At 63.0% G+C, this 56,766-nt stretch carries 51 protein-coding genes, 1 tRNA gene, 1 pseudogene and 1 riboswitch (1 of these 54 cut by a window edge); of the genes and pseudogenes, 25 read left to right on the top strand and 28 right to left on the bottom strand.

The window, feature by feature from the left end:
* Both argF and NKL06_RS12660 read left to right on the top strand, forming a co-directional pair.
* On the top strand, nt 1-778 hold the 3' portion of the coding sequence (gene argF / locus NKL06_RS12665) for an ornithine carbamoyltransferase (protein ID WP_023692531.1). The gene continues 134 nt to the left of window position 1, outside the view; the window shows 778 of its 912 coding nt (coding positions 135-912); its start codon lies off the left edge, out of view; it ends in the stop codon at nt 776-778.
* 108 nt (nt 779-886) lie between these two features.
* Nucleotides 887-1,918 carry an Hsp33 family molecular chaperone gene (locus tag NKL06_RS12660; protein ID WP_031208580.1) on the top strand — a complete coding sequence of 344 codons (1,032 nt, stop codon included), beginning with the start codon at nt 887-889 and terminating at the stop codon, nt 1,916-1,918.
* Nucleotides 1,919-1,959: 41 nt separating this feature from the next.
* Here NKL06_RS12660 and apaG read toward each other — a convergent pair whose 3' ends face one another.
* On the bottom strand, nt 1,960-2,352 hold the full coding sequence (gene apaG / locus NKL06_RS12655; protein WP_023669631.1) for a Co2+/Mg2+ efflux facilitator ApaG/CorD: 393 nt from the start codon (nt 2,350-2,352) through the stop codon (nt 1,960-1,962).
* 221 nt (nt 2,353-2,573) lie between these two features.
* On the opposite strand from apaG, the gene NKL06_RS12650 reads away from it, so the two are divergent.
* The gene (locus NKL06_RS12650; RefSeq protein WP_023669632.1) at nt 2,574-3,725 is read left to right on the top strand and encodes a ceramide glucosyltransferase; all 1,152 of its coding nucleotides are present in this window, start codon (nt 2,574-2,576) and stop codon (nt 3,723-3,725) included.
* Between the two features lie 11 nt (nt 3,726-3,736).
* Here the strand turns inward: NKL06_RS12650 and NKL06_RS12645 are convergent, their stop codons facing one another.
* Nucleotides 3,737-4,927 carry an O-succinylhomoserine sulfhydrylase gene (locus NKL06_RS12645; RefSeq protein WP_023692529.1) on the bottom strand — a complete coding sequence of 397 codons (1,191 nt, stop codon included), beginning with the start codon at nt 4,925-4,927 and terminating at the stop codon, nt 3,737-3,739.
* A 57-nt stretch (nt 4,928-4,984) separates the two neighbouring features.
* Nucleotides 4,985-5,062, bottom strand: a riboswitch (SAM riboswitch).
* Between the two features lie 140 nt (nt 5,063-5,202).
* Here NKL06_RS12645 and NKL06_RS12640 point away from each other — a divergent pair.
* Together NKL06_RS12640 and NKL06_RS12635 are read left to right on the top strand one after the other, a co-directional pair.
* Nucleotides 5,203-6,297, top strand: a complete 1,095-nt coding sequence (locus NKL06_RS12640) for a 2'-deoxycytidine 5'-triphosphate deaminase (protein WP_023681946.1) — start codon at nt 5,203-5,205, stop codon at nt 6,295-6,297.
* Nucleotides 6,298-6,398: 101 nt separating this feature from the next.
* Nucleotides 6,399-7,169 (top strand): ABC transporter substrate-binding protein, encoded by a 771-nt coding sequence (locus NKL06_RS12635; RefSeq protein WP_023669635.1) that lies wholly within the window; start codon nt 6,399-6,401, stop codon nt 7,167-7,169.
* A 16-nt stretch (nt 7,170-7,185) separates the two neighbouring features.
* Here NKL06_RS12635 and NKL06_RS12630 read toward each other — a convergent pair whose 3' ends face one another.
* From NKL06_RS12630 to chvE, 5 genes are all read right to left on the bottom strand, one after another.
* Complete coding sequence (locus NKL06_RS12630) at nt 7,186-7,635, bottom strand: hypothetical protein (RefSeq protein WP_031208582.1); 450 nt, start codon at nt 7,633-7,635, stop codon at nt 7,186-7,188.
* A 27-nt stretch (nt 7,636-7,662) separates the two neighbouring features.
* The gene (gene araD1 / locus NKL06_RS12625) at nt 7,663-8,658 is read right to left on the bottom strand and encodes an AraD1 family protein (protein ID WP_023692527.1); all 996 of its coding nucleotides are present in this window, start codon (nt 8,656-8,658) and stop codon (nt 7,663-7,665) included.
* 201 nt (nt 8,659-8,859) lie between these two features.
* Complete coding sequence (mmsB, locus tag NKL06_RS12620) at nt 8,860-10,146, bottom strand: multiple monosaccharide ABC transporter permease (RefSeq protein WP_023669637.1); 1,287 nt, start codon at nt 10,144-10,146, stop codon at nt 8,860-8,862.
* Entirely contained in the window at nt 10,143-11,675 is a 1,533-nt protein-coding gene (gene mmsA / locus NKL06_RS12615) for a multiple monosaccharide ABC transporter ATP-binding protein (protein WP_031203726.1), read from the bottom strand. The genes mmsB and mmsA overlap by 4 nt, the downstream gene beginning before the upstream one ends.
* A 152-nt stretch (nt 11,676-11,827) precedes the next feature.
* Nucleotides 11,828-12,898 carry a multiple monosaccharide ABC transporter substrate-binding protein gene (gene chvE / locus NKL06_RS12610; RefSeq protein ID WP_023681943.1) on the bottom strand — a complete coding sequence of 357 codons (1,071 nt, stop codon included), beginning with the start codon at nt 12,896-12,898 and terminating at the stop codon, nt 11,828-11,830.
* Nucleotides 12,899-13,192: 294 nt separating this feature from the next.
* Between chvE and NKL06_RS12605 the strand changes: the two genes are divergently transcribed.
* Nucleotides 13,193-14,200 (top strand): LysR family transcriptional regulator, encoded by a 1,008-nt coding sequence (locus tag NKL06_RS12605; protein ID WP_023681942.1) that lies wholly within the window; start codon nt 13,193-13,195, stop codon nt 14,198-14,200.
* Nucleotides 14,201-14,204: 4 nt separating this feature from the next.
* On the opposite strand, the gene NKL06_RS12600 is transcribed toward NKL06_RS12605, so the two are convergent.
* Nucleotides 14,205-14,278, bottom strand: a tRNA-Gly gene (locus tag NKL06_RS12600).
* A gap of 180 nt (nt 14,279-14,458) precedes the next feature.
* Between NKL06_RS12600 and NKL06_RS12595 the strand changes: the two genes are divergently transcribed.
* Nucleotides 14,459-14,722, top strand: a complete 264-nt coding sequence (locus tag NKL06_RS12595; RefSeq protein WP_023681941.1) for a DUF6460 domain-containing protein — start codon at nt 14,459-14,461, stop codon at nt 14,720-14,722.
* Between the two features lie 67 nt (nt 14,723-14,789).
* On the opposite strand, the gene NKL06_RS12590 is transcribed toward NKL06_RS12595, so the two are convergent.
* A complete protein-coding gene (locus NKL06_RS12590) occupies nt 14,790-15,692 on the bottom strand; it encodes a histone deacetylase family protein (protein ID WP_023681940.1) in 903 nt (300 codons plus the stop codon).
* Between the two features lie 217 nt (nt 15,693-15,909).
* Between NKL06_RS12590 and NKL06_RS12585 the strand changes: the two genes are divergently transcribed.
* Complete coding sequence (locus tag NKL06_RS12585; RefSeq protein ID WP_023692526.1) at nt 15,910-17,247, top strand: MATE family efflux transporter; 1,338 nt, start codon at nt 15,910-15,912, stop codon at nt 17,245-17,247.
* Nucleotides 17,248-17,250: 3 nt separating this feature from the next.
* On the opposite strand, the gene NKL06_RS12580 is transcribed toward NKL06_RS12585, so the two are convergent.
* The 3 genes from NKL06_RS12580 to NKL06_RS12570 all read right to left on the bottom strand — a co-directional run bounded on the left by NKL06_RS12580 (nt 17,251) and on the right by NKL06_RS12570 (nt 19,103).
* Nucleotides 17,251-17,565 (bottom strand): hypothetical protein, encoded by a 315-nt coding sequence (locus NKL06_RS12580; protein WP_023692525.1) that lies wholly within the window; start codon nt 17,563-17,565, stop codon nt 17,251-17,253.
* Nucleotides 17,566-17,679: 114 nt separating this feature from the next.
* A complete protein-coding gene (locus NKL06_RS12575; RefSeq protein ID WP_023692524.1) occupies nt 17,680-18,756 on the bottom strand; it encodes a quinone-dependent dihydroorotate dehydrogenase in 1,077 nt (358 codons plus the stop codon).
* Nucleotides 18,753-19,103, bottom strand: a complete 351-nt coding sequence (locus NKL06_RS12570) for a DUF952 domain-containing protein (protein ID WP_023692523.1) — start codon at nt 19,101-19,103, stop codon at nt 18,753-18,755. The genes NKL06_RS12575 and NKL06_RS12570 overlap by 4 nt, the downstream gene beginning before the upstream one ends.
* 201 nt (nt 19,104-19,304) lie before the next feature.
* Here NKL06_RS12570 and NKL06_RS12565 point away from each other — a divergent pair, with 201 nt between their 5' ends.
* Both NKL06_RS12565 and NKL06_RS12560 read left to right on the top strand, forming a co-directional pair.
* On the top strand, nt 19,305-19,733 hold the full coding sequence (locus NKL06_RS12565) for a hypothetical protein (protein WP_023692522.1): 429 nt from the start codon (nt 19,305-19,307) through the stop codon (nt 19,731-19,733).
* A gap of 118 nt (nt 19,734-19,851) precedes the next feature.
* Nucleotides 19,852-20,511 carry a response regulator gene (locus NKL06_RS12560; RefSeq protein WP_023669647.1) on the top strand — a complete coding sequence of 220 codons (660 nt, stop codon included), beginning with the start codon at nt 19,852-19,854 and terminating at the stop codon, nt 20,509-20,511.
* Nucleotides 20,512-20,615: 104 nt separating this feature from the next.
* Here the strand turns inward: NKL06_RS12560 and NKL06_RS12555 are convergent, their stop codons facing one another.
* Nucleotides 20,616-24,119 carry a PAS domain-containing hybrid sensor histidine kinase/response regulator gene (locus NKL06_RS12555; protein ID WP_023692521.1) on the bottom strand — a complete coding sequence of 1,168 codons (3,504 nt, stop codon included), beginning with the start codon at nt 24,117-24,119 and terminating at the stop codon, nt 20,616-20,618.
* Between the two features lie 251 nt (nt 24,120-24,370).
* Between NKL06_RS12555 and mscL the strand changes: the two genes are divergently transcribed.
* Complete coding sequence (gene mscL / locus NKL06_RS12550; protein ID WP_023681933.1) at nt 24,371-24,790, top strand: large conductance mechanosensitive channel protein MscL; 420 nt, start codon at nt 24,371-24,373, stop codon at nt 24,788-24,790.
* A 157-nt stretch (nt 24,791-24,947) separates the two neighbouring features.
* A complete protein-coding gene (locus tag NKL06_RS12545) occupies nt 24,948-26,114 on the top strand; it encodes a pyridoxal phosphate-dependent aminotransferase (protein ID WP_023669650.1) in 1,167 nt (388 codons plus the stop codon).
* An 18-nt stretch (nt 26,115-26,132) separates the two neighbouring features.
* On the opposite strand, the gene hemA is transcribed toward NKL06_RS12545, so the two are convergent.
* The gene (hemA, locus tag NKL06_RS12540; protein WP_023692520.1) at nt 26,133-27,410 is read right to left on the bottom strand and encodes a 5-aminolevulinate synthase; all 1,278 of its coding nucleotides are present in this window, start codon (nt 27,408-27,410) and stop codon (nt 26,133-26,135) included.
* Between the two features lie 279 nt (nt 27,411-27,689).
* Between hemA and galE the strand changes: the two genes are divergently transcribed.
* Nucleotides 27,690-28,685 carry a UDP-glucose 4-epimerase GalE gene (gene galE, locus NKL06_RS12535; protein ID WP_023692519.1) on the top strand — a complete coding sequence of 332 codons (996 nt, stop codon included), beginning with the start codon at nt 27,690-27,692 and terminating at the stop codon, nt 28,683-28,685.
* A gap of 98 nt (nt 28,686-28,783) precedes the next feature.
* Nucleotides 28,784-30,034 (top strand): D-amino acid dehydrogenase, encoded by a 1,251-nt coding sequence (locus NKL06_RS12530; RefSeq protein ID WP_023692518.1) that lies wholly within the window; start codon nt 28,784-28,786, stop codon nt 30,032-30,034.
* 7 nt (nt 30,035-30,041) lie between these two features.
* On the opposite strand, the gene NKL06_RS12525 is transcribed toward NKL06_RS12530, so the two are convergent.
* Nucleotides 30,042-30,251: a hypothetical protein gene (locus NKL06_RS12525; protein ID WP_023692517.1), complete on the bottom strand. Its 210-nt coding sequence runs from the start codon at nt 30,249-30,251 to the stop codon at nt 30,042-30,044.
* Nucleotides 30,252-30,397: 146 nt separating this feature from the next.
* Here NKL06_RS12525 and NKL06_RS12520 point away from each other — a divergent pair, with 146 nt between their 5' ends.
* Nucleotides 30,398-32,206 (top strand): alanine racemase, encoded by a 1,809-nt coding sequence (locus tag NKL06_RS12520; protein WP_023692516.1) that lies wholly within the window; start codon nt 30,398-30,400, stop codon nt 32,204-32,206.
* Here NKL06_RS12520 and NKL06_RS12515 read toward each other — a convergent pair whose 3' ends face one another.
* The 7 genes from NKL06_RS12515 to NKL06_RS12485 all read right to left on the bottom strand — a co-directional run bounded on the left by NKL06_RS12515 (nt 32,207) and on the right by NKL06_RS12485 (nt 39,336).
* Nucleotides 32,207-33,583, bottom strand: coding sequence for an FGGY-family carbohydrate kinase (locus NKL06_RS12515; protein ID WP_023692515.1), 1,377 nt, complete (start codon nt 33,581-33,583; stop codon nt 32,207-32,209).
* A complete protein-coding gene (rhaM, locus tag NKL06_RS12510; protein ID WP_023681927.1) occupies nt 33,580-33,897 on the bottom strand; it encodes an L-rhamnose mutarotase in 318 nt (105 codons plus the stop codon). Before rhaM ends, NKL06_RS12515 begins: the two co-directional genes overlap by 4 nt.
* Nucleotides 33,897-34,892: an ABC transporter permease gene (locus NKL06_RS12505; protein WP_023692514.1), complete on the bottom strand. Its 996-nt coding sequence runs from the start codon at nt 34,890-34,892 to the stop codon at nt 33,897-33,899. Before NKL06_RS12505 ends, rhaM begins: the two co-directional genes overlap by 1 nt.
* A complete protein-coding gene (locus tag NKL06_RS12500) occupies nt 34,889-35,866 on the bottom strand; it encodes an ABC transporter permease (RefSeq protein WP_023692513.1) in 978 nt (325 codons plus the stop codon). The genes NKL06_RS12505 and NKL06_RS12500 overlap by 4 nt, the downstream gene beginning before the upstream one ends.
* Nucleotides 35,863-37,404 carry a sugar ABC transporter ATP-binding protein gene (locus tag NKL06_RS12495; protein WP_023692512.1) on the bottom strand — a complete coding sequence of 514 codons (1,542 nt, stop codon included), beginning with the start codon at nt 37,402-37,404 and terminating at the stop codon, nt 35,863-35,865. The genes NKL06_RS12500 and NKL06_RS12495 overlap by 4 nt, the downstream gene beginning before the upstream one ends.
* An 84-nt stretch (nt 37,405-37,488) precedes the next feature.
* Nucleotides 37,489-38,484, bottom strand: a complete 996-nt coding sequence (rhaS, locus tag NKL06_RS12490) for a rhamnose ABC transporter substrate-binding protein (protein ID WP_023692511.1) — start codon at nt 38,482-38,484, stop codon at nt 37,489-37,491.
* Between the two features lie 48 nt (nt 38,485-38,532).
* Nucleotides 38,533-39,336 (bottom strand): DeoR/GlpR family DNA-binding transcription regulator, encoded by an 804-nt coding sequence (locus NKL06_RS12485; RefSeq protein ID WP_023669662.1) that lies wholly within the window; start codon nt 39,334-39,336, stop codon nt 38,533-38,535.
* A gap of 183 nt (nt 39,337-39,519) precedes the next feature.
* On the opposite strand from NKL06_RS12485, the gene NKL06_RS12480 reads away from it, so the two are divergent.
* The 3 genes from NKL06_RS12480 (at nt 39,520) to ggt (ending at nt 44,902) form a co-directional block, all read left to right on the top strand.
* On the top strand, nt 39,520-41,622 hold the full coding sequence (locus NKL06_RS12480) for a bifunctional rhamnulose-1-phosphate aldolase/short-chain dehydrogenase (protein ID WP_023692510.1): 2,103 nt from the start codon (nt 39,520-39,522) through the stop codon (nt 41,620-41,622).
* Nucleotides 41,623-41,729: 107 nt separating this feature from the next.
* A complete protein-coding gene (rhaI, locus tag NKL06_RS12475; protein WP_023692509.1) occupies nt 41,730-43,022 on the top strand; it encodes an L-rhamnose catabolism isomerase in 1,293 nt (430 codons plus the stop codon).
* A gap of 140 nt (nt 43,023-43,162) precedes the next feature.
* Nucleotides 43,163-44,902 (top strand): gamma-glutamyltransferase, encoded by a 1,740-nt coding sequence (gene ggt / locus NKL06_RS12470; RefSeq protein WP_023692508.1) that lies wholly within the window; start codon nt 43,163-43,165, stop codon nt 44,900-44,902.
* A 17-nt stretch (nt 44,903-44,919) separates the two neighbouring features.
* On the opposite strand, the gene NKL06_RS12465 is transcribed toward ggt, so the two are convergent.
* From NKL06_RS12465 to NKL06_RS12455, 3 genes are all read right to left on the bottom strand, one after another.
* Nucleotides 44,920-45,267, bottom strand: a complete 348-nt coding sequence (locus NKL06_RS12465; RefSeq protein ID WP_032885862.1) for a hypothetical protein — start codon at nt 45,265-45,267, stop codon at nt 44,920-44,922.
* Nucleotides 45,268-45,451: 184 nt separating this feature from the next.
* Complete coding sequence (locus NKL06_RS12460) at nt 45,452-46,801, bottom strand: sigma-54-dependent transcriptional regulator (protein ID WP_023692506.1); 1,350 nt, start codon at nt 46,799-46,801, stop codon at nt 45,452-45,454.
* Nucleotides 46,798-48,657 (bottom strand): sensor histidine kinase, encoded by a 1,860-nt coding sequence (locus NKL06_RS12455; protein ID WP_023692505.1) that lies wholly within the window; start codon nt 48,655-48,657, stop codon nt 46,798-46,800. The genes NKL06_RS12460 and NKL06_RS12455 overlap by 4 nt, the downstream gene beginning before the upstream one ends.
* Nucleotides 48,658-48,887: 230 nt before the next feature.
* Here NKL06_RS12455 and NKL06_RS12450 point away from each other — a divergent pair, with 230 nt between their 5' ends.
* Nucleotides 48,888-50,222: a dicarboxylate/amino acid:cation symporter gene (locus tag NKL06_RS12450; protein ID WP_023681916.1), complete on the top strand. Its 1,335-nt coding sequence runs from the start codon at nt 48,888-48,890 to the stop codon at nt 50,220-50,222.
* A 135-nt stretch (nt 50,223-50,357) separates the two neighbouring features.
* Nucleotides 50,358-50,939 (top strand): histidine phosphatase family protein, encoded by a 582-nt coding sequence (locus tag NKL06_RS12445; RefSeq protein WP_023669670.1) that lies wholly within the window; start codon nt 50,358-50,360, stop codon nt 50,937-50,939.
* A gap of 22 nt (nt 50,940-50,961) precedes the next feature.
* On the opposite strand, the gene NKL06_RS12440 is transcribed toward NKL06_RS12445, so the two are convergent.
* A complete protein-coding gene (locus tag NKL06_RS12440; RefSeq protein WP_023692504.1) occupies nt 50,962-51,714 on the bottom strand; it encodes a pseudouridine synthase in 753 nt (250 codons plus the stop codon).
* Between the two features lie 148 nt (nt 51,715-51,862).
* Here NKL06_RS12440 and NKL06_RS12435 point away from each other — a divergent pair, with 148 nt between their 5' ends.
* Both NKL06_RS12435 and NKL06_RS12430 read left to right on the top strand, forming a co-directional pair.
* The gene (locus NKL06_RS12435; RefSeq protein WP_023669672.1) at nt 51,863-52,024 is read left to right on the top strand and encodes a hypothetical protein; all 162 of its coding nucleotides are present in this window, start codon (nt 51,863-51,865) and stop codon (nt 52,022-52,024) included.
* A 28-nt stretch (nt 52,025-52,052) separates the two neighbouring features.
* On the top strand, nt 52,053-52,262 hold the full coding sequence (locus NKL06_RS12430; RefSeq protein WP_023669673.1) for a DUF768 domain-containing protein: 210 nt from the start codon (nt 52,053-52,055) through the stop codon (nt 52,260-52,262).
* Nucleotides 52,263-52,366: 104 nt separating this feature from the next.
* Here NKL06_RS12430 and NKL06_RS12425 read toward each other — a convergent pair whose 3' ends face one another.
* Entirely contained in the window at nt 52,367-52,822 is a 456-nt protein-coding gene (locus tag NKL06_RS12425) for a hypothetical protein (RefSeq protein ID WP_023692503.1), read from the bottom strand.
* A 482-nt stretch (nt 52,823-53,304) separates the two neighbouring features.
* Nucleotides 53,305-54,183: pseudogene (locus tag NKL06_RS12420) on the bottom strand (IS256 family transposase).
* Nucleotides 54,184-54,349: 166 nt separating this feature from the next.
* Between NKL06_RS12420 and NKL06_RS12415 the strand changes: the two are divergent.
* The 3 genes from NKL06_RS12415 (at nt 54,350) to NKL06_RS12405 (ending at nt 56,519) form a co-directional block, all read left to right on the top strand.
* Nucleotides 54,350-54,559, top strand: coding sequence for a DUF982 domain-containing protein (locus tag NKL06_RS12415; RefSeq protein ID WP_023695080.1), 210 nt, complete (start codon nt 54,350-54,352; stop codon nt 54,557-54,559).
* Nucleotides 54,560-54,590: 31 nt separating this feature from the next.
* The gene (locus NKL06_RS12410; RefSeq protein ID WP_023808480.1) at nt 54,591-55,190 is read left to right on the top strand and encodes an SOS response-associated peptidase; all 600 of its coding nucleotides are present in this window, start codon (nt 54,591-54,593) and stop codon (nt 55,188-55,190) included.
* Between the two features lie 138 nt (nt 55,191-55,328).
* A complete protein-coding gene (locus NKL06_RS12405) occupies nt 55,329-56,519 on the top strand; it encodes a helix-turn-helix domain-containing protein (protein ID WP_502903744.1) in 1,191 nt (396 codons plus the stop codon).
* The last annotated feature ends 247 nt before the right edge of the window (nt 56,520-56,766 follow it).

Below are 56,766 nucleotides of genomic sequence, written 5' to 3'. Positions count from 1 at the left end.
GGCCATGATCTTCGACAAGCCGTCGACGCGCACGCGCGTGTCCTTCGACGTCGGCATGCGACAGCTCGGCGGCGAGACCATCATGCTGACCGGCACCGAAATGCAGCTCGGCCGCTCCGAGACCATTGCCGACACCGCCAAGGTGCTGTCGCGCTATGTCGACGCCATCATGATCCGCACCACGTCGCATGAGCGGCTGCTCGAGCTGACCGAGAATGCCACGATTCCGGTCATCAACGGGCTGACCGACGACACTCATCCCTGTCAGCTGATGGCCGACATCATGACCTTCGAAGAGCATCGCGGTCCGGTTGCCGGCAAGACCATCGCCTGGACCGGCGACGGCAACAATGTGCTGCATTCGCTGCTCGAGGCCTCGGCGCGGTTCCGCTTCAACCTCAATGTCGCCGTGCCGGAAGGCAGCGAGCCGGCGCAGAAGCACATTGACTGGTCGAAGACCAATGGCGGCAAGCTGCACTTCACCCGCTCGCCCGAAGAGGCCGTCGACCAGGCCGACTGCATCGTCACCGACTGCTGGGTGTCGATGGGCCAGGAACACCGCGCCCGCGGCCATAATGTCTTCTCGCCCTATCAGGTCAATGCGGCGCTGATGGCGAGGGCCAAGCCCGACGCCCTGTTCATGCACTGCCTGCCGGCGCATCGCGGCGAGGAAGTCACCGACGAGGTCATCGACGGTCCGCATTCGGTTGTCTTCGACGAAGCCGAGAACCGGCTCCACGCCCAGAAGGCGGTTTTGGCCTGGTGTCTGGGCGCTTGATCTCCAGGCGCTTGATCTCCAAGCGCTTGATCCGGGGCGGCGCGATGCCTATTTGCGCCCCATCACGCAAATCAAGCGCGTTTGGACGCATGCACCCCTCCGGGCCGCATGGCCGCGCCCTGGAGCTTTGTCATGTTGGAAACGCATCAAGTGAATGAACATCACCCCAAACTCGGCGAGTTCGGCTATGCCGGCGACGATCATGTCGTACCCTTCGAGGTCGGCCCGCTCGACGTGCGCGGCCGCACCGTGCAACTCGGGCCGATGCTCGACGCCATCCTCAACCGTCACGACTATCCCGAGCCGGTCGCCCGCCTGCTGGCGGAAGCCTGTGTGCTGACGGTGCTGCTCGGCACTTCGCTCAAATTCGAAGGCAAGTTCATCCTGCAGACCCGCACCGACGGGCCTGTCGACATGCTGGTCGCGGATTTCTCCACGCCCTCGGCATTGCGCGCCTATGCGCGCTTCGATGCCGACCGGCTGGAGGCCCTGGTGGCCGCAGGCCAGACCTCGCAGCAGACGCTGCTGGGCAGCGGCGTTTTGGCGCTGACCATCGACCAGGGCGCGCACACGCAGCGCTATCAGGGCATCGTCCAACTCGACGGCGAGACGCTGGAAGACGCCGCGCGCACCTATTTCCGCCAGTCGGAGCAGATCCCGACCGACCTCAGGCTGTCGGTGGCCAAGCTGCTGACGCCAGGTCCCGGCGGCGCTCGTGAGCAGTGGCGCGCCGGCGGCATCCTGGCGCAGTTCCTGCCGCAGTCACCCGAGCGCATGCGCGTGCCCGACATTTCGGGCGGCGACGGCGATCCGCGTGACGTGACGCAGGAGCCGGCCGACAATTCGTGGCGCGAGCTGGTGGCGCTGCTCGGCACCATCGAGCCGACCGAGCTGATCGACCCGACCATCGGCGCCGAGCGGCTGCTCTACAGGCTGTTCCACGAACATGGCGTGCGCGTCTTCGGCGGCGTGCCGGTCGCCGACCAATGTTCCTGCTCAAGGGACAAGATACGCGGCATCCTCGAGGGGTTTTCCGCGCAGGAGATCAAGGACAGCACCGAAGATGGCGGCATCCACGTCGCCTGCGAGTTCTGCTCGAAGCAGTACGACTTCGACCCGGCGGAGTTTGCAACTCAGTAGCATCTCTTCCTTCTCCCCGTATAGTGACGGGGAGAAAACCCCTAATTCACCGTCCGTCGGGTCCCCGGCAGATCCAGCGAAAACGCGGGAATAGCGACGTCGAACGTCTCGCCCTTTTTGTTGCGCATGGTGTAGTGGCCGACCATGAAACCGGAGGGCGTCGAGAGCGGGCAGCCTGACGTGTATTGATAGCTGTCGCCGGGATTGAGCTCAGGCTGGTCGCCGACCACGCCGGCGCCGCGCACTTCCTCGACCCGGCCGCTGCCGTCGGTGATGTGCCAGTAACGCGCCATAAGCTGCACGAAATCGTCCGACTGGTTGTCGATCGTCACCTGGTAGCCCCAGACATAACGGTTCTCCGCCGGGTCCGAGCGGTCCTCCAGGTAGAACGGTCTGACCTGCACTTCGATGTTGCGCGTGACGGCGCGGTACATGGGCTGCTCCGGTTGCGCAGCAGGGAACATTTGTCGCGCCATGCGGTTTGATACGCGCAGAGCGGCATGTCCTGCCAGCCTCAAAGCGCAGTGCCGACAAACAATGTCATTTAAGTGACACATGACAATGTTGGTGTGCGCAAACCTTGCCGGCGACTCAAGGCCCATCTGTCGACTGACAAAGCAGCCGCGAGCGGCCTTTCCGGAGTGACCAGATCTCGATGGAACCAGCTCTCACAGCCGCCTTCGCTTCCTCCGCTTTGCTTCTTTCCAATCTCGCCAGCATCCTGCTTGCTTCGTCGAAACTGCAAGCGCGTCGCCTTATCCCTCCGCCGTCCGGCGAGCAGCCACCGGTCTCGATCGTCGTGCCGTCGCGCGGCGTGGAGCCGTTCACACAAGAGACGCTGCAGCGAGCCTTCTCGCTCGACTGGCCGCGCTACGAACTGATCTTCTGCGTCGCTCACGCCGACGATCCCGTCGTCAAACTGATAAACAGGGCGATCGTCCTGTTTCCCAACGTGCCGGCCCGGCTGCTGATCGGCGACGACCGCGTCAGCAGCAACCCGAAGCTCAACAACTGCGTCAAGGGCTGGGAAGCGGCGCGCTATCATTGGGTTATTCTGGCGGATTCCAACGTGCTGATGCCAAGGGATTACGTCCAGCACCTGATGGCGGCCTGGCGGACCAATACCGGGCTTATCTGCTCGACGCCGATCGGCTCTCGGCCGGATGGCTTTTGGGCCGAGGTCGAATGCGCGTTCCTCAACACGCTGCAGGCGCGCTGGCAATATGCCGGCGAGGCGCTCGGTCTCGGCTTTGCCCAGGGCAAGAGCATGCTGTGGAACAAGCCGATGCTCGATACCAATGGCGGTATCCGCGCGCTGGCCGCCGAGATCGCCGAGGATGCTGCTGCAACCAAGCTGGTCAACGGACTGGGCCTGCACGTCAATCTCGTTGCCTCGCCTTTCGAGCAACCACTGGGGCAGCGCCGACTTGCCGACATCTGGTCGCGCCAGGCGCGCTGGGCGCGGTTGCGCCGCGTCACCTTCCCACTGTTTTTCGCACCCGAGATCCTGACCGGCGTCGCCGTGCCGTTGGCGTTGGCGCTGGTGGCGGCCGCAAGTGCCGGCATCAGCCTGCCGGCCACGGTGATGGCCGTGCTGACGGCGGCCTACATTCCCGAATGCGCGCTGGCCGCGGCCAAGGGCTGGCATCTGTCGCTGCGCATGGTCCCGGCGATGATGGTCCGCGACATGATGCTTCCCGCCATCTGGGCGCGCGGCTGGCTGAGCGGCGCCGTCGACTGGCGCGGCAACACCATGACCATCGGCACCAAGACGGCCGAACTGGAAGAGGTTTCGTCGGGAGCGTGACGCCTCGCGGCCTATCCGGCTGCCTTCAGCGCCTGCGCAACGTCCTCCAGCAGATCGTCCGTATCCTCAAGACCGACCGACAGCCTGAGCGTTCCCGGCCCGATGCCAAGCTCGGCGCGAGCTTCGTCGCTGAGGTTCTTGTGCGTGGTGGTCGCCGGATGGGTGATCAGACTCTTGGCGTCGCCGAGATTGTTGGAGATCAGCACGACGTCGAGCGCGTTCTGCAAGGCGAAGGCCGCCTGCTTGCCGCCCTTGACGTCGAGGCAGATCAGCGTCGATCCGCCCGTCATCTGCTTCTTGACGATGTCGGCCTGCGGGTGGTCGGCGCGGCCGGGATAGATGACGCGGGCGATTTCCGGCCGTCCTGCCAGGAAATCCGCGATCTTGGCCGCGCTTTCCGTCTGCTGGCGCACCCGAACCGGCAGCGTCTCCAGGCCCTTGAGCAGCGTCCAGGCGTTGAACGGCGACAGGCTCGGGCCGGTGTGGCGGAAATAGTCGTGCAAATTCTCGTCGATCCATTTCTTGTCCGACAGGATGATGCCGCCGAGACAGCGTCCCTGGCCGTCAATGTGCTTGGTCGCGGAGTAGACGACGATATGGGCGCCGAGCTGCAAGGGCTTCTGCTGCAAGGGCGTGGCAAAGACATTGTCGACGATCAGCCTGGCGCCGATCGAGGTGGCGAGCGCCGCCACCGCTGCGATGTCGACCACTTCCAGCGTCGGATTGGTCGGGCTTTCCAGGAAGAACAGTTTCGTGTTCGGCCGCACCGCCTTTTCCCAGTTGGCGATGTCGGTGCCGTCGACCAGCGTTGCCTCGATGCCGTATTTCGGCGCCAGCGTCTCCACCACCCAGCGGCAGGAGCCGAACAGCGCGCGCGCCGCAACGATATGGTCGCCGGCCTTGGCGCTGCACAGGAGCGCTGCCGTCACCGCCGCCATGCCGGACGCCGTGGCGCGCGCATCTTCGGCACCCTCCAGCGCGCACATGCGCTTTTCGAACATGTCGACGGTAGGGTTGGCGTAGCGCGAATAGATGAAGCCCGGCTCCTCGCCCTTGAAACGGGCTTCCGCGGCCTGCGCCGTTTCATAGACATAGCCCTGGGTGAGATACATCGCTTCCGACGTCTCGCCGAACTGTGAACGCAGTGTTCCCCCGTGCACGAGTGCGGTCTGAGGCTTCCAGTTACGCTTCTTGGTGCTCATCGCTTTTGTTCCAGACACAAAAAAACCGGCCGCGAAAGTCGCAACCGGTCCATATGGCCTTGCGGCCCGACGGTCCTTTAGCGACTTGTTTAACGTGGCTGCAAGCCGACCGGCCAAATCACCACGGGATAACGACCCTTTAGACCTCACCTGCGCTTGCGTCAATTGCCGGCTTCATTAAGAGGTTTGTACCAGGCAGGTTCCGCAATAATATCCAGCGGTTTTGCGGCAAGAACCTGCCACAAAGAGACCGACCTTGGAGCGGAGCCAGCCTTTTGCGGCAGACAGGCATTCTTCCCGATCAGGACATTTCCGCGCTGTTTCAGTCCGGCGCGCTGGAGTCGCCGCGCGCGCTCGATGTCGACCAGGTGCAGCCGGCGAGCCTCGATCTGAGGCTCGGCAACAAGGCTTTTCGCGTGCGCGCCTCCTTCCTGCCGGGTCCCGATCATCTGGTGGCCGACAAGCTTCACCGGCTGAAATTGCATGAGTTCAGTCTCGCCGAGGGCGCGGTGCTGGAAACCGGCTGCGTCTACATCGTGCCGCTGCTCGAAAGCCTGGCGCTGCCCGCAAACGTGTCGGCCTCGGCCAACCCGAAGAGCTCGACCGGCCGGCTCGACATCTTCACCCGGGTGATGACCGATCGCGGCCATGAGTTCGACAAGATCGCCCCCGGCTATCACGGGCCGCTTTATCTCGAAGTCAGTCCACGCACCTTCCCGATCGTCGTACGCGCCGGATCGAGGCTGTCGCAGATCCGCTTTCGCACCGGCAACGCGCTGTTGTCGGAGGCAGAACTGAACGAATTGCACCGCGCCGAGATGCTGGTGGCGACCGAGCCGCCCAACATTTCCGGCGGCGGCATTGCGCTGTCGATCGATCTTGACGGCGACCAGAACGGCCTGGTCGGCTATCGCGGCAAGCATCACACCGGCTTGGTCGATGTCGACAAGCGCGCCGCCCAGGATGCCGTCGATTTCTGGGAGCCGCTCTATAAGAGCGGCGCCGGCGAACTGGTGCTCGACCCGGACGAGTTCTACATCCTGGTCAGCCGCGAAGCCGTGCACGTGCCGCCGCTCTACGCCGCCGAGATGACGCCCTTCGATCCGCTGGTTGGCGAATTCCGTGTTCACTATGCCGGCTTCTTCGATCCGGGCTTCGGCCATTCGGCCTCAGGCGGCACCGGCAGCCGGGCGGTGCTCGAAGTGCGCAGCCACGAAGTGCCGTTCATCCTCGACCACGGCCAGATCGTCGGCCGGCTGGTCTACGAACACATGCTGAAGCGGCCGCAGGCGCTTTACGGCACCGATCTCGGCTCGAATTACCAGGCGCAAGGCCTCAAGCTCTCCAAGCATTTCCGCCCCGCCGGCTGAACCTTCGATCACCGTCAGGCAAAATACTTGCCTGCGCTGCCTCACCATGCTTGGCTGCCTTTCGGTGGCCGGCAAGAGAACGGCGCGCAAGGGGAACCAAAATGCAGATTTCAAGATGGATCATATCGGCAGCGGGCGCTGCCATGCTGGTGATATCGGCCGGCTCGCTGGCTGAGGCGCAGGAGAAATTGAAGATCGGCACCGAGGGCGCTTATCCGCCCTTCAACACCATCACCGCGGACGGCAAGATCGAGGGCTTCGACATCGACATTGCCAATGCGCTGTGTGCGCAGATGAAGGTCGAGTGCGAGATCGTCACCCAGGACTGGGACGGCATCATCCCGGCGCTGCAGGCGAAAAAGTTCGACGCCATCATCGCCTCGATGAGCATCACCGAGGAGCGCAAGAAACAGGTCGCCTTCACCAACAAATACTACACGACGCCGCTGGCGCTGGTGGCGCCCAAGGACAGCGACCTCACTTCCACCGAACCGGCAGCCCTTGCCGGCAAGACGGTGGGCGCGCAGGCCTCGACCACCCAGGCCGACTATGCGCAGGACGCCTATGGCAAGGCCGGCGCCGAGGCGAAACTCTACCCCACCCAGGAAGAGGCGATCACCGACCTGCAGAACGGCCGTCTCGACGCCGTCATCTCCGACAAGTTCGTGCTGATGGACTGGCTGAAGAAGGCGAGCGAAGGCTGCTGCAAGCTTGTCGGCGACGTCAAGGGCACCGAGACGCAAGCCGGCATCGCTGTCCGCCTGGAAGACACGGCGCTGCGCGACAAGCTGAATGCGGCGATAGACGCCATCGTCGCCGACGGCACTTACAAGAAGATCCAGGCCAAGTATTTCGATTTCGATATCTATTGAGTCCCGTCCGCCGGCGTCAGCCGCGAAAGAGATACGATTTCGCGGCGCCAAGGCAGGCATGAAAATGGCCGATAAACAGCAGTTCGCGTGCGGCCAAACGTTTCCTGCCCCAAAAGCCTTCGGTCAGTTTGACCTCGTCGAGCGAAGCGTTTGAGCCGCGCTTCAACGGGAACAACTGCTTGTCGAGGCAACCGAGGACATGGGCCTTGGCGGAGTCGATGCCGCAGACCTTGCCATTGTTGTTCAGCCTGTCGCTGCGAAGCGCTGATGTCATGTGATCCGTGTTGCGCATCAGAAAGCTCACCTGGGCTTTCGAATAGCCGGTTGCTAGAAGACGGCTCGTCATCGCCAAACGGGCTTCACGATAGGACTTCGGGCTGCACTGGCCGGCGCTAAAGGCCACCGACGGTTGGGTCAGGAACAGGGCCACGCCCGTGAACACAATGACAAGCCGCATTCCGTTCATTTCCGGCTCCCAAATTGTGATGCTGCCTCAAAGCGCCTTCACCGCCACCTTAACCGGCTGCTCAATCTCCAGCGGGTTGCGCAGCGGCAGGCCGAAATCCGCGGCCTCGATCTCGAAAACGTCGCCGGCCTGAGTCTTGATGCCGTCGGCAAAAGACAGCGTCGCCGTGCCGAACATGTGCACATGCACGTCGCCCGGCTGGCGGAAGGCCGAATATTTGAAGTGATGATGTTCGAGATTGGCGATTGTGTGCGACATGTTCGCTTCGCCCGACAGGAACGGCTTTTCCCACAGCAAATTGCTGTCGCGATAGATTCGCGATGAGCCCCTGACGTCGGCCGGCAGGTCGCCGATCAGGATTTCCGGCCCGAACGAGGCGTTGCGCAGTTTGGAATGTGCCAGGAACAGATAGTTCACCCGCTCGGTAACATGATCGGAAAACTCGTTCGACAGCGTGAAGCCGACGCGGAACGGCGCGCCGTCGTCGCCGATGACATAGATGCCGGCGATTTCCGGCTCCTCGCCGGCGTCCTGCGCAAAGGCCGGCGACATCAGTGCGGCGCCCGGCGCCACCGCCATGGTGCCGTTGCCCTTGTAGAACCATTCCGGCTGCACGCCGGTCTGGCCCTTGGCCGGCTTGCCGCCTTCGAGCCCCATGCGGAACATCTTCATGGAATCGGTAAGCTGCTCCTCGCCGCCATCGCTGAGCTTCTTGTGCATGGAATCGCGCGTCGCCGCCGAGCCGAGATGGGTCAGGCCGGTGCCGGTCAGATGCAGATGCGCAGGATCGGGATGGTTGATCGGCGACACCAGCCGGCCCTTCTTGTAGACGGCGTCGAGGTCTATCGCTTCACCGAACCCCTTGCGCTCGATCAGCGCGGCGAGGCCCGTTCCGGTGCGCGCGGCTTCCATGGCCAGCGAATAGACGCTGCGGGCGCCGTTGATGATCCTGGTCTTGCCGCCGCCATTGCGGGCGACGACGCGGATGGTCTCGGCGTCGTCGAGGATCTGGGAGATTAGCATGATGAAATCCTCTCTCATGTGCCTTGGCCGGGTTGCCCCTTGGCAAACCTTGACCTGCGCGGCTCGGACCTCGCCGCGCCACGGGTTGAACTCTTCGTCCGGATTGCGCTCGCGAGCTCCATCCCTCGGGGGACTTCTTGTGCCGACAACTTGCCGGCTGCGCCGCGACCGTATGCCTCCTGCTTGCCTCGCTGAAGCTTGTCAGGCCTTGTTCTTGTTGTAGACGTCGAAGATCACGGCGCCGAGCAGCACCAGGCCTTTGACCACCTGCTGCCAGTCGACATTGACGCCCATGATCGACATGCCGTTGTTCATCACGCCCATGATGAAGCCGCCGACGACCGCCCCGATAACCTGGCCGACGCCGCCCATCGCCGAGGCGCCGCCGATGAACACTGCGGCGATGACATCGAGCTCCGAGCCGAGACCCGCCGCCGGCACCGCCTGGCCGAGACGAGCCGCGATGATCAGGCCGCCAAGCGCCGACAGCACGCCCATATTGATGAACACCATCAGCGTCAGCCGCTCGGTGTTGATGCCCGACAGCTGCGCCGCCTTGGGATTGCCGCCCATGGCGTAGATGCGCCTCCCGATGGTCATGCGCTTGGTGACGAAGACGAACAGCGTGATCAGCACGCCCATGACCAGCAGCACCACGGGCAGGCCGCGGTAGCTGGCAAACTCATAGACCAGGAACAGCGCCAGCGCGCTGGCGACCAGCGTCTTGACGACGAACAGGGTGAAGGGCTCGGCCTCATAACCATGGCGTTCTCGTTTGCGCCGGGTGCGGACCCCGAAATAGGCATAGGCGAGCACGGCGATCAGCCCCAGCACGACCGTCGTCATGTGCAGGGTCACGCCGCTGCCCATGATGGTCTTGCCGGCTGCGTTCACGACCGGCGGGACGAGCGTCAGTGGGCCGATCACATCCGGGATGAAGCCGGAACTGAGCATCTTGAAGTCGTCGGGAAGCGGACCCACCGACGAGCCGCCGCCAAGCAACGCCTGGCAAATGCCGCGGAAGATCAGCATTCCGGCCAGCGTGACAATGAAGCTCGGTATCCGGTGATAGGCGATCCAATACCCTTGCGCGGCGCCGATCAGGCCACCCGCGACCAGGCAGACGATCGAAACCACCAGGGGATTGCTCAGCGGTCCGAGTTGCCAGATGACCATCATGTTTGCCGCCAGCGCGCCAATGAAACCGGCGACCGATCCGACGCTGAGGTCGATATAGCCCGATACGATCACCAGCAGCATGCCCAGCGCCATCACGATGATGAAGGAGTTCTGCTGCACCAGATTGCTGAGGTTGACCGGCTTGAACAACGTCCCCGACGTGGTGAACTGGAAGAACAGCATGATGACGATCAGGGCTATGATCAGTCCGTATTCGCGTAAATTCGTCGCCAGCGCCGAGACGGCGATGCGCGGGCGCTGTTCGTCGGCGACGTTGCCCTGCGGGGCGGGGGCGCTTTCGGTGCTCATGCTGCTTTTCCTTCTCCCCGGACGATGGCGCGCATTATCTTTTCCTGGCTTGCTTCCGCCGCCGGCATTTCGCCCACCATGCGCCCTTCGTTCATGACGTAGATGCGGTCGGTAATCCCCAGCAATTCCGGCATTTCCGACGAGATGACCACGATCGCCTTACCCTCCGAGGCAAGGCGCGCGATGATCGTGTAGATTTCATACTTGGCGCCGACATCGATGCCGCGTGTCGGCTCGTCGAGGATCAGCACGTCAGGATCGGCAAACAGCCATTTCGACAGCACCACCTTCTGCTGGTTGCCGCCGGAAAGATTGCCGGTCATCTGATAGACGCTTGACGCACGGATATTGGTCTTCTTGCGATAGTCGTTGGCGACCGCAAGTTCGCGCATGTCGTCGATCACGCTGTGGCGCGACACGCCGTCGAGATTGGCCAGCGTAATGTTATGCTTGATATGGTCGATGAGGTTGAGGCCGTAGGTCTTGCGGTCCTCGGTGACATAGGCGATGCCGTGTTGGACCGCCTTGCTTACCGAGGAGACATCGACCGGCTTGCCCTTGAGCAGCACTTCGCCGGTGATGCGGCGGCCATAGGAGCGGCCGAACAGGCTCATGGCGAATTCGGTGCGGCCGGCGCCCATCAGCCCGGCGATGCCGACCACCTCGCCCTTGCGCACATTGAGGTCGATGCCCTTGATCACCTGCCGCTCGGCATGGAGCGGGTGATAGACCGACCAGTTTTTCACCTCGAACACGACTTCGCCGATCTTGGGCTCGCGCGGCGGATAGCGGTCGTCGAGCGAACGGCCGACCATCGAGGTGATGATGCGGTCTTCGGAGATATCCTTCTTGGCCAGCGTCTCGATGGTGCGCCCGTCACGGATGACGGTTACCTTGTCGGCGACCCGGTTGATCTCGTTGAGCTTGTGCGAGATCAGGATCGAGGTCATGCCTTGTCGCTTGAATTCGAGCAGAAGATCGAGCAGCGCCTGGCTGTCTTTCTCGCTGAGCGACGCGGTCGGCTCATCGAGGATCAAAAGCTTGACGTCCTTGCTCAGCGCCTTGGCGATCTCGACCAACTGCTGCTTGCCGACGCCGATATTGGTGATCAGTGTCTTGGGGTCCTCCTTGAGGCCCACCTTCTTCAACAAGGCAGCGGTGCGCGCCTCGTTGGCATCCCAGTCGATGACGCCATATCGGGCGTTTTCGTTGCCGAGGAAGATATTCTCGGTGATCGACAGCATCGGCACCAGCGCTAGCTCCTGGTGGATGATGACGATGCCCTTGTGTTCGCTGTCATGGATACCTTTGAACTGGCATTCCTGACCCTGAAAAATGATCTGGCCGTCATATGTGCCGGCGGGATAGACGCCCGACAGAACCTTCATCAGCGTCGACTTGCCGGCGCCGTTCTCGCCAACCACGGCGTGGATCTCGCCTTCCTCGACGCTGAGGTTGACGTTCGACAGCGCCTTCACGCCGGGGAACGTCTTGGTGATGTCGCGCATCTCCAAAATCGTCGTCATCAGGGCAAGCTCCTCCTGTTGCATGTCGCTCAAAAGTGCTTGCGGTTTGAGACAACGACATGCACGGAAACAAAGTCCGGTAGAAACAATACCGGGGTCGCTTGTGAACGGAAAGGGGTCCTGCGTCGCGCAGGACCCCTGTCTTTATAAACGGATTACTTCAGTTCGTCGGCCTTGATGTAGCCGGAGTCGACGACCAGTGCCTGGTAGTTCGACTTGTCGACCTCATGCGGCGTCAAAAGGATCGAGGGGACGACCTTGACGTCGTTGTTGTAGGTCTTTTCATCGAGGCCGTCCGGCTTGCCGCCCGAGAGCACCTTGTCGACGAGTTCGACGGTGGCCTTGGCCAGTTCGCGGGTGTCCTTGAACACGGTCGAGTATTGCTCGCCCGTGATGATCAGCTTGACCGAAGCGGTCTCGGCGTCCTGGCCGGTCACGATCGGCCACGGCTGGGCGTCGGTACCGTAACCGACGGCGCGCAGCGAAGCGGTGATGCCGCGCGACAGGCCGTCATAGGGCGAAAGAACGCCATCGACGCGGCTGCCGTCCGAGTAGTTGGCCGACAGCAGGTTGTCCATGCGCGCCTGGGCGGTCGCGGCGAGCCAGCGCAGCGTGCCGACCTTGTCCATGCCGGTCTGACCGGACTTGATCTTGATCGAGCCGTCATCGATCAGCGGCTGCAGCACCGAGATTGCGCCGTTGTAGAAGAAGAATGCGTTGTTGTCGTCCGGCGAGCCGCCGAACAGTTCGACGTTCCACGGCTTGGTGTTCGGGAAGCGCTCCTTGAGACCCTTGACCAGCGAGTTCGCCTGGATCACGCCGACGCCGAAATTGTCGAAGGTGGTGTAGTAATCGACATTGGCGGTCTTCTTGATCAGGCGGTCATAGGCGACGACGACGACGCCGGCGTCGGCGGCCTTCTGCAGCGCGTCCGAAAGGGTGGTGCCGTCGATCGAAGCGATGATCAGCGCCTTCGGGCCTTTGGTGATTTCGTTTTCCAGCTGGCTGAGCTGGTTGGGGATGTCGTCCTGCGCGTACTGCAGGTCGACCGTGTAGCCGAGAGCTTCGAGCTGGGACTTGACGGCATCGCCGTCATTGATCCAGCGCTGCGAGGTCTTGGTCGGCATCAGCACGCCGACAAGACCCTTGTCGGCTGCGTGCGCCGAGTAGGTCATGGCAGCGATGCCAAGGGCCGCGACGGCGGCCAGTGTCTTGATGATTTTCACGTAAAACTCTCCCTGGTTGATGGACGCGACACCTCGGGGCTTCGCGGGCCGCGCAGTCGGGCGGATGCGCCAAAGCGCCGCCGCCGTCATAATCGATCTCCGGTATCCTCCCAATCGGCCCTCAGTCTTGATTTAAATCGATACGATTTTGCTCGTCATCGACCGTCAAGTCTTGAGGACGCGCGAAAATGTGACCCTTTGCCATAACTGTCAAATGCGATCTTCGGTGGTTGCTATACCAAAACCGGTATATGACTAGACCGGGCTGGAACAGTGGCGGAAGCGGGAAAAGGCATGGCGGCTTTACGAGGTCCTCAGGGAATTTCAAGCGGTTACGATGAATTGCCGGGCGATGGCGAGACACTTCTGCGCAGTGGCTTGAGCCTGCGTCACATGCGCATGATCGCAGCGCTGGACGATCACGGTCGGGTGAGCGCGGCCGCCCAGGTGATGAACATCTCGCAGCCGGCGGCCTCGCGCATGATTTCCGAGATGGAAGCGGTGCTTGAGGTCAAGCTGTGCGAAAGGCTGCCGCGCGGCATCACGCTCACCCCTTACGGCAAGGCGCTGGCGCGGCGCGCGCGCTCGATCCTGCTCGAAATGCGCGAGGCCGACCGCGAAATATCGGAGCTCAAGGCCGGCAAGGGCGGCTCGGTGTTCCTTGGCGCGGTGACGGCGCCGGCGATCGAACTGGCGGTCCCGGCGATCCGCGAGATACGCCGCCTTTATCCGCGCATCGAGATTACCATGCAGGTCGAGACGTCGAATGTGCTGGCGCGCGAACTGATCGCCACGCGCCATGATTTCATCATCGCCCGTGTCCCCGAAGACCTCAATCCGCGCCTGTTCGAATCGCGCGTCATCGGCGTCGAGAAGGCCTGCCTGATCGTGCGCCGAGGCCACCCGCTGAGCAACGGCCATCCTCTAAACAATGGGAAGGCGGTGAGGCTGGAGGACACCGCCGCCTTTGACTGGGTGTTCCAGTCGGGCGGGTCGCCGCTGCGCCAGGCGATGGAGAGCAATTTCCTGAACCGCAACATCGCCCTGCCGGACCGCATCCTCAACACCTCGTCGCTGCTGCTCACACTGGTCATGGTGGCGCAGTCCGACGCCATCGCCCCGGTGTCGATCCAGGTGGCAAAATTCATCCAGAACCCCGACGGTCTCGCCGGCGCCATCGATGTCGTCCAGACCGAGTTCGACATCGAGGTCCGCCCCTACAGCCTGATCACGGTGAAGAACCGCGTGCTGTCGCCGGCAGCCAAGATGCTGCACGATTTTATCTTGCGGGAAGTGGGATAGGAACTGGAGCGGGTAGAGGGAATCGAACCCTCGCGTTCAGCTTGGGAAGCTGACAAGCTACCATTACATCATACCCGCGTCGGCCTCTCGATATCATGATGGGCGTGCTTCGGGCAATCGCCCTTGGACAGCTGTTCGGAAACGGCTGTTGGAAACCCGACCGATTGCGCCGTCCGCCCGCCTTGATGCGGGCGCAGCAAGTGCGTATTCGTGGGTTTGTACCCCGAATCCGGGCACACCAATCTGGAGGCAGGCCCCTTGTCCACAGTGACGCGCTTTCTCGGTGACTCGCCCGTCAGGGTGATCGTCAAGCTGCTGGTCGTTTCGTTCCTGGTCGGCCTGGTCATGAATGCGTTCGGCTGGACGCCGATGGACGTCTTCTACCGCATCCAGGGTTTCTTCATCGATCTTTGGAACCTCGGCTTCAACGCGGTCTATCGCTTCTTGGGCTATATCCTGCTCGGCGCCGCGATCGTCGTGCCGGTGTTCATCCTGCTCAGGGTCGCGAACTACCGCAAGTGAAGCGGAGCATGATCCCGAAAAGTGGCAACCGGTTTTCGGAAAAGATCATGCTCAAACCAAAGGCCACTTAGGCAAAGTCCGACGCCACCTCGAACAGGATGGCGTGGCGCGCGGCGAGCGCTGCGACATCGGTCGAATAGCCGCCGCCGATGACACCGCAGACCGGGATGCCCAGCGCGCGGAAATGACCGATCACCATGGCGTCGCGGGCACGTACGCCGTCATCGCTGAGCGACAGCCGGCCGAGCCGGTCCTCGGCATGCACGTCGACACCGGCATTGTAGAAGACGATGTCCCAGTGCGCCTTGGCCGAGAGCTCCGGCAGGAGGACACCCAGCCGTTCGAGATAGGCGCCATCGCCGGTGCCGTCCGGCAGGGCAACGTCGAGATCGGAGGCAATCTTGCGCACCGGATAATTGCGCTCGCCATGCATGGAAAAGGTGAACGCGCGTGGCTCTCCTTTCAGGATGTCCGCGGTGCCGTCGCCCTGATGCACATCGAGATCGACGATCAGGATGTTTTTCACCGCGTCTTCGGCTAGCAGCACCAGCGAAGCGACGGCAACATCGTTGAAGGTGCAGAAGCCCGCGCCTTGCGCGCGCCGCGCATGGTGGCTGCCGCCGGCGCTGTTGCAGGCAATGCCATTGATAAGCGCCAGTCGCGCCGCCAGCACCGTGCCGCCGGCGGCGAGTTGCGCCCTGAGCGAAACGCGCGGTCCCACGGGAAAGCCGATCTCGCGCTCGATCTTTTCAGGCACTGAACACGTGATGACCTGGTCGACATAATCAGCCGCATGGGCGAGCTTCAGCCAGGAGGCCGGCGCCGGCTCGGGCATCGACAGCGCCCCGGCATGGATCAGACCCCTGATATGCAAGGCCTGCATCAGCAGCGGATATTTGCTCATCGGAAAGCGATGATTGACGGCGAAGCCGGCATCGTAGTCGGGATGATGGACGATCTGCAGGGGCATGGCTAAAGCAATTCCAGGAAAAGTGTGCAGCGGTTTTCCCGGGAGAAGCGCGTAGCGCCTCCCTTTGGGAATTGCTTAAAACCAGTACTGGGATCCGGCGGGCTCGCGCCAGAAGAACATTTCGGTTGGCCGTCACGGCAAGAGTGATTGCGCGGTGGCGGGAAAATGGGGCACATCGGCTGTTCGATCAAGCCGCAACCAGCAAGGCAGCAATCCCCTGGACACGGGTGCAACCCCAGCCGACGCGAGACCCTTCGCCGTCACCAACCGTTCGGTGCTCGCCATCGCCGTGCCGATGACGCTCGCCTATCTGACGACGCCGCTGCTCGGCATCGTCGACACGGCGGTGGTCGGGCAGTTCGGCGATGCCGCCCTGCTCGGCGGCCTGGCGGCCGGGGCCCTGGTCTTCGACGTCGTCTTCAGCACCTTCAATTTCCTGCGCTCCGGCACCACCGGCCTCGTCGCCCAGGCGTTTGGGCGCGGCGACGAAACCGAGGAGCAGGCGGTGTTCTGGCGCGCCGTGCTGATCGCGGTCGCCGCCGGCATCGTGCTTGTCGTCCTTGCGCCGCTGATCGCCATCGCCGGCCAGAAATTCATCGGCGGCGAAGCGCGCGTCGGCGAGGCGATGGGCGTCTATATCCACATCAGAATGCTCGCCGCCCCCTTCACGCTGATCAACTACGCCATCCTCGGCTATGTCCTTGGACGCGGCGAGGGCGGGCTTGGGCTGATGCTGCAGGCGGTGCTCAACGGCATCAACATCGTGCTTTGCATCCTGCTCGGCCTGAAGCTTGGCTGGGGCGTCGCCGGCGTGGCCTGGGCGACCGTCACCGGCGAATGTCTGGCCATGCTGCTGGGTCTCGCCATCGTTGTCTGGCGCTTCCGGGCCGCACCCCGCCTGCCGCGGCATCGCCTGCTCGACATGCCCGCTTTCCTGCGCATGCTGTCGCTCAACCGCGATATCATGATCCGCTCGTTCTCGCTGCTCGCCGCTTTCGCGCTGTTCACCCGCCAGGGCGCGCAGTTCGGCACGCTGACGCTGGCCGCCAATGCCGTGCTGATGAACTTCTTCCTCGTCGCCGGCTATTTTCTCGACGGTTTCGCCACCGCGGCCGAACAGTTGGCGGGACGCGCGATCGGCGCACGTGCCGAGACGGCGTTCCGCCGGGCGGTACGTCTGACCTTATTCTGGGGGTTCGGCCTCGCCGGAACCGCCACGCTGATCTTCTGGCTCGGCGGCGCCGGCCTGATTTCGTTGATCACCACGTCGCCGGACGTTCGTGCTGTTGCCGACATCTATCTGCCGTGGGCGGCACTGACACCGCTGAGCGGCGTGCTGGCCTTCCAGATGGACGGCGTCTTCATCGGCGCCACGTGGTCGCGCGACATGCGCAACATGATGCTGGTCTCGTTCCTGGCCTTCAGCGCCGCATTGTTCAGCTTGGCGCCGTCTCTCGGCAATCACGGCCTGTGGGCGGCGCTGCACGTTTTCCTGCTGGTGCGCGGCTTCAGCCTGCTGGCGACTTTGCGGGTGAGGGTGCGGGAGGCGTTTTAGCCCTCAGAAACGGCCATTAGCCCAATTTCGCGTCAGCTCGCCTGCTGCCTCGCAAACGTCCATGGCCGTCCCGATGTCGGAAGGCGCAAGCGCCGCGACGACTGCATGGCAGTTTTTGGCGGGCTGCCCAGCAGAAGGCATATCGGAATAGACAAAGAAGCAAACGGCGGCTGACTGCAATGCGGTGGTCGACGAGACGTTCGCGGGCAAGGCATTCACAGCAGCGGCCTGGCAAAGTTGCCGCACATAGGGCTCCAGTTGACCATCGCCAAAGGGAGCAGCCATGGACGCAAGAATGAAAACCGCAGCCGATGGCATTGCAGCCTCGCTTTTCAATCGAACAAGCTGACAGGTCCTGTGTGCTCTAAATATGGCGTGAGACGGACAGCGGCCACTTTCGCTGCGCATCAACGGCGTAGCTTGGCCGTCAAATCAAAGCGGCTTTGCCGCCCATTCGCTGAGCCGGCTGTCGCGCAGGCCGCGCAAGGACGTCAGCTGTTCCCTGTCGGCGAACTTCGCCATGCCGGCAAGGATGCGGCCGGGCAGCGCCGGTCCGGCATAGACCATGCCGGTATAGAGCTGCACGAGGTCGGCGCCGGCGCGGATTTTCTCCAGCGCGGTCTCGGCGGAATCGACGCCGCCGACGCCGATGACGGCGCGCTCCGGCCCGAGCAGCCGACGCATCTTGGCCAGCACGATGGTCGAACGCTCGAACAGCGGTTTTCCCGAGAGACCGCCGGTCTCGCCGGCGCCGCTTGGGCTACGCAATCCGGATCGCGAGAGCGTCGTGTTGGAGACGATGACGCCGTCGATCTGCTTTTCGGTCACTTCGGCGGCGATGTCTTCAAGCTCGGCCTCGACCAGATCGGGTGCGACCTTGAGAAAGATTGGTGGCTGGGCCGATGCCGAGCCACGGGCCGATATGACGCGAGCCAGAAGTTCGCCGAGCTGTTCGCGCGCCTGCATGTTGCGCAGGCCGGGCGTGTTGGGCGACGAGATGTTGACGGTGAGATAACTGGCGTATTTCGCAAAGCGGGAGACGCCGAGCTCATAGTCATGGACACGATCGGCGCTGTCCTTGTTGGCGCCGATGTTGACGCCGACGATGCCGACGCGTCCCTTGCGCGCGGCAAGGCGCATCTCGGCCGCTTCGTGGCCCTCATTGTTAAAACCCAGCCGGTTGATCGCCGCATCATCCTCAGCCAGCCGGAAAATGCGCGGCTTCGGATTGCCGGCCTGCGGCAGCGGCGTCACGGTGCCGACTTCGGCAAAGCCGAAGCCGAGGCCAAGCAGCGCGTCAGGCACCTCGGCATTCTTGTCATAGCCTGCGGCCATGCCGAGCGGATTGGGGAAGGCGATGCCACAGAGGCTGAGCTTCAACCTGTCGTCGCGCACCGTCCGCGCGCCGACCGGCAGACCGCATCGCAGCGCCGCGATCGACATGCCATGCGCCGTTTCCGGATCGAAGGTGAACAGCAGTTTCTGGCCGATGCGATCGAACACGCTCATTCGGCCTCCAGCGCCGGAAACTGGTGTGCGCCATCAGCGCCGAGCGGCAATGGTTTCACCCACAGCACGGCGTTCATGTCGAGCACGCCATAGAGATGCGGAAACAGCGCGCCGCCGCGCGAGACCTCGTATTTCAGCGGGTCACCGAGCAGCGCCCCGTCGATGGCGATCAGCAGCAAATCCGTCTGGCCGGCGAAATGCTTCGCCGCCGTCTCCCTGGCCTGATCAGCAGTGGAGAAATGGATGAAGCCGTCGGCGACGTCGATCGGAGCGCCGGTGAAGCGGCCGTTTTTCTCGGCCTCGCGCCAAAGGGCTTCGGGCGCGATCTTGTAGATGATCTGAGACATTGTTGCGCTATAAAGCAATTCCAGGAAAAGTGTGAAGCGGTTTTCCGCCCGGAATTGCGTTAAAACAAGGAGATAGAGCGGAGCGCCGTGGAACGGCGACCCGCTCTGGTCCGGATGGCTCATGCGGGGAAGGGCAACTCGTCCGCATTTACGGCGCAAAGCTGTGATAGGTTGCGCATACTGGCTCGTGGAGGATGGAACATGCGTCTGCAGCACATACTGATCCCCGCCGCACTGGTCTCGCTGGTTGCGGCATCGGCCTGGTCCGAAGAGACCGACCGCTACCGGCTGGAAAAATCCGCCAACGGTTATGTCCGTATGGACACCCGGACCGGCGCCATGTCGATCTGCGAGGAGCGCTCCGGCCAGCTCATCTGCAAGATGGCCGCCGACGAACGCGCCGCCTTCCAGGAGGAAGTCGACCGTTTGCAGGCCTCGATGAAAGCAATGGACGAACGCGTCGCCAAGCTCGAGAACTCGCTGTCCGCCCGCCTCGAATCGAAGCTGCCGAGCGAGGAGGATTTCGACAAGACGATGAGCTATATGGAGCGCATGCTGCGCGGCTTCATGGGCATCGTCAAGGAAATGGACAAGGATGACGGCGCCAATCTCAATTCGCAAAAGACCTGAACTGCCCGGCGGGGAATGCCCCGTCCGGCCATTGCCGCATGAAGACAAAGCGCTTCGCCGCATAATCGTCCGGTCCCCGTAAAAGCCGATAATCAATAAGGGATTTGGGGAGGAACATTTGCCGTCGGGTTACACCTTCGTCATCGCCGACGACCATCCGCTTTTCCGCGGCGCGCTGAAAGAGGCGCTTGCCGGCGTTGGTGATGTCGCAGCCATTCACGAGGCCGGCGATTTCGAAAGCGCCAAGGTCCTGGTCGTGGCCAATGAGGATGTCGACCTGGTGCTGCTCGACCTGTCGATGCCGGGCGCCAGCGGCCTGTCCGGTCTGATCGCACTGCGCGGCATCCACCCGGCGGTGCCGCTGGTGGTGGTGTCGGCACATGACGACCCGGTGACCATCCGGCGCGCGCTCGATCTCGGCGCGTCCGGCTTCATCTCCAAATCGGCCAGTATGGAAGAGATTCGCAGCGCCGTGCAGACGGTGCTGGCCGGCGACATCGCAGCACCCGTCGGCATCGACCTCGGCGTCGAGCGCGACCCCGAAATATCCGACCTGATCAAGCGGCTGCAGGCGCTGACGCCGCAGCAGACGCGTGTCCTCGGCATGCTGGCCGAAGGCCTGCTCAACAAGCAGATCGCCTACGAACTCAGCGTCTCCGAAGCGACGGTCAAGGCGCATGTCTCGGCCATCCTGCAAAAGCTCGGCGTCGACAGCCGCACCCAGGCGGTGATCCAGCTGTCCAAGATCGGCAGCGATCCGTTGCAGCCAGCAGGCTAAAGCGCATCGCGCTGAACGGATTCATGCGACCCGCTTTAGCTCTTGTTCGATGCATGTCGTGGTCCCAGAACCGGGGCACACTTCTGGGCGACATGCATTGAACCCTACTCGGCCGCCGAGGCCAGCGGCCTGACCCTGGCCATCATCGAGCGCAGCACCGCGGGCTTCAGCGGCTTGTTGATTACCGGCACGTCGAGCGCGGCGGCAGCGGCACGGACCTCGGTGGAGCGGTCGGCGGTGACCAGCACGGCCGGCAGGTCGGAACCATGGATGTCACGCAGGCGCGCGATGATGTCGAGGCCGCTTCTGCCATCGAGATGATAGTCGGCAAGCACGATGTCGGGACGATCGGCCCTGCCAAAATCCTCCGAACCCGAAAACGTGCCGACGCTGCAGCCCCAGCCTTCGAGCAAAAGCCGCATGCCATCGAGAATGCGAGGGTCATTGTCGATGCACATGACGCGCAGGCCGGCCAGCGAATTCGCGGTGCGGGCAGGCGCCTTCGGCTCGACCTCGCGCCGCGGCGCCTCAACCGCCGCAACCGGCAGGATAACGGAAAAGCGCGTACCCTTGCCCGGGTTGGAAAAGATCTGGATCTCGAGCCGCAGTACCCGCGCGATGCGGTCTACGATGGACAGGCCAAGGCCGAGACCTTCGGCTTCGCGCACGCCTTCATCCAGCCGGGTGAACTCGTTGAAGACCGTGTTCAGCTTGTCGCCGGCAATGCCGATGCCAGTGTCGATCACCTGGATTTCGGCGAGTTCGCCGCGCCGTCGCACGCCGACCAGGATGCGGCCATGGGGGGTGTATTTGATGGCGTTGGAGACCAGATTCTGGATCAGCCGGCGCAGTAGGTTGCGGTCCGTCATCACGCTGAGCGACGAGGCCATGATCGTCAGATCGAGTTTCTTTTCGGCGGCGAGCGGCTGAAAATCATTGCCGATCTGGCGCAGCAGCCCGTCCAGGCGGAAGGCGCTGTCGTCCGGTTTCATCGCGCCGGCGTCGAGGCGGGAAATGTCGAGCACGGCGCCCAGGATCGTCTCGACCGATTCCAGCGAGGATTCGATGTTGATAGCGGCCTTGCCGGCCGGGCCCTTGCCGGCCTTTTCGATCAGCGACGAGCAGTAGAGACGGGCGGCGTTCAGCGGCTGCAGGATGTCGTGGCCAGCGGCGGCGAGGAAGCGCGTCTTGCCCAGATTGGCCTCCTCGGCCAGCATCTGCGCCTGCGCCAGCTCCTCATTGACCCGGGTCAACTCCTCGTTAACCCTAGTCAGTTCGATGGTCCGCGTCTTGACCCGCTGCTCCAGCGATTCATTGGCCCGCTTCAGCGCCAAATCCTGTTCGACGCGTCCTGATATGTCGGCATAGGTGGCGACGATTCCGCCGTCCGGCATCGGGTTGGAGCGCAGTTCGAGGATACGGCCACTGGTCTTCAACTCCATCTGCCATGGGCTGACGAAGCTGGTCAGCCGGTTGAGCATCGCCACGCGCTGGTCGGCCGGAATATCGCCGCGCTCGGCGAGGTGGCGCAGGATGCGGTCGAGCGAGACGCCGACCTGGCCCATCTCGTCGGGCAGGTCGAACAGCGCGCGATATTGTCTGTTCCAGCAGATCAGACGAAAATCGCGGTCGAATACGGTGATGCCCTGCTCCATCTGGTCGAGCGCGATCTGCAGCAGGTCGCGATTGTGCTGCAGCGCTTCGGTGGCGTCGTCGAGCAGGCGAAAGGCGTCCTTGGACTCGCGGTCGTTGCGGCGAAACAGCAGCGACAGGATCAGCCGCGCCGAAGACGAGCCGACCGCGCTCGCCAGCAGCTGCTCGGAAAAGCGGATGACATCCATGCTGGCCTGCTCATTGCCGTGCAGCGAGACGCCATTGCTTTTCTCGAAGGATTGGAAGGAGCGCTCGGTGCGCTCGACGCCGAGGTAGCGCGAGATGGTGTCTTTCAGCACATTGACGGTGATGGCGGTGCGGAAGCGGCGCAGGCTGGGCATCGGGCCGGATTCGCGCGGCACGAAGATCGACGCCTGGATCCGCCCCAGCGGCACTGACGCGCGCGACAGCGAGCCGAGCACGAAGAACAGCGTGTTGACCGACAGGCTCCAGAGCACGCCGTGGTTCAACGGTTCGGCGACGGTGCCGAACAGAGCCTGCGGCCGCAGCGCCTCGAAACCGAACAACCCCTGCACGACGATGTCCGCGTCGGCTGCCGAGAGCGACGGCAAAAGCAGCGTATAGCCCCAGACGAGGATGCCGGCGACCATGCCAAGGGCCGCGCCGCGGCCATTGGCGCCGCGCCAGATCAGCCCGCCGATCAGCGCCGGCGCGAATTGGGCGATTGCCGCGAACGACATCAGGCCGATCGACGACAGCCGCGCCGCGTTGGTGCTTTCGCGGTAGTAGAGGAAGGCAATGAACAACAGGATGAAGATGGCGCCGCGCCGCACGTTGAGGATCAGCGTCGACCAATCCTCATTCTCCGAGGTCGTGGTCTTGAGCAGGCGGCGCACGAACAGCGGGATGACGAGGTCGTTGGAGATCATGATTGACAGCGCCACGCTTTCGACGATCACCATGGCGGTCGCCGCCGACAGCCCACCGATGAAGGCGGCCATGGCGAGGAAGTCATGGCCGCCGAACAAGGGCAGCGCCAGCACATAGAGGTCACTGGTGGTTTTGGTGCCGACCAGCGCCAGGCCGGCGAAGGCGATCGGCAGCACGAACAGGTTTATCGCCACGAGATAGAGCGGGAACACCCAGGTCGCGGTGCGCAGTTCGGCCTCGCCGCGGTTCTCGACGATGGTGACGTAGAACTGGCGCGGCAGCATGATGATGGCAAAGCCGCTCAGGCAAGTCAGCACCAGCCAGGTGGCGAGCGAGGTGTTGTAGCCCATGGCTTGCCGCACCTGGCTGTTTTCGGCCAGCTTGTCGATCATGTCGCCCGGGCCACCGAAGATCAGGAAGGTGACCATCAGGCCGATCGCCAGGAAGGCGGCGAGCTTGACCACGGTTTCGACCGCCACCGCCAGCACCAGCCCGTCCTGGTGCTCGGTGGCGTCGGCATGGCGGGTGCCGAACAGCACCGCAAACAGCGCCAAGAGCATGGCCACCACCAGCGAGATGTCGCTGACGAAGGGATCGAAGGAGGGCGGCGATCCCGTATAATGCTCGACCATCAGGCCGACCGAACCGGAGATCGCCTTCAGTTGCAGTGCGATATAGGGCACCGCGCCGATGGTGGCGATCAGCGTGGCGATCGCCGAGACGGCAAAGCTCTTGCCGTAGCGCGCGCCGAGGAAGTCGGCGATCGAGGTGATCTTCTCGCTCTTGGCCAGCCGCACGATGCGATTGAGCAGCGGAAAGCCGAACACGAACACCAGCACCGGCCCGGTGTAGATGCCCAAAAATTCGAGGCCGCGTTCGGACGACAGGCCGACCGAGCCGAAGAAGGTCCAGGAGGTGCAGTAGATGGCGAGGCTGAGCGCATAGATGAAGGGCCGGGCGCGGCCGGGTCCCAACGCCGTTGAACGCCGGTCGCCGAGGCTGGCGATGACGAACAGCAGCGTTACATAGGCGACCGCAATGATGACGATGAACCAGCCCTGCACGGCCCGAAAATCCTCCTCGGCCAGCTTTCACCCCGGCCTGCCCAGAGGCAATCACAGCTCTAAGGTCAAGTCCATCGCGGCTTTCGGCGCATGGTCGCGACGCCGCCCTGTCGAACCGTGACCCAAGGTAAGGAGAAAGCGGTGTTCTCCAGCTTTTGCTTCTGTTGCAACCGCAGGTTTTTGTTATGGTGCGCACGGGCCGACGCCGGAGGGACGGCGGCAGCGCGGTCCGTCATGACAAGGAGGGTCGAATGCTGAAAGAATTCCAGGAATTCATTTCCAAAGGAAATGTGATGGACCTTGCGGTCGGCGTCATCATCGGCGCGGCCTTCAGCAAGATCGTCGATTCTCTTGTCAATGACATCATCATGCCTTTCATCGGCGCACTTGGTGGCGTCGACTTTTCCAACTACTTCATAGGCCTCTCATCAACAGTGCATTCGACCAATCTTGCCGACGCGCGTAAGGAAGGCGCGGTGTTCGCCTACGGCAATTTTATCACCGTGGCGCTGAATTTCGTCATCCTGGCTTTCATCATCTTCCTTATGGTCAAGGCCGTGAACAACATGCGCAAGCGGCTCGAGCGCGAGAAGCCGGCCGCACCTGCGGCTCCGCCGCCGGCTGACGTCGCACTGCTCACCGAAATTCGCGATCTCCTCGCCAGGAAATAGACAAGGCCAGATTTCTGGACCAAAACCCCGGTCGTTCGCGGCCGGGGTTTTCTGTTGCCGCATCTGCTAAGAGCATCCGCCAATGCATGTCGCCCATAAGTGCGCAGCGGTTCTGGATAATGACATGCATCAAAGCGGACATCAAAACGGACCTGTCATGACCCTGATCGATAGCTTGCGCGCCGAAGCGGTGGCCGCCCCCGAAAGCGGCATTGTCGCCGTCGTCAATTACGGCCGTACGCGCGAGGGCATGATCCCGCTCTGGGCCGGTGAAGGCGATTTGCCGACGCCTGCCTTCATTTCGGAAGCCGCCGCCAAGGGGCTCGCCAATGGCGAGACCTTCTATACCTGGCAGAAAGGCATTCCGGAGCTGAGGCAAGCGCTTTCTCGCTACTATGCCAGGCATTTCGGCAAGAGCTTCGCCGAAGAGGAATTCATCGCCACCGGTTCCGGCATGCATGCCATTCAGTTGGCATTAGCCGCGGTCGCCGGCAGCGGCGACGAGGTGGTCTATCTCTCCCCGGCCTGGCCGAATTTCGCCGCCGCCGCCGGTATTTCCGGCGCTACCCCGGTTGCGGTCACGCTCGACCAGTCGGGCAATGGCTGGTCCTGCGATGTCGACAAGATTGCGGCTGCGGTGACGCCGCGCACCAAGGCGCTGTTCGTCAACACGCCATCGAACCCCACCGGCTGGACGGCCGATAAGGAAACGCTGCAGGCGATCCTGAATCTCGCCCGCCAAAAGGGTCTGTGGATCATCGCCGACGAGATCTATTCGCTGTTCCACTACGGCCACGGCCGTGCGCCGTCCTTCCTCGACATTTCGACCGCGGAAGACCGCATCCTGTTCGTCAACTCCTTTTCCAAGAACTGGGCGATGACCGGCTGGCGCGTCGGCTGGATCAAGACCCATCCCGAGCTGCAGCAGGTGTTCGAGAACCTGATCCAGTATTCGACCTCAGGCGTCGCCCAGTTCATGCAGCGCGGCGCCGTCGCGGCGCTGGACCACGGTGATGCCTTCATCGTCGAGCAGGTGGAGCGCGCCAGGAAAGCGCGCGACCTGGTCTGCGATATTCTCGGCGCAACCGGCAAAGCGCGCTTCACCGTGCCGCAAGGCGCGTTCTATTTGTTTTTCACGGTCGACGGCATCACCGATCCGCGCCGGGCTGCTTTCGACATCGTCGACAAGGCCAATGTCGGCCTGGCGCCGGGCACCGCCTTCGGCCCTGGCGGAGAGGCGTTTTTGCGCCTGTGCTTCCACCGCCGCCTCGACCAACTCGAGGAAGCGGCACACCGGCTGGCGGGATGGATGAGGACGGTTTGAGGTGAATGGGCGGCGGCTTCAGCCGCCCGACTTCGGCACAAGCAGCGGCACAATCCGGTCGCTCTTGGCGACACTGGGCCGTCCGGCGGAGCCGTAGGGAATGCCCAGCGCATCCCATGTCTCGACCAGCGCGTCCTGCAGTCCCGCAATCAGCGCATCGGTATGGAACGGCGTCGGCGTGATGCGCAGCCGCTCGGTGCCGCGCGGCACGGTCGGATAGTTGATCGGCTGGATGTAGATGCCGTGCATGCCGAGCAGACGGTCGCTGGCCATCTTGCAGAGTTCGGGGTCACCGACCAGCACCGGCACGATGTGTGTCGGCGATTCCATCACCGGCAGGCCGGCTGCAGACAGAACCTCCTTGGTCCGCAACGCCTGGCGCTGTTGCGCATAGCGCTCGGCTTGCGACCGCTTGAGGTGGCGGATGGACGTGGTGGCGGCGGCGGCGATGGCCGGCGGCAGCGCCGTGGTGAATATGAAGCCCGGAGCATAGGAGCGCACCGCGTCGATGACGGCGCTGTTGCCGGCGATATAGCCGCCCAGCGTGCCGAACGCCTTGGCCAGCGTGCCTTCGATGATGTCGATGCGGTCGGCCAGCCCCTCGCGCTCGGTGATGCCGCCGCCGCGCGGTCCGTACATGCCGACGGCATGGACCTCGTCAATATAGGTCATGGCGTTGTAGCGTTCGGCCAGTTCGACGATCTGCTTGATCGGCGCGATGTCGCCATCCATCGAATAGACGCTCTCGAACACGATCAGCTTGGCGCGTTCGCGGCCCGCCACCTGCAGCAGGCTTTCGAGATGCGCGACGTCGTTGTGGCGGAAAATCTTCTTTTCGGCGCCCGAGCGCCGTACGCCTTCGATCATCGAGGCATGGTTGAGCTCGTCCGAAATGATCAGGCAATTGGGCAAAAGCCGCGCAATGGTCGAGATCGAGGCCTCGTTGGAGACGAAGCCGGAGGTGAAGACGAGCGCGGCTTCCTTGTCGTGCAGGTCGGCCAGTTCCAGCTCGAGTTCGACCAACGGGTTCGAGGTGCCGGAAATGTTGCGGGTGCCGCCGGCGCCCGAACCCATCTTGCCGGCCGCGTTCTGGAAAGCGGCGATGACATCGGGGTTCTGGCCCATGCCGAGATAGTCGTTGGAGCACCAGACGGTGATTTCCTCGGCGCGGCCGTTGGAACGCCAGATGGCGCGCGGAAACTTGCCGACAATGCGCTCGAGATCGGCGAAAACCCGGTAGCGCCGCTCGGCGTGGAGCTGGTCGATCGCTTCCTCGAAGAACCGCTGATAGTTCATGTCGCCTTCCCAGTTTTGCGCGGGATCATAATCGTTGGCCCATTCGTCGTCCACCGGGCCGTTTTGGTCAAAATGCCACGCCCCAAGCCTGTTCCTAACGATGCCAGATCGTGGCCTATTCCCTTGATGTGGATCAATTTTGTTTCCGTACGATGCCACAGGCCGGTGAGACTGTTACGGATTTAACATTCAGGCGTTTCTAATGGCCTTACCGCAGGCTTTCCAGTAAGGCGGTGATTGAGACAGTTTCCGATAAATCATGAGTAAAAGAGGACACGGATGACGGTTTTGGTAACGGGCGGCGCCGGTTATATCGGCAGCCACATGGTCTGGGAACTGCTGGATGCCGGCGAGAGCGTCGTCGTTCTCGACCGCCTTTCCACCGGCTTCGAATGGGCGGTAGCGCCGGAAGCCAAGCTTGTCGTCGGCGATGTCGCCGATAGGGAATTGGTCGGCCAGATCATCCGGGATAACGAGGTCGACGCGATCATCCACTTCGCCGGTTCCATCGTGGTGCCGGAGTCGGTTGCCGACCCGCTCGCTTATTACGAGAATAACACCTCCAAGACCCGCACGCTGATCGAAACCGCGGTGCGCGAGGGCGTGCCGCATTTCATCTTCTCCTCGACCGCCGCCGTCTATGGCGGCGCCGGCCTGGAGCCGGTGCGCGAGGATGCCCGCCTGGCGCCGGAATCGCCCTACGGCCTGTCCAAGCTGATGAGCGAATGGATGCTGCGCGACGCAGCGCTTGCGCATCCCTTGCGCTACACGGCGCTGCGCTACTTCAACGTCGCCGGCGCCGATCCCAGGGGCCGGGCGGGGCAGTCGACGCCTGGCGCCACGCATCTGATCAAGGTCGCCTGCGAGACCGCGCTCGGCAAACGCCCCTTCATGCAGGTGTTCGGCACCGATTATCCGACGCCGGACGGCACCTGCATGCGCGATTATATCCATGTCAGCGACCTGGCTGCGGCGCACCGGCTGGCGCTGCAGCGCCTGCGCGCCGGCGGCGGCAGCCTCGTCGCCAATTGCGGCTACAGCCACGGCTATTCGGTGCTCGAGGTCATCGACAGCGTGCGGCGCGCCTTCGGCCGGGATTTCGAGGTCAAGATGGGCGACCGGCGCCCCGGCGACGCCGCCGCCGTGGTTGCCAATTCGGACCTTGCACGCGCCGAACTCGGCTGGACCCCGCAACGCGACGACCTTGACCAGATCGTCGCCGATGCGCTCGCCTGGGAGCGCATCCTCACCGGCAAGAACTCCGCGCGAGGCTGAGCCGGGCACTTCCGAGGGCTCGCAAGGCGCGCGGCGAAGCGCTATTGAAGGCATTGGCGATGCGGCGTGGAGGCGCTGCGCCGCGAAGAGGGGGTGGCATGAAGATAACGGTGCTTGGAGCCGGTGTTGTCGGTACCGCGGCCGCGTATTATCTGGCCGCCGACGGCCATGAGGTCACCGTTATCGAGCGCCATCCGGCGCCGGCGCGCGGCACCAGCCAGTCCAATGCCGGTCTGGTGTCGCCGGGCGACGCCACCGCCTGGGCCTCCCCGGCGGCGCTGAAGACCTTCCTGCGCGCGCTCTGGAACCATGATCTCGGCATCAAGGTCAGGCTGCGCTTCGATCCCTATTTCCTCGCCTGGAGCCTGCGCTTCCTGCGCCAGTGCACGGTGGCGCGCCTGCGCGCCAACAGCCAGGTCAAACTGCGCCTGGCGCTCTATTCGCGCGACTGCATCAACGCGCTCTCCGACGCCACCGGCATCCACTATGACGAGCGCAAGAAGGGCATTCTTTATTTCTTCCGCTCGCAGCACAGTCTCGACACCGGCACCGACAACTACCAGTTTCTGGCGAAGCATGGCCTGCCGATCGAGATCGTCGGCCGCGACCGGCTGGTCGAACTTGAGCCCGGGCTCGCCGGAGTGAAGGAAAAGATCGCCGGCGGCGTTTATTCGCCAATCGACCAGACCGGCGATTCCAGGATATTCGTCGATGGGCTGGCCGCCTATGCCGCCGAAAAGCTCGGCGTCAGATTCCTGTTCGACACCACGGTCGAGGGGCTCGACATAGAAGGCGATCGGGTGCGTGCGGTCATGACATCGGCCGGCCCGGTGACGGGCGACGCCGTCGTCATCGCCATGGGCCCCGAGAGCGGCCTGATCGGCCGCCGCTACGGTATCGACCTGCCCGTCTATCCGGTTAAAGGCTATAGCGCGACCATCCCGCTGGAGGACGAGAGCAAGGGACCGACCATGGGCGGCGCCGACGAGGACCGGCTGGTTGGTTACTCCAGGCTCGGAAACCGCCTGCGCATGTCCTCGACAGCCGAGTTCACCGGCTTCGACCGCAGCTTCAAGCTCAGCGACTTCAAGTCCATGCTGAGCACCGGCAAAGACCTTTTCCCCGGCGCTTTCGACGAGAAGAAGGCGCTGTTGTGGGCAGGTCTGCGACCGATGATGCCCAACTCGGTGCCGGTCATCGGCAAGGCTAAATACAAGAACCTTTACCTCGACACCGGCCACGGCCATGTCGGCTGGACCATGGCCTGCGGCTCGGGCAAGTTCCTGGCCGACCTCGTCGCCGGCCGCAAGCCGGAGATCGACCCGCAAGGGCTGGTCTACGGGAACTGAGGGAGCTCTAGTCGTCGTGTTGGCATCGAGTCGATTCGTCGTGCACCCATTCGGCAAGCCATCCGCGCTCAAGCTGGCCAATCTGTGCCAAGTTTTCCTGCCTGGCGGTCAAATGGCCGAGACCGATAACTTCGAAACCTCCGCAGTCCGCGGGGTGATCATGTTCGCCGCAGGTCAGTTGCCACTCACCATCGAAATGATGAACGACCAGCGTCACCGGCCTCTCCGATCGAAAGACGTGCCCACATACAATTGCTCTGGTTTCCAACATTGAGACCGTCCCTGCGCAAAGTTTGACAAATATCGTACGACGATCTGGAAGATGCATCTGGCTGACAGATTCTACAAACCCTGAGTGACGAAATGTCGGGACCGCAAGTCGCTATCGACCTTGGCCGCATCGAGCGCAACGCCCGCACCATCGTCGAACGCTGCGCATTGTCTGATATCAAGGTATTCGGTGTCACCAAGGGCACATGCGGCATGCCGCAGGTGGCGCGGGCCATGCTGCGCGGCGGTGTTGCCGGCATCGCGGAATCGCGTTTTGAGAACATTCGGCGGCTGCGCGACAGCGGCATCAATGCGCCGGTCATCCTGCTGCGCAGCCCGCCCATGGCGCGCGTCGAGGAGGTCGTGCGCACCGTCGACATCAGCCTGCAGTCGGAACTGACCACCATCCGCGAGATATCGCGCATTGCCGAGCGCATGGGCCGCGTCCACGACATCATGCTGATGATCGATCTCGGCGATCTCCGCGAAGGCATCTGGCCAAGCGACCTGATCCCCACCGTCGAGCAGATCCTGGAATTCAAGGGCGTGCGCATCGCCGGCATCGGCACCAATCTCGGCTGCTTCGGCGCCATAATGCCGACCCCGGAGAACCTTGGCCAACTCGTCGCCCATGCCTACAAGACCGAGCGCCTGTCCGGCAAAAGCGGCGCCTCGTCATCGCTGACGCTGCTGCTCGAAGGCAAGCTGCCGCCCGGCATCAACAATCTGCGCGTGGGCGAGGCGATCCTGCAAGGCGGTGCCGAAACCTTTCGCGACGTGCCGTGGCCTGAACTCGAACCCGATGCCTGCCGGCTGACCAGCGACATCATCGAGGTCAAACTCAAGCCTTCGCGGCCGATCGGCACATCCGGCTACGACGCCTTCGGCAACCAGCCGGTCTTTGCCGACGAGGGCGACCGGCTGCGCGCCATCGCCAATATAGGCCGCGAGGACGTGCTGGTGGAAGGGCTGACGCCGATCGCCAAAGGGGTGAGGGTGCTCGGCGCTTCCAGCGACCATCTGCTGCTCGATGTGCAGGATGCCGATCCGCGACCCACCGTCGGCGACCGCGTCGCCTTCCGCATGAATTATGGCGCCATGCTTCTGGCGATGACCTCGGAATATGTCGAGAAGGCGCCGATGCACGACGTCGCGGATTTCTCCGGCCGCAAGATGGTGTCGATCTCGGCCGAACCGGAAGCCGGCGGGATTATCGCCCGCGAGGGAACCGGCGCGCGGCTGGAGGCAATGAATTTCGACGTGGTCGAACTCGCCGACGTCGAGCGGCCGCCCTCGGGCCTCGTCCGTCTCGCCGCCGGCGCAGATCGCCGTATCGCCCACAAGGCGCTGACCGCAACGGCGCGGGCGACGCATTCCTTTGGCCTGATCTGGATCGATTCCCTCGCCGCCCTGATGCCCGAGGACGAGGAGGCCGAAGACATGCCTGAAGTCTCGGTGCTGGCCCGCGCGCTCGGTCTCGATCACAAGCCCGGCGCGCTGCAGCCGCAGCTGTCGCCGGAAAATGTCGTCATCGTGGGCCTGCGCCATGCCGATCCGGCGGAGGCAAGGGTGCTCAAGGATTCGCGTGTCTCGGCCTTCACCATGACCGACATCGACGCCATGGGCATGCGCGACCTCATGCATGAGGCGATCCGCATCGCGACGTCGGGCACGCAGGGCTTTCACGTCAGCTATTCGCCGACGGCGACCGAATTTACCGGCTGGGCTGCGGGCTCGGGCGGGCTGACGGTGCGCGAGACGCATCAGGCAATGGAGGCGATCTCGCTGTCCGGCGGTCTGCTGTCGATGGATGTTTCCGGGCTGACCGCCGGTCTGGAGCCGCGGATCGGCGCCGACGCCGTCAACTTCGTCATGTCGGCCTTTGGGAAGCGGATTTTGTGATCAGCCTTGCGCGTCGACTGCCGCGCGCCACGCGGTGACATAGGCCGCCCAGACCGGGTCGGTCTGCGGCTCAATTCTTTCGCCCTTGCCGTGCGTCACTGGCTGATCGGATGCGAGCAGTGCCGCGCCGATGCTGGTGCCGGTGGCCGCCTCGGAGGCGATGACGATGCGCGCGGTCGCTGCCGCCAGCATGCCGACAAAGAGCCGGTTGCGAGCAAACGGTCCTTCCACGGTGGTCGGGCCGTCGGCGCCGATCAGCTCGAGGCAGGTCGCCGTCATCAGTGCCAGATAGAAGGAAATGGCGGCGAACCGCTCGCCTTTGCTGATGCCGTCGGCATCAAGCCATTCCGCGGCATGGTGCGGGAACGGTCCCGATCCCTGCTGCGTAGAAGGTAAAAGCAGCATTTTTCCGGTCAGAACGGCCAGCACCTCGCTGCCGCTGCAGTCCTGCGGCTTGTCCTTGGTCAGCTGGGAAAACTCGCGGCCACCCATGAACCGCGCCGAGGGCACGGGAGCGCCAAGCGCGCTGACATTGACCAGCGTGTCGCGCGCAGCATCGAGCGCAATCTCTCTGCCGCCGACCGCCATCGATACCACCCAGGTGCCGGTCGAGACGACCGAGAAGGGCGGCTCGTCGGACAGAAGATGCGGCAATAGGGAGGCGTTGGAATCGTGCAGGCCACAGAATGCCGGGGTCTGCGGATCGAGCCCGGTGCGCGCGGCAAGCGCCGGCAGGATCGGGCCGAGCTGGTCCCTGGCCGGCCGCACCGGCGCCATCAGCCTGCGCCAATCCAGCCTGTCGACCATCGAGGAAAAGTCCGCCTCCCAAGGGCTCCACAGATCGGTGTGGCAGCCGAGCGAGGTCACCTCGTTGGCGGCAACGCCGGTCAGGCGCAGCGCCCAGTATTGCGGATACATCAGCATCGCGGCGGCCCTGGCGAATTCGGTGGGAAAACGCTTCTCAAGCCAGAAGAATTGCGCACCGAGATTGAGGCCGAGCGGCAGGCGCGGCGTCCCAGTCTCAATGAAGGGCGGACGGATCGCACTATACTCTGTAGCCAGCCTGTCGGGGCCGTCGAACTCATAGTCGAGGACAGGCAGCACCAGTTCGCCCGCTGCGTCGACCAGAACGCCGGTCGCACCATGCGTGGTGATCGAAATCGCTTCGATACGCTGTTCGCGGTCGAGGCTGGCAAGGCTGTTGAGGATAAACGTCCACAGCGCCTCGACATCGTGATGCGGATAGGGCGCTTGTCGCAGCGGCGCGTTCGCCATGCGGCGCAACCCCACCTCGCTCAGCGTGACGAGATCGACCAGCGCCACCTTGGCGTTGGTCTTGCCGATGTCGATGACGGCGATGTGGCGCAGCGCACTCATGCCATATGGAACATTGTTTCCAGGGGGATGGCCACCGGTTGGTTGTCCGGCCTGGTCTCCATGATGTCGGCCATGTGCGCCCACCAGCGCTGCATCACCGGATGCTTCGGCAGGTCGGCCATGCCATGGTCGTCCCGCCGCCACAGCACGCCGAACAGGATGTTGGTGTCTTCATCGAGATGGATCGAATAATCGGCGACGCCGGCCTCTCTCAGCAGCGCCACCAGCGACGGCCAGATCTCATCGTGGCGCTTTTTGTACTCGGCTTTCATGCCGGGTTTGAGCTGCATCTTGAAGGCGTATTTCTCAGGCATCAGCTGTTACCACGCAGCTGTCGCCAGACGATCGGCAGCGCGATGACGAAGATCAAGAGCAGGCCGATGAAGATCGACATGACGATGCCGGGCACGTTGAGCAGGCCGAGGCCGAAGGTCACCAGCCCCATGATAAAGGCGGCGAGCACGACGCCAACAATGCTGCCGGAGCCGCCCAGAATGCTGACGCCGCCCAGCACCACCATGGTGATGACCTCAAGCTCATAGCCCTGCGCGATTGACGGCCGCGTCGAGCCGAGCCGCGAGGTGATCAGCACCGAGGCGATGCCCGCCATCAGTCCGGTCATGCAAAACAGGATGAATTTGATGCGGCCGACGCGAACGCCGGAAAACTGTGCCGCGACCGGATTGTTGCCGATGGCAAAGACACGGCGGCCGAAGCTGGTGCGATGCAGCAGGAACCAGTAGGCGACGGCCGCGAGGAGGAAGAGCACCAGTTCGAACGACACCACCCACCAGACGTAACCCTGGCCGAAGAAGGCGAAGCTCTCGGGATAGCCCTTGTAGGCCTGGTCACCGAGGATGATGAAGGCAATGCCGCGAAACAGGCTCATAGTGCCGATGGTAACGACGATGGACGGCAGGCCGAGCCTCGTCACCAACAGCCCGTTGAAGGCGCCGCAACCGAGCCCGACGACGATGCCGATAGCCACCAGCACCGGCGTGTCGGCGCCGGCCTGTACCGCCATGCCCATCATGGTCGAGGCGAGCGCGATGATGGCGGCGACCGACAGGTCAATCTCGCCCGAAATGATCAGCAGCGCCATCGCGAAGGCGATCAGGCCTTTCTCGGTGAAATTGAAGGTCAGGTCCGACAGCGAATAGGCATCTAGGAAATAGGGTGAGGCGAAACTGTTGATGGCGAAGATGGCGACGGCCACGACGACCAGCAGCGCTTCCCAGGAAAAGATCGCTGAAGAGAGCGGCTTGTCGAGCCGGTCGGGAATGTGGCGCGGGGCGGGGGTGTCGGTCATGCCGCTTCCGCCTTCCTCAGAATGATCCGCCCCTGCTGGCGTTCGCCGCGCGCGTTGAGCACGACGGCCAGGATGATGGCGCTCCCTGAAATCGCCATCTGCCAGAAGGGGGAGATGTTGATCACCGGCAGTGCGTTGGAGATGATGCCGAGGAACAGCGCCCCTAACACCGCGCCCCCGACCGAGCCGATGCCGCCGGCAATCGAAATGCCGCCGATGACGCAGGCGGCGATGATATTGAGTTCATAGCCATTGGCGACCTCGACCGAGGCGATGACATAACGAGAAATCCAGAGATAACCGGCGAGCCCGCCGATCATACCGGAAATGCAGAAGACGATGAATTTGGTTCGGCCGACATCGATGCCGGCATAGACCGACGCCGTCGGGTTGACGCCGATGGCATAGATCGAACGGCCAAGCGCGGTTCGCGTCATCACCACGAAGAACAGCGCGATGACCAGTATGGCGATCCAGGACAGAACCGGAATGCCCAGGAAAGCTGCGCGCTGGAAGCCGATGAACTCAGGGCTCATCTTGTCGGCATTGACCCATGCGCCGCCGGACAGGACGAAGGTGGCGCCGCGATAGATGGTGAGCGTGCCCAGCGTCACCACGATCGACGGAATGTTCAGCCGCCACACCAGCAGCCCGTTGATGGCGCCGAGCACCAGTCCGACGGCCAGCGCAATGACGATCAGCAGCGGGATAGGGATCGCCGGATGCGCGGCGTTCAGCATCGCCACCACCATGCCGGTGAAGCACAGGTTGGAGGCCATCGACAGGTCGATCGAGCGGGTCAGGATGACGACCATCTGTCCCAGCGCCAGGATCATCAGGATCGAGGTGTCGTTGAACACCTGGGCGAGATTGCCGGGGTCGGCAAAGGCCGGGAAGCGCGTCGAGATCAGAGCAATCAAAACGACGATCACCGCTGCCAGCCAGATCTCGCGGAATTTCAGGAGAGCCTTCATGCCGCGATCCCCGCTGCCGTCCGGACCAGCGTTTCGGCGTCCAGCCCCTTATTATCGTAGACCGCCGCAACCAGCCCTTCGCGCATGACGATGACGCGGTCGGACATGCCCAGAATCTCCGGCAGTTCCGACGACACCATGATCACCGACAGGCCCTGCGCGACGAGCTCCGCCATGAAGCCGTGCACGGCGGCCTTGGAGCCGATGTCGATGCCCTTGGTCGGCTCGTCCAGTATGATCACCTTGGGCGCTGTCGCCAGCCATTTGGCGATGACGATCTTCTGCTGGTTGCCGCCCGACAGCGTGCCGACATCCTGGCTCAGCGACGAGGCGCGCAGGTCTAGCCGCTCGGTGTAGGAGCGGGCGAGCGCGAATTCGTCCGACAATCGCAGCAGGCCGGATTTGGAGGTGCGCTTGAGCGAGGGAAGCGAGACGTTTTGGAAGATCGGCAGGCCGATCACCACGCCCTGCTTGCCGCGTTCCTCCGGCACGTAGACGATGCCGGCTTCGATGGAATCCGCCGCCGATTTCGGCGTGATCGTCTTGCCTTCCAGCGTGATCGTTCCACCCGATATGCGGGTGATGCCCGATATCGCCTGCATCACCTCTGACCGCCCGGCGCCGACAAGGCCGTAGAAACCGAGGATCTCGCCCTTGTGCAGTTCGAAGCCGATGTCGTTGAATTCGGTCGGGTGCGAAAGGCCAGCGACCGACAGCACCGGCGCGCCGATCTCGGCCTTGCGTGGCGGAAAGATGTGATCGACCGAGCGGCCGACCATCATGCGCACGATCTGGCTCTGGCCGGTATCCTTGATAAGGCCCTCGCCAACCATCTCGCCGTCGCGGAACACGGTGTAGCGATCGGCGATCCGATAGATCTCGTCGAACTTGTGGCTGATGAACAGGATCGCCTTGCCTTCCTCCTTGAGGAATTCGATCAGCAGGAAAAGCTCCTCGATCTCCTTCATCGAAAGGGCTGCGGTCGGCTCATCCATGATGACGATCTGCGCATCGATCGACATCGCGCGAGCAACCGCTACCAGATGCTTGTTGGCGATGCCGAGGTCTTTCAGCCGCGCATCGGCGTCGATATGGCCGGCATGCATGGTGTCGAGCACTTCGCGCGCGTGTTTTCGCATGGTGCGCCAGTCGATGGTGCCTAGCCGCGTGCGCGGCGCATGGCCGAGAAAAATGTTTTCGGCGACGCTCAGATCGTCGAACAGCACGGTTTCCTGATGAATGGCGGTGACGCCGTGGCCGAAGGCGGCATGCGCGCTGGGCAGGGTGACGGCCTGGCCGTCAATGCTGATCGTGCCGGCGTCGGGCTGGTAGATGCCGGTCATGATCTTGACCAGCGTCGACTTGCCGGCACCGTTTTCACCGATCAGCGCCGTAACCTGGCCGGGGTAAAGCGACAGGCTGACATTGTGCAGCGCGCGCACGCCGGGAAAGCTTTTGGAGACGCCGGACAGCGTCAGGCGCGGGGCAGGACCCGTGGGCTCCTCCTTCGCAATGCCGTGCTGGGCTGTCGTGTCCATATCCGTATCAAGCCCTGAAACAAGGTCCGTTTAAAGTCGCGGCGGGATTTTGGTCCCGCCGCGCTTGGTCCGAGACGTCCGAGATCAATAGATCTTGGAGAACTTTTCGATGTTGGACTTGTCGAACTGGAAGGGCGGAGCCATCGCAGCCGAGTTGCTGTCATCGAGCGTGACCTTGCCGACGCGGCCGATCGACAGCGTTGCGCCCGGCTTTGCCTCTTCCTTCTTCACCGCCAGATCATGAGCGAGGTAGACGGCGGAGTAGCCGAGGTCGATCGGATTCCAGAGGGCAACCGCCTGGCTGGAACCGTTGTCGATGAACTTCTTGAACTCCGACGGCAGCGCCAGACCCGTGACAGCGACCTTGCCGATCAGGTTCGCGTCGGTGACGACCTGGGCAGCGGCAACGACGCCGACGGTGGTCGGCGCGATGATCGCCTTGAGGTTCGGATAGGATTTCAGCAGGCCCTTGGCTTCGTCGGTGCTCTTGGCCGAATCGTCATCGCCGTAGACGGTGGCGACGAGTTTGATCTTGGGGAATTTCTCCGGCAGGATCTTCTTGGCCGCGTCGATCCAGGCGTTCTGGTTGGTCGCGGTCGACGAAGCCGACAGAATGGCGACTTCGCCGCCTTCCGGCAGATAGTCGGCGGCCAGCTTGATGATGGTCTCGCCGATCAGGCCGGTGTCGGACGGGTTGAGATGCAGCTGGCGGCCTTCCTTGGCGACGCCCGAATCCCACGAGATGACGGTGATGCCGCGCTCCATGGCCTTCTTCAGCACCGGCACCAGCGCGTCGGCGTCATTGGCCGAAATCGCAATGGCGTTGACCTTCTGCGCGATCAGCGAATTGACCACTTCGATCTGCGCTTCGGCGGTCGCCTTGGTCGGGCCGGTGTAGATGATGTCGACATCGCCGAGTTCCTTGGCCGCCTCTTCGGCGCCCTTGTTGGCGGCGTCGAAGAAGCCGTTGCCGAGCGACTTCACCACCAGCGCGATCTTGACGTTCTCGGCATAGGCGGCATTCACGAACATGGCGGCCGAGAACGCGGCCGTCACCATCAATTTCTTCAGAAAGCTCATCGTATTTCCTCCCTTGAGCGTTGCATTCCATCGTCGCTGCGGTTGGCCTCAGGCCTGCAGCGAGGATTCTTCCTTTGCCGACTTGCGGGCGACGATCAGCGTCACACCCGCGGCCTCCAGCATGTTGGCTTCGCGATCCTCGATGCCGTCATCGGTGATGACGGTGGCGATGCGCTTGAGCCCGCACAGGATCAGGCTCGAGCGCTGGCGGAATTTCGATGAGTCGACCAGCACCACCAGTTCGTCGGCCTGGTCGATCAGTTTCTGCTCCGCCTGGATCAGCAGCGGGTCGCCTTCCATCAGGCCAAGCGGCCCGAGCCCTTGAGCGCCCATGAACATGCGGCGCGCGTAGAAATTACGCGTCACGTCATTGTCGAAGGGCGAGAGGATGATGTTCTGCTCGCGGTAGATGGTGCCGCCCGACAGCATGACGGTGTTCTTCGAATGCTTGAGCAGATGCTCGGCGATGGGGAACGAATTGGTGAAGATCGGCATGCGGCGTCCGGTCAGGAAATGCACCATCTGGAAGGTGGTGGTGCCGCCATTGATGATGATCGGCTCGCCGTCCTTGCACAGCTCCACCGCTTCGCGCGCAATCGCGCGCTTCTGCGAAGCGTTAAGCGTTTCGTTGACGGAAAAGGGCCGGCCGGCGAGGCCGATGAACTGCGGTGGCGAGATCGCCTCGGCGCCGCCACGCACGCGACGCAGGCGCTTTTGCACATGAAGAGCCGCGATATCGCGCCGGATCGTCGCCTCGGAGGAGTCCGTCAGGTCGACCATCTCCTGCACCGTCACCACAGGCTTTTCCTGGACGGCGGACAGAATGATCCTGTGGCGCTCTTTTTCGTGCATGGTTCCTCCCTGCATGGTCATGAGGCACTAGAAAACCACCAGTGTCAATCATTTCCGCTCATATAATTTCATTGTGCAGTGCAATATGATCGATCTTGATCGTTTATGATTGACAACCGAGATGCTTGCGTAGACATTTCCGGCAAAATGGACCGCGCCTTTTGCGTCCCAGGGAGGATAATCATGCTCGACAAGCGCTCCGGCTCGCGCCTTGCCAACCTTTGGGACGATGCTAAAGCCAAGGGGCTGAGCGAGCCTGAGCTTCTGGTCTATCGCTCCAACACGCTCGGCTCCGACAAGCGTGTCACCAATTATGGCGGCGGCAACACCTCGTCCAAGATCCGGCAGAAGGACCCGCTCTCCGGCGCCGAAGTCGAAGTGCTATGGGTCAAGGGCTCGGGCGGCGACAGCGCCTCGATCAAGCTGGACGGTTTCGCCACGCTTTACATGGACAAACTGCAGGCGCTGAAAGGCCTTTATCGCGGCGTCGCGCATGAGGACGAGATGGTGGGCTATCTTCCCCACTGCACCTTCAATCTCAACCCGCGCGCGGCCTCGATCGACACGCCGCTGCACGCCTATGTGCCGAAGCCGTTCGTCGATCACATGCATCCCGATGCCATTATCGCGATTGCCGCGGCCAAGGGTTCCAAGGCGTTGACCAAGGAGATCTTCGGTGACGCTATCGGCTGGCTGCCGTGGAAGCGGCCGGGCTTCGAACTTGGCCTGTGGCTGGAGAAATTCTGCGTCGAACACCCCGAGGCCAAGGGCGTCATCCTCGAAAGCCACGGCCTGTTCACCTGGGGCGACACACCCAAGGAATGCTACGAAACGACCATTTCGGTCATCAACCAGGCGATCGAATGGTTCGAGCGCCGCTCCGAGGGGCTCGCCATATTCGGCGGCGAAGTCGTCAAATCGCTCGACGCGGCTGAGCGCCGCGCCATCGCGGCAAGACTGATGCCGAGAATACGCGGCCTGATTTCGGAGAAGAGCCACAAGCTCGGCCATTTCGACGACTCCGCCGCCGTGCTCGAATTCGTCAACTCCAGGGATTTGCGCCCGCTGGCGGCGCTCGGCACTTCATGCCCGGATCATTTCCTGCGCACAAAAATTCGCCCGCTGGTTATCGAGTTCGACCCAGCGAAGCCCGACGTCGAAGCCGTGATTGCGCGCCTCGCCGAGGATATTGCTGAGTACCGTGTCGGCTACCAGGCCTATTACGAAAGCTGCAAGCATCCGGACTCGCCCCCGATCCGTGACCCCAACGCCGTGGTCTACCTGATGCCCGGCGTCGGCATGTTCACCTTCGCCGGCGACAAGGCCACCGCCCGCATCTCTGGCGAATTCTACGTCAACGCCATCAACGTCATGCGCGGAGCCTCGACCGTCTCGTGCTATGTCGGCCTGCCGGCGCAGGAGGCCTTCGACATCGAATACTGGCTGCTCGAGGATTTGAAGCTGCAGCGCATGCCGAAGCCGAAGTCGCTCGCCGGCCAAATCGCGCTGGTCACCGGCGGCGCCGGCGGCATCGGCCGCGCCACCGCCAGCCGGCTGCTGCGCGAAGGCGCCTGCGTGGTGCTGGCCGATATCGACGAGGCCGCACTTGCCAGCGCCAATGACGAACTGGCGAAAGCCTATGGCAAGGACTTCGTCCGGCCGGTGCTGATCAACGTCACCGCGGAGGAGCAGGTGATTTCCGGCTTCGCCCAGACAGCCGTCGAGTTCGGCGGCATTGATATTCTCGTCTCCAACGCAGGCCTCGCCTCCTCGGCGCCGATCGAGGAGACGACGCTGGCGCTGTGGAACAAGAACATGGACATATTGTCGACCGGCTATTTCCTGGTCTCGCGCGAAGCCTTCCGGCTGTTTCGCGCCCAGAAGATCGGCGGCAATGTCGTCTTCGTCGCCTCCAAGAACGGCCTTGCCGCGTCACCCAACGCCGCCGCCTATTGCACCGCCAAGGCGGCCGAAATCCATCTCGCCCGCTGCCTGGCGCTGGAAGGCGCGGAAGCCCAGATCCGGGTCAATGTCGTCAATCCGGACGCCGTGCTGCGCGGTTCGAAGATCTGGACCGGCGAGTGGAAGGAACAGCGCGCCGCCGCCTACAAGATGTCGACCGACGATCTGGAAGAACACTACCGCTCGCGCTCGATGCTGAAGCGCTCGGTGTTTCCCGAAGACATTGCCGAAGCGATTTATTTCTTCGCCTCCGACATGTCGGCCAAATCCACCGGCAACATCATCAACGTCGACGCCGGCAACGCGCAGAGCTTTACGCGCTGAGTTAAGGGCGGAGCGCTTCTCTTCTCCCCGTCACTATAAGGGGAGAAGGTGGCCCGAAGGGCCGGATGAGGGGCAGCGCTGACTGAACGCATTGGGAGGAATAGCACTTGTCCGAAACCATCATCGCCGCCGATCTCGTCTCCAGCCACAACGCCCAGCGCAAACCCGACCTCGAGCGCGACTACGCCTCTCTCGGCGAACGCCTCGACCGCCGCGGCATCGCCATCGATGCCATCCGCGACAAGGTCGAGAAATTCGCCGTCGCCATTCCGTCCTGGGGCGTCGGCACAGGCGGCACGCGGTTTGCCCGTTTTCCCGGCGCCGGCGAGCCGCGCGACATTTTCGACAAGATCGAGGACTGCGCCGTCATCAGCCAACTGACGCAGGCGACGCCGACCGTCTCGCTGCATATACCGTGGGACAAGACCGATCCGAACCGGCTGAAGCAGGCGGCCTCGCGCTTCGGCCTCGGCTTCGACGCCATGAATTCCAACACCTTCTCGGATGCCAGGGACCAAAAACTGTCCTACAAGTTCGGGTCGCTGTCGCATGCCGATGCCGGCACGCGCCGGCAGGCAGTCGAGCACAATCTTGAATGCATCGAGATCGGCAAGACGCTTGGTTCCAAAGCGCTGACGGTGTGGATAGGCGACGGCTCGAATTTCCCCGGCCAGGTCAATTTCGCCAAAGTCTTCGAGCGCTATCTCGACGCGATGAAGGAGATCTATGCCGGACTGCCCGCCGACTGGAAGCTGTTCACCGAACACAAAATGTACGAGCCGGCCTTCTATTCGACGGTCGTGCAGGACTGGGGCACTAACTACCTCATATCCAAGGAGCTGGGCAACAAGGCCTACTGCCTGGTCGACCTGGGCCACCATGCGCCCAACGTCAACATCGAGATGATCGTGTCGCGGCTGATCCAGTTCAAGAAACTCGGCGGCTTCCATTTCAACGATTCGAAGTATGGCGACGACGATCTCGATGCCGGCTCGATCGATCCCTATCGGCTGTTCCTGGTCTTCAACGAACTGGTTGATGCCGAGCTTTCCGGCGCCGAGGGTTTCGATCCCGCTCACATGCTCGACCAGAGCCACAACGTCACCGACCCGATCGAAAGCCTGATGCTGTCGGCAGTCGAGGTGCAGCGCGCCTATGCGCAGGCGCTGCTGGTCGACCGCAAGGCGCTCGAGGGTTTCCAAGACGGCAATGATGCGCTGATGGCGACGCAGACGCTAAAAGCTGCCTACCGCACCGATGTCGAGCCGATCCTTGCCATGGCGCGGCTGAACACAGGCGGCGCCATTGATCCAGTCGCCGCATATCGCGCGGCGGGCTACCGGGCGAAGGTCGCGGCGGAACGGCCGGCGGTTGTGGGCGGGTCAGGCGGGATTGTTTGAGATTGGCTAATCTCCACCACAGGGGGGAGATCAGCTTGCCTCTGCCGGCAGGCGAACACCAATATGTGTTCGCTCATATTGATGATGGACTCGGCCGCTCCATGTAGCTCTTCTAGGCACACCGCACTTGGAGCACCGCCATGCCCTTGACCCGCCGGACGCTGATTGGCGTCACCCTTTCGCTCGCAATTGCGCTCGCGCCATCCGGCGCGCTCCATGCCGCATCGCCTCAACCTGCGAAGGGCGAGCACGGCATGGTCGTCACCGCCCAGCATCTGGCGTCGGAAGCCGGCGTCGAGGTGCTGAAGAAGGGCGGCAATGCCGTCGATGCGGCGGTCGCCGTCGGCTATGCGCTCGCTGTCGTCTACCCTAATGCCGGCAATATCGGCGGTGGCGGGTTCATGACCATCCGCTTCAAGGACGGCAAATCGACCTTCCTCGATTTCCGCGAGCGCGCGCCGCTGGCGGCAACCAAGACCATGTATCTCGACAAGGACGGCAATCCGGTGAAGGGCGCCAGCCTTGATGGCTACCTCGCGGTCGGCGTACCTGGTCCCGTGGCAGGGTTCGAGATGGCTCGTGAAAAATATGGCACGCTGCCACGCCAGGATTTGATGGCGCCGGCAATTGCCTATGCCAAGGATGGCTTCATCCTCGACCAGGGCGACGCTGCTTCATTCGCAAGCAATGCCGCACGGCTGGCGAAGGACCCCGCCGCCGCCGCCATCTTCCTGAAGCCGGACGGCAAACCCTATGGCGCCGGCGAGCGTCTCCTCCAGCCCGATCTTGCAGCCTCGCTCGCCGCCATCTCCGAAAAAGGCGCCGACGCCTTCTACAAAGGCGCCATCGCCGACGCCATCGTCAAGGCGAGCGGCGCCAAGGGCGGCATTCTGGCCAACTCAGACTTCGAGCAATATAAGGTACGCGAGCTGCAACCGGTGAGCTGCACCTATCGGGGCTATGAGATCACGTCCTCGCCGCCGCCAAGCTCCGGCGGCGTCATCATCTGCGAAATCCTCAACGTGCTGGAGGGCTACCCGCTGTCTTATCTCGGCGCCCGCTCGGCCGAGACGGTGCATGTCATGGTCGAGGCGATGCGCTACGCCTATGTGGACCGCAACTCGGCGCTCGGCGATCCCGATTTCGTCGACAATCCGGTCTCGAAACTGCTCGACAAGGGTTACGCCAAGGAGATCCGCGACAAGATCGACCCGTTCCGCGCCGGCGTCTCGCAGGATTTGATGCCGAAGGGCTTCGGCGAGTCGAAGGAAACGACGCACTATTCGATCATCGACGATGACGGCAATGCGGTCGCGGTCACCTATACGCTGAACGGTTCGTTCGGCGCCGGCGTGGTCGCCGACGGCACCGGCATCCTGCTCAACAACGAGATGGATGATTTCACCCAGAAGCCCGGCGTGCCCAACCTCTACGGTCTCGTCCAGGGAGAGGCGAATGCCATCCAGCCGAAGAAGACGCCGCTGTCTTCGATGAGCCCGACCATCGTCGCCAAGGACGGCAAGCCGTTCATGGTTATCGGCAGCCCCGGCGGCTCGCGCATCATCACCATCACGCTGGAAGCCATCGTCAACGTCATCGACCACGGCATGAACATCCAGGAGGCGATCGACGCATCGCGCATCCACCATCAATGGCTGCCCGACACGATCTATGTCGAACCGTTCGGCCTGTCGCCCGACACTGAAAAACTGCTGGCCGGCATGGGCTACCACCTCGATCTCGCGGATTCTACCTGGGGTCAGGCGGCCGGCATTCTTGTCGGCGGCAAGAGCCTGGCGGAAATCGAGAAGGGCGGCGGCGCCCGCTACAACGGCGCCATCGACAGCCGCGCCGCATCCGGCGAGGCGATTGGCTACTGATCAAAACAAGAGATTGATCAGAGGACGAGCGTAAGCGTCGACCCGACGAGCATCAGCGCCGCGATCACGACGAACGCCGCGTAGATGCGGGGACGGTCGAGGAGCAGCGCATTGCCCGATATCCAGGCCGCGGTTGCGCCGCCAAGCGCAAACAGGAAGCCGTTCCGGTGACCAAAGGTCATGGAAGCGGCCATCAGCCCGCCAATGATCAGCGCGCCGAAGACGATGATCACGGCAACGGCGTATTTCTCGAAGTCGTTGCCGCCGCCCATGGCCGGGCCGATCGCGTTCAAATTCGTCAGATCGTCCGGATCGAACGGGTTGGTCGATCCATATTCATCTTGACCGACAGGTTCTCGCATCATTCATTCTCCGCTGACCGGCAACAAATCATCAACATCTGCCGAGCGCAACCGGATCGCGCCGTGCCGAAGGCCGCCGATGCGGTCTTCAACACTTTCTGATGCCGACTTGCCACGGTTTTTTTGCGCCGGTTCACAAAATCTACCCTGCTTTCGGGTCCACACGCCTGAATACCTGGAAAATGAATTACCTGGAAAAATCGCTGCGCACGATGCGGTGCCGCTGCAGCTTGTCGTAGAAGGTCTTGCGCGGAATGCCGAGCGCTTCAATCGTGCGCCGGACATCGCCGTCATTGCGGCCAAGCGCCTCGCGGATGACATTGGCTTCAAAGCGTTCCAGCCGTTCCGGCAGTGAGCTGGCGTCATCCGGCTCCGCCGGGGCGGAAGGTGGCGCTTGCGCCGCTTCCTCGAGTCCCAGCACGAAACGCTCGGCGAAATGCGCGAGTTCACGCACATTGCCCGGCCAGTCGTGCTGGCTCAGATGGCGGTGCACTGAGGCAGGCACGGCTGGCATTTGCCGGCGGAAGCGGCCGGCTGCACGCTCGGCGAAGTAGAAGAACAGCAGGGCGACGTCGTCGCGGCGTTCGCGCAGCGGCGGGATCGAGATCGTCACCACATTGAGCCGGTAGTAGAGATCCTCGCGGAAGGCGCCGCGCCGGCTGGCGTCGCCGAGATCGACCTTGGCGGCGGCGACGACGCGCAGGTCGACCGGCCGGATTTCATTGGTGCCGAGCGGCGTCACCTCGCGCATTTCCAGCACCCGCAGCATCTGCACCTGGGTCGAGGCCGGCATGCTTTCGATCTCGTCGAGGAACAGCGTGCCGCCGCTCGAATGCTCGATCCGGCCGATGCGCTTCTTCTGTGCGCCGGTGAAGGCGCCGGCCTCATGGCCGAACAGCTCGCTTTCGATGACCGTGTCCGGCAGCGCGCCGCAATTCAGCGCCACGAAATTGCCCCTGGCGCGGCGGCTCCAGCGATGCAGCAGGCTCGCCACCACCTCCTTGCCGGAGCCGGTCTCGCCGGTCACCAGAACGTCGACATCGGTATCGGCGATTTGCCGCAGCGTCCGGCGCAATCGCTCCATCGCCAGCGTCTGCCCGATCAGCGGCAGGCCGTCCTGCGCCTGTTCGGCGCTTTCGCGCAAGGCGCGGTTCTCCATCACCAGCCGGCGCTTTTCCGCCGCCCGTGCCACACTTTGCGCCAGCCGGTCGGCGGCGAAAGGCTTGGTGATGAAGTCGTAGGCGCCATCCTTGATCGCCTTGACCGCAACCGCGATGTCGCCATGCCCGGTGACCAGGATTACCGGAATGTCGGCATCAAGCTGCAAGACGCGGTCGAAGAGCTGCAGGCCGTCAATGCCGGGCATGCGGATGTCGGACACCACCACGCCGGGAAAATTGGCGTCGAGCCCGGCCAGCGCCTCGTTCGCCACCGCAAAGGCCGAGACGGAAAAACCAGCGAGTTCCAGCGTCTGCCGCGTGGCCCTCCGCAATTCGCTATCGTCGTCGATCAATACGACCGGTGCGGTGTCCATCATGCTGCCCTGGCGAGGTGAATGGTAAAGCGCGTGCCGGCCTGGTCGCTCGCCACCTCGATGCGTCCGCCATAGTCGGCGACGATGTCCTGCGAGATGACGAGGCCGAGCCCGAGGCCTTTTTCCTTCGAGGTGTTGAACGGCGTGAACAATGACTTGAGGATGGCAGGCGAAATGCCCGGCCCATTGTCGGCGACGGCAAGCGCCACGCCGTCGGCCGTCTCCTGGGCCGACACCTGCACCCTGGCGCCGTCGCGCCCGTCCAGCGCTTCCAGCGCATTCTGGAACAGGTTGATCAGCACCTGTTCGAGCCGCAGCCGGTTGCCCATCACCTTGAGCGTTACCGGCGGAAGCGTGATATCGAGTGCGTCCAGCCGACCGGCAAAGCGGCTTCTGAGCAGCACCACGGCGCCCTCGATGACGCCGCGCAATTCGACCGGTTCGGCTGCCGTGCGCCCCTTGCGGGCAAAGACCTTCAACTCTTCGGTGATGCCTCCGATGCGCTCGGTCAGCGCGGCAATCGCGCCAAGGTTCTCCTCGGCCGAGGCGGTCTGCTTGCGCTCCAGGAACACACGCGCATTGTCGGCATAGGCGCGGATCGTCGCCACCGGCTGGTTGATCTCATGCGCGACCCCGGCGGCAACCTGGCCGAGGGTAGCAAGACGGTTGGCCTGCACCAATTCCTGCTGCATGACCTGCAGCTTGGCTTCGGTGCTGCGGTGATCGGTGATCTCGGCCTGCAGCCGGTCGCGCGCCAGGCTGAGGTCATGCGTACGCTCGACGACGCGGCGCTCGAGCTCGATGCGCGCTGCCTGTTCGGCAGCGATGCGCATCTGCGCCGACTGACGGCGCCACAGGAGATAGCCGGCCAGCGCCAGCAACGGCACCACGACGCCCAGCGCCAGCAGCCGCATCTCACGCACCGCAGCCGCGATCGGCGCTTCGACCGGCACGAGATAATCGAGCCGCCATGGCGTCGATTGGACCAGTGTCGAAAGCCTGAGATATTCGGCATCGCTGCCGCCCGGTGTTATCGCATGCACCATCGACACGTCAGGGCTCAATGCCTCGGGGCGTGTGATCGGCAAGGGGATCAGCGGCGCGTTGCCGAATTGCTGGCTGCTCCGGATGGCGGCAGCCACCGGGCCGGTCAGCGGCGCGGTGGTCATGAAGCGCCAGGACGGCACGCTGGTGATCAGCACGACGCCGTGGTCGTCGCTGACATAGGCCGGCCGGTTGGCCTCATGCCAGTCGGCTTCAAGCTGGTCGAATTCCATCTTAACGACGACGACGCCGAGCGGTGCCGCCGCATTGCCGACGCGACGCGAAATATAGAGGCCCGGGCGCTTGCTGATGTTGCCCAGCGCAAAATATTCGGCCGTTCTCGATTGCATGGCGCCGGAGAAATAGGCGCGGAAACCATAGTCGTTGCCGACGAAGCTGGTTGTTTCGCGCCAGTTGCTGGAGGCGATCGCAAACCCGTCGACGCCGGTGACGTAAAGCACCGAAGCCTTGGTGCCGGAGACCAGCCCTTCGAGCTTGCGGTTGAGCACGTCGATCGTGACAGCGCCCTTGTTCTGCAGGGCGTCATGCACCTGCTGGTCCTCGGACAAGAGCAGCGGCAGCGCCCGCGGGCTTTCCAGCACGGCGCGCAGCAACGCAACCTTCAGATTGGCATCGGTGCGGCCTTGCGCCGCCAGTGCCGCGACCTCGGCGCGGCGCGCGTAGAGGCCGGCGCCGGTGAGCGCCGTGGCAACGATCACCAGCGCGATCGCCGCAAACAGCAGCCAGGCGCGACGCGCGCGTTTGCCGAGTTGCTCGGGCGTCGGCGACAGGACCGCGGCAGGGCGTTGCAGCATTCCCTATTTGTGCATGATTTCGCACAAAGCACAATTCAGTCATGCGGATGTCCGCACTTGCGTTGAGCGGCAGCAGCCTCGATCGGACGAATACCCAACAAAATCAATGGCTGCGGTATGCCGCACAGTCTGGCACGGCAGTTGCAGTGACCAATACAGCAGTCGCAAGGCTGCGGAAAACAACTGCCCCGGGAGGTCGAGCTTTCGATCGGGGCGCCATGGAGGACGTCATGCAGCCAGCATTCGCTGCCGCCGAACCGCGCGGCAAGCTACCCTTTTACCGTCATCTCTACGTGCAGGTCCTGACGGCGATCGCCGCCGGCGTGCTGCTCGGTCATTTCTATCCCGAACTCGGTGCTTCGCTGAAGCCGCTCGGCGATGCCTTCATCAAGCTGGTCAAGATGGTGATCGCGCCGGTCATCTTCCTGACGGTGACCACCGGCATTGCCGGCGTCTCCGACCTGAAAAAGGTTGGCCGCGTCGCCGGCAAGGCGATGATCTATTTCCTGGTCTTTTCGACCCTGGCGCTGGTCGTCGGCATGGTCGTCTCCAACGTCGTCCAACCGGGCGCCGGCATGCACATCAATGCGGCGACGCTCGACCCCTCGAAGGTCGCCACCTTCACCGAGAAGGCGCATGACACGACCATCGTCGGCTTCCTGCTCAACATCATCCCCGACACCATCACCGGCGCCTTCGCGCAAGGCGACATTCTGCAAGTGCTGTTCTTCTCGGTGCTGTTCGGCATCTCTCTCGCTCTGGTCGGCGAGCGCGGCCGCCCGGTCGTCGATTTCCTGCAGGCGCTGACCTCGCCTATCTTCCGCCTGGTCGCCATCCTGATGAAGGCCGCCCCCATCGGCGCCTTCGGCGCCATGGCCTTCACCGTCGGCAAATACGGCATCGGCGCGATTGCCAACCTCGCCTTTCTGATCGGCACCTTCTACCTGACGTCGCTGCTCTTCGTGCTGGTCGTGCTCGGCGCTGTCGCTTGGTACAACGGCTTCTCGATCCTCGCCTTGATCCGCTACATCAAGGAAGAGCTGCTGCTGGTGCTCGGCACCTCGTCCTCGGAAGCCGCTCTTCCCGGCCTGATGGCCAAGATGGAGCGCGCCGGCTGCAACCGCTCGGTGGTCGGCCTGGTCATCCCGACCGGCTATTCCTTCAATCTCGACGGCACCAACATCTACATGACGCTGGCGGCGCTGTTCATCGCCCAGGCGACCGATACGCCGCTCACCTATGGCGACCAGATTCTGCTGCTGCTGGTTGCCATGCTGAGCTCCAAGGGTGCCGCCGGCATCACCGGCGCCGGCTTTATCACGCTGGCCGCCACGCTCTCTGTCGTGCCTACGGTACCCGTTGCCGGCATGGCGCTGATCCTAGGGGTCGACCGCTTCATGTCGGAATGCCGGGCGCTGACCAACTTCGTCGGCAATGCAGTGGCGACGATCGTTGTGGCGCGCTGGGAAGGCGAACTCGACCAGACCAAGTTCGCCGCCGCCATGGCCGGCACATTGTCCGAGGAAGCCGACCTGGCGCTGTCGGGCGATCTGCAGCCCGCTTGACCGCTCCGGGCACTGACGTTTGAGCACAAGGCCGCAGCCGATTCGGTTGCGGCCTTTCCTTTTCCGCCTGCACGTGGCTGGCGCTGGCCGGGCCCTCCCGGGTAGGGTGCGGACGTAAAACCGAAAGGCCGGCGCATGAGCAATCCGTACCCCGAAATCTACCTCGTCCGTCACGGCGAGACGGAGTGGAGCGCTTCGGGAAAACACACCGGCCGCACCGACATACCGTTGACGGCAAAGGGCGAGGCGGCAGCTCGCGGCGTGGCAGACCGGCTCAAGGATCTGTCCTTCCAGGCGGTGTGGTCGAGCCCGTCGCAGCGCGCCTTCAGCACCTGCACGCTTGCCGGCTTCGGCGCTGCTGCCGTCAAGAAGGACGACCTGCAGGAATGGGACTATGGCGCCTATGAGGGCGTTAAGACCAAGGAGATTGTTGTGCAGCGCCCCGGCTGGCAATTGTTCCGTGACGGCTGTCCCGACGGCGAGTCGGTAGCGGATGTTGGCGCCAGGGCCGACAGGATCATCGCCGGGCTGCGGGCAATCGAGGGCAATGTGCTGGTGTTTTCAAGCTCGCATTTCCTGCGCGTGCTGGCCGCGCGCTGGCTCGGTCTGCCACCCGAAGGCGGTGCGCACTTCGTACTTGATACCGCGAGCCTCAGCATCCTCGGCTATGAGCACGATCTGAGCGAGCCGGTGATACGCAGGTGGAACCAGAAGTAGGGTTTCGCGGCAAGCCTGCCTCTTAACGCGCGAGCACCGCCAATTCCTCCGATGTCAGATGCCGCGCCTTGCCCTTGGCGAGTTCGCCGAGCTGCAAACCGCCGATCGCCACCCGAACCAGCCTCAGCACCTCGATATCGAATGCCCCGAGCAGGCGGCGGATCTGGCGGTTGCGGCCCTCGTCGAGCACGATTTCCAGCCAGGCAGTGCGGCCGCCGCTGCGCAGCAGTTCGATCGAACTTGCGGTCAGCAGTTCGCCGTCGACGATCGCTCCGTCGCGAAAGCGCGCCAGCATCGCTTCGTCGGGCGCGGTGCAGATCTGGACATGATAGGTCTTGGCGACATGCGAGGCCGGATCGAGCAGGCGGTTGGCCCAGCGTGTGTCGTTGGTCATCAGCAACAGGCCTTCGCTGGCCTTGTCGAGGCGGCCGACCGGCGACACGAAAGGCAACTCCAGTTCCACCAGGCAGTCATAGACGGTGCCACGATCCTGCGGGTCATCGCGCGTGGTGACCTGTCCGCGCGGCTTATTGATCATCAGGTAGACTTTTGCCTCGCCGACGATCTGCTCGCCGTCGACAGCGATGCGGTCGCGGCCGAGATCGACGCGCAGCGACGGATCGCGCACCACCTTGCCGCCAACCCGCACGCGCCCTTCGGCTATCAGCAGCTCGGCCTGCTTGCGCGAACACAGGCCGAGTTTGGAAAGCGCCCGGTTCAGGCTGACGCCTGCCTTGGCGGCCTGGTGTCGGGCGATGTCTGGTGGCCGTGCCATGTCCTGCTTGCCATCCCAATGATCGGCATCGACAAATGCCACGCCCCGCATTGGCTTCGCAACCTGCCGCGGCATCAACATCACGGGTCGCGGGAGCGGGGCTGTTCTCAAATACGATGTGTCAGGGGGTCGGGCTCAACAGCCCGCCATGGAACGCTGCCCCGCGACGGACGTTGTTGCCGACGAGCGATTTGTCGCGAAAGGCACCGCCATGAAGAAAATCTACCAAAAGCCGACGCTCGTGAAGCGAGGCAGGCTCACCAGCCTGACGGCTCAGATCGTCGCTTCTGGGGTCATTCTGGGGGAATGATCCCCCAGATAAGGGAAGGGATAAATCGATGAGCGAGCGCGGCGTTGATTTCCTGCAGGGCTGGATCCACGAGCACCTGCCGGGCGAACTGCCTGCCGACAAGGCAACGGCTCGAACCCTAACCACGCGAGCTGCCCTGGATGCTCGGCATTTAGGCCTTGAGGTCAGCGAGATCGAAGAGGATCTCGGTCCGCTGGAACGGGTGATTTTCGAGGCGCTGGATCAGCCCGATATCTGAGCCCCGACATCTGAGCCCCCGATATGAGGCCATTGCAGGCGATATTGGCCCATCGCCATCTTGGCGGGGGGCTTTTCCGTGATGGCATCCGTGGGTGCGCAGCCCTAGGCAGCCCGCGCAGCTGACGCTCCCCGTGCCGGCGGCAATTCGAACACAGTGGCGCCGTTCTCTCGGCCGCGTTCGACATAACCGATGACACGGAACCATTTGCCGACGTCGGCCCGCTGCAGCCAGCTGCGCGAGTGGATGGGAAGGTTGCCGGCCAGCGCCTGAATGTGGCGGATGTGGCGCCTGCAGAAGCGGACCGTCGCGGCGCTGAAGAAACCCTCCTGCGCGGCAAACAGCGTGTCGGCGGCGTCGCTGTTCTCGTGCCAGGCGACGATCGCCACCTTGTCGCCCTCGACCAGCGCGTGCGCTCGGCCTTCCTTCAAATTCATCATCAGATTGTCGTAGGCGACCTTGCTGTCCTTGCCGGCGGCCACATACTCGTCCGACATCCGCGTGGACAAATCCCGGAAAACACTTTCGAGGTCGCCGATCGTAGCTGCGCGTGCTCGCATTTCTCCTCCTGCAGCCCCGGCAGGCAGTTTGCCCCAGGGAGAGGGGATCACCAAGCAAATCAAATCCGTCATTTGGCCGATGCGCGCAAAGTGATTTCATTGGGCGGCAAATGTTGGACGCCGCCATCTCCTATCGCGGCAAGCCTGTCATTCGCGTTGCGCCGGTTTTCGTATTTGCTTGACATTGGGCTGATGGAGGCGTGGGTTGCGCCGGGCGTTTGGCCTTGGGGCATATTTCAATGAAAAAAGTATACGAAAAGCCGGTCCTGCACCGGAAGGGCAAACTTGCGGCGCATGTTGCTTCGCCTACGTCAGGTGGCGGCGGAACCATTGACGTTCCGCCATCCACTGACGAGACTTGATATAGAGCTCCACTGAGCGCGAGACTTGCTAATCAACAGAAAGCCCGCTGGCTCAGGCCGGCGGGCTTCTTTCGGCTTGTGTGCGTCAAGTTCTGCAAAATGGGGCGGCCATGATGCTGGTCATGCGGCTTGGCGCAGAGCGAGCTTCTTGTGCTCGCGCAGGTCGTCCATATTGATGTATCGGTTGGCCTCCATCCAGTTTTCATTGGTCTCGACGGCCAAGGCCCTGACCAGGCGCAGGCAGCTTTCGGTGTTGGGGAAGATGCGCACGACATAGGTGCGCCGGCGGATTTCCTCGTTGAGCCGCTCCAGCATGTTGGTGGATTTGAGATGCTTGTGGTGCTGTCTCGGCAGCCTGAAGAAGGTCAGGGTTCAGGCCGAGCGGCTCTCGCGATTGGCCATCTCCACGGCCAGGATCTGGCGCCTTCCGTCCCAGTCGATACCGACCGCGATCAGCACCGCCTGGCTCATGACAACACCGGCTTCACGCACCTTCTCGTAGCGCGCATCGAGGATGAGGTAAGGAAACGGCTCTTGAAGGGGGCGCCTGGCAAAGGCAGCGAGGCTCTCGTCCAGCCGCTTGTTGGTGGCCGAGATCGACGAGGCCGAGAAGGCATGGCCGCACAGTTCTTCCGTGATCGCCTTCACCTTGCGGGTCGACACGCCCTGGACATACATCTCCGCCAGTGTCGCCACCAAGGCCCGCTCGGAACGCTGGTAGCGCTCGAACAGCTCGGTGGAGAAGCGCCCGGCCCGGTCCTGCGGAACCCGCAGCTCGAGCTTGCCGACCCGCGTCACAAGGGTACGGCCGTAATAGCCCGAGCGATAGCCAAGCCGTTCGGGCGTGCGCTCGCTCTTCGAGGCACCCAGCGCCTCGTCCATCTCGGCCTCAAGCACCTCCTGCATCACCGCACGGAGCACTTCGTGCAATCCATCCGGGTTCGAAAGCAAAATGTCTTTGACGGCAGCGCTGGCGGTCTTAACTTCAGTCTTGGTCATGGTGGCGTTCCTTCGCGGGAATCAGGTGACGTGAACAATCACCAGCCTGCCATGACCGCCCCCTCTCAGCGAATTTGCAGAACTCTCAGCACACTACCTTCTTTCGTTTCTGGAACCATTTCAGTGCATGCCGAATTGACTCGCGATCGCGTTCGGGAGGCGAAGCATGCAAGACCAGCATTTCGATGAGCCGGTTCGGGTGGCGCTCGGCAGGTCCAGAAACACGATCTACAAGGTGGAGCGCGTGGCGCAGGCCGCCGACATCCTGATGAACCGCTGGCCCGCGAAGACGGGCCGCTATCACGTCGCCGCCCGCAAAGCCTGCCTCGGCGTTCTCGAAGGCCTGAAAGAGCCGCACTATGCCCGCGCTGCGTGAGGTAAACTGGCGGCCCGGTCCGGAGCCTTGCATGTGCAACGATTATGAGCAGCATATTCTCTGGGCGGAATATTGCCGGATGCTGGAGTCGCTGGCACTCGAGATCCCGACCCATCAGACCGAACTTGACCTGCCGCGGGTTGATAACATCTACATCAACGATCCAGCCCCGATCATGCGCGCCGCCGACGACACCGGCGTTGTTGAACTGACGTCGATGACGTTCGGATTTCCGCCGGCCGGCCCGAAAGGCGGACCAGTGTTCAACTTCCGCTCCGAAGGCCGGCAATTCGCCGGCAGCAAACGCTGCCTCGTGCCGGCATCCGCCTTCTTCGAGTTCACGGGCACGAAGTATCCGAAGGCCAAGCATCGCTTCACGCTCAACGGCTCGCCGTTCATGGCCATCGCGGGGCTTTGGCGTGAAGCTGCCGGCAACAAGCCGCCAACCTTCACCATGCTGACGACCGAGCCCGGACCGGATATTGCGCCCTATCACAGTCGGCAGGTCGTGGTGCTTCGGCCCGGCGATTGGGCGGCTTGGCTCAGTCTGACGAAGCCGGAAGCCGAACTGCTGCAGCCGCTTCCAGCCGGCTCGCTGGGCGTGGAGACCGTGCGCCCCGAAAGTTCATAATTCAGCTGCGCAGGCTTGCCGGCGCAGTCGGCGGGCCGAGATCAAGCATTTGTGTCTTCAGTGCCCTTCCCGAGAGATGGGTGACAGTTCATTCCGGAGACATGGGTTACACTTTCGGCCCTTTGCAAGGAGAGCAAGGTGCCTTGGAAGGAGTGTAACGTCATGGAAGAGCGGCTGAAGTTCATTGCCCGGCTGCTGGACGGCGAGAAGATGGCGGTGCTTTGCCGTGAGTTCGATATCTCGCGCAAGACCGGCTACAAGATCCTCACACGCTACAATGACAGTGGCCTTGAGGGGCTGACGGATCGATCACGCCGACCCTACCGCCACGCCAATCAGCTTCCGTTTCAAATCGAGAAGCTGATTGTGCGCCTCAAGCAAGACAAGCCGACCTGGGGTGCGCCAAAGATACGCGAACGGTTGGCCCGGCTGTATCCTGACGTTCACCGGCCTGCGATCTCGACGGTGCATGCGGTTCTCGACCGCCATGGCCTGGTCGAGCGCCGCAAGCGAAGGCGCAACAACAGGGCGATGGGAACACCACTTTCAAACGGCTATCGGCCCAACGATCTGTGGTGTGCCGACTACAAAGGCGAGTTCATGCTCGCCGATCGGCGCTATTGCTATCCGCTGACGATCACCGACTTCGCCAGCCGCTATCTCATCGCCTGCGAGGCGTTGTCGACTACCAAGGAAGCCTATGCCTTCACGGTGTTCGAGAGCGTTTTCAAAGAGTTCGGCCTGCCCAGCGCCATCAGGACCGACAATGGCGTTCCCTTTGCCAGCCCAAACGCGCTGTTCAATCTCAGCAAACTGTCGGTCTGGTGGCTGCGCCTGGGCATCGACATCGAGCGCATCCAGCCGGGCTGTCCGCAGCAGAACGGGCGCCATGAGCGCATGCATCTGACTCTCAAGAAGGAAACCACCAAACCGGCTGGCGCCAATTTCCTGCAGCAGCAGGCCAGGTTCGATGACTTCATCAATGAGTTCAACTCAGAACGCCCACATCAGGCGCTCGACATGGCCTGTCCAGCCGAGCGCTACACGCCGTCACCGCGCATCTATGCCGGCCTGCCGGATCTCGATTATCCGTTTCACGACAAGGCCGTCACCGTCACCACCTGCGGCCGCATCTGCTACAATCGCAAGAAGATCAACCTCAGCCTCGTCTTTGCCGGCCAGACCGTCGGCATCAAACAGGTCGAGGACCATATCTGGCTGGCTTCCTTCATGGATTATGATTTGGGCTACTTCGATGATGAGACATGCAGGCTCGAACCACTCCAAAACCCCTTCGGGCCAAAAGTGTTACCCATGTCTCCGATATAAACCGTAACCTATGTGTCCGGAATGGACCCCCTAGGGAGATGGTGCCCAGAGGCGGAATTCAAGTGAAGAAAATCCCGTTTTGGTTTCAGATACCTAGGGGAATGTTAGCCGCATCTGCTACCAACATAAATACCAACAAAATATTCCTGTGGATTGGTTCGGTTCCTGCTATTTCTCTCAATGCCTTGCACCTGCACCTTGTCTCTTCCGGTTTAGTCTACATCCTTCTTGGTCATACCTCATCATG

This window comes from Mesorhizobium sp. C268A (assembly GCF_040324475.1).
GTDB lineage: Bacteria > Pseudomonadota > Alphaproteobacteria > Rhizobiales > Rhizobiaceae > Mesorhizobium.
This window is presented reverse-complemented; position numbering and strand designations above follow the sequence as displayed.

Bases quoted from the DNA above. Each gene is read 5' to 3' on its own strand.
- NKL06_RS12660 (WP_031208580.1), top strand. From the start codon at position 887: ATGGCCGCGCCCTGGAGCTTTGTCATGTTGGAAACGCATCAAGTGAAT.
- apaG (WP_023669631.1), bottom strand. From the start codon at position 2,352: ATGTACCGCGCCGTCACGCGCAACATCGAAGTGCAGGTCAGACCGTTC.
- NKL06_RS12650 (WP_023669632.1), top strand. From the start codon at position 2,574: ATGGAACCAGCTCTCACAGCCGCCTTCGCTTCCTCCGCTTTGCTTCTT.
- NKL06_RS12645 (WP_023692529.1), bottom strand. From the start codon at position 4,927: ATGAGCACCAAGAAGCGTAACTGGAAGCCTCAGACCGCACTCGTGCAC.
- NKL06_RS12635 (WP_023669635.1), top strand. From the start codon at position 6,399: ATGCAGATTTCAAGATGGATCATATCGGCAGCGGGCGCTGCCATGCTG.
- NKL06_RS12630 (WP_031208582.1), bottom strand. From the start codon at position 7,635: ATGAACGGAATGCGGCTTGTCATTGTGTTCACGGGCGTGGCCCTGTTC.
- araD1 (WP_023692527.1), bottom strand. From the start codon at position 8,658: ATGCTAATCTCCCAGATCCTCGACGACGCCGAGACCATCCGCGTCGTC.
- mmsB (WP_023669637.1), bottom strand. From the start codon at position 10,146: ATGAGCACCGAAAGCGCCCCCGCCCCGCAGGGCAACGTCGCCGACGAA.
- NKL06_RS12605 (WP_023681942.1), top strand. From the start codon at position 13,193: ATGGCGGCTTTACGAGGTCCTCAGGGAATTTCAAGCGGTTACGATGAA.
- NKL06_RS12590 (WP_023681940.1), bottom strand. From the start codon at position 15,692: ATGCCCCTGCAGATCGTCCATCATCCCGACTACGATGCCGGCTTCGCC.
- NKL06_RS12580 (WP_023692525.1), bottom strand. From the start codon at position 17,565: ATGCCATCGGCTGCGGTTTTCATTCTTGCGTCCATGGCTGCTCCCTTT.
- NKL06_RS12575 (WP_023692524.1), bottom strand. From the start codon at position 18,756: ATGAGCGTGTTCGATCGCATCGGCCAGAAACTGCTGTTCACCTTCGAT.
- NKL06_RS12570 (WP_023692523.1), bottom strand. From the start codon at position 19,103: ATGTCTCAGATCATCTACAAGATCGCGCCCGAAGCCCTTTGGCGCGAG.
- NKL06_RS12565 (WP_023692522.1), top strand. From the start codon at position 19,305: ATGCGTCTGCAGCACATACTGATCCCCGCCGCACTGGTCTCGCTGGTT.
- mscL (WP_023681933.1), top strand. From the start codon at position 24,371: ATGCTGAAAGAATTCCAGGAATTCATTTCCAAAGGAAATGTGATGGAC.
- NKL06_RS12545 (WP_023669650.1), top strand. From the start codon at position 24,948: ATGACCCTGATCGATAGCTTGCGCGCCGAAGCGGTGGCCGCCCCCGAA.
- hemA (WP_023692520.1), bottom strand. From the start codon at position 27,410: ATGAACTATCAGCGGTTCTTCGAGGAAGCGATCGACCAGCTCCACGCC.
- galE (WP_023692519.1), top strand. From the start codon at position 27,690: ATGACGGTTTTGGTAACGGGCGGCGCCGGTTATATCGGCAGCCACATG.
- NKL06_RS12530 (WP_023692518.1), top strand. From the start codon at position 28,784: ATGAAGATAACGGTGCTTGGAGCCGGTGTTGTCGGTACCGCGGCCGCG.
- NKL06_RS12520 (WP_023692516.1), top strand. From the start codon at position 30,398: ATGTCGGGACCGCAAGTCGCTATCGACCTTGGCCGCATCGAGCGCAAC.
- NKL06_RS12515 (WP_023692515.1), bottom strand. From the start codon at position 33,583: ATGAGTGCGCTGCGCCACATCGCCGTCATCGACATCGGCAAGACCAAC.
- rhaM (WP_023681927.1), bottom strand. From the start codon at position 33,897: ATGCCTGAGAAATACGCCTTCAAGATGCAGCTCAAACCCGGCATGAAA.
- NKL06_RS12505 (WP_023692514.1), bottom strand. From the start codon at position 34,892: ATGACCGACACCCCCGCCCCGCGCCACATTCCCGACCGGCTCGACAAG.
- NKL06_RS12500 (WP_023692513.1), bottom strand. From the start codon at position 35,866: ATGAAGGCTCTCCTGAAATTCCGCGAGATCTGGCTGGCAGCGGTGATC.
- NKL06_RS12495 (WP_023692512.1), bottom strand. From the start codon at position 37,404: ATGGACACGACAGCCCAGCACGGCATTGCGAAGGAGGAGCCCACGGGT.
- rhaS (WP_023692511.1), bottom strand. From the start codon at position 38,484: ATGAGCTTTCTGAAGAAATTGATGGTGACGGCCGCGTTCTCGGCCGCC.
- NKL06_RS12485 (WP_023669662.1), bottom strand. From the start codon at position 39,336: ATGCACGAAAAAGAGCGCCACAGGATCATTCTGTCCGCCGTCCAGGAA.
- NKL06_RS12480 (WP_023692510.1), top strand. From the start codon at position 39,520: ATGCTCGACAAGCGCTCCGGCTCGCGCCTTGCCAACCTTTGGGACGAT.
- ggt (WP_023692508.1), top strand. From the start codon at position 43,163: ATGCCCTTGACCCGCCGGACGCTGATTGGCGTCACCCTTTCGCTCGCA.
- NKL06_RS12465 (WP_032885862.1), bottom strand. From the start codon at position 45,267: ATGATGCGAGAACCTGTCGGTCAAGATGAATATGGATCGACCAACCCG.
- NKL06_RS12460 (WP_023692506.1), bottom strand. From the start codon at position 46,801: ATGATGGACACCGCACCGGTCGTATTGATCGACGACGATAGCGAATTG.
- NKL06_RS12455 (WP_023692505.1), bottom strand. From the start codon at position 48,657: ATGCTGCAACGCCCTGCCGCGGTCCTGTCGCCGACGCCCGAGCAACTC.
- NKL06_RS12450 (WP_023681916.1), top strand. From the start codon at position 48,888: ATGCAGCCAGCATTCGCTGCCGCCGAACCGCGCGGCAAGCTACCCTTT.
- NKL06_RS12445 (WP_023669670.1), top strand. From the start codon at position 50,358: ATGAGCAATCCGTACCCCGAAATCTACCTCGTCCGTCACGGCGAGACG.
- NKL06_RS12440 (WP_023692504.1), bottom strand. From the start codon at position 51,714: ATGGCACGGCCACCAGACATCGCCCGACACCAGGCCGCCAAGGCAGGC.
- NKL06_RS12435 (WP_023669672.1), top strand. From the start codon at position 51,863: ATGGAACGCTGCCCCGCGACGGACGTTGTTGCCGACGAGCGATTTGTC.
- NKL06_RS12430 (WP_023669673.1), top strand. From the start codon at position 52,053: ATGAGCGAGCGCGGCGTTGATTTCCTGCAGGGCTGGATCCACGAGCAC.
- NKL06_RS12425 (WP_023692503.1), bottom strand. From the start codon at position 52,822: ATGCGAGCACGCGCAGCTACGATCGGCGACCTCGAAAGTGTTTTCCGG.
- NKL06_RS12415 (WP_023695080.1), top strand. From the start codon at position 54,350: ATGCAAGACCAGCATTTCGATGAGCCGGTTCGGGTGGCGCTCGGCAGG.
- NKL06_RS12410 (WP_023808480.1), top strand. From the start codon at position 54,591: ATGTGCAACGATTATGAGCAGCATATTCTCTGGGCGGAATATTGCCGG.